This is a genomic window from Streptoverticillium reticulum, from assembly GCF_047456005.1.
Classification (GTDB): Bacteria; Actinomycetota; Actinomycetes; order Streptomycetales; family Streptomycetaceae; genus Streptomyces; species Streptomyces reticulum.
The window spans coordinates 1,308,776-1,361,988 of sequence record NZ_CP179755.1 but is presented as its reverse complement, the minus strand read 5'-3'; the positions used below and the strand labels follow the sequence as shown (position 1 = coordinate 1,361,988).

Genomic DNA, 53,213 nt, shown 5'->3' with positions numbered 1-53,213 from the left:
CGCGCACCGCGCACTGCCGGGGCGTCTCGCCGGGCTCGGCCTTGCCGCCGGGGATCACCCAGTGCCCGGTCCTGGCGTGGTGGACGAGCAGGACGCGGCCGTCGTCGCGCTGGACGAACACGCCAGCGCCTACCAGGAAGTGGTCACCAGTAGCCATCGGACCGCATCTCCAGGTACGCCGTCGCACCGGCTTGCTGCGCGCGGTGGACGGCTGCGAGCCGTTGCCACCACCGCGTGTCCATCACCTTTGCCCACTCGTCCACCGACCGGACCGCGAACTCGTCGTGCTCGTCCGGATCAAGGGCGATCCGATCAAGCTCGTCGGCTGTGAGCTGGCCGCCGTCGAACGCCAACCCGAGCTTCGCCACCGGCCACTGCCCCACCGACTGCCAGAACACTGCGAGGAGCTTCGGCTGGCCGGTGAAGATGATGCCGGTCTCCTCCCTGCACTCCCGCACAGCAGTCTCGAACGGCGACTCGTTCTCGGTGTCGGTGTTGCCGCCCGGCCACTGCCAGACCTGCGCGTGCTGCTTGACGCACGAGCGCAGCTGCAACACCCGGCCCGCGGTGTCGGTGAAGAACATGCAGCCGAAGCTCGCGTGCATCGGCAGCTTCTTCACGTACTGCTCCGGCGGAATCCATGGATTCGCCAACGTGATCCCTCCCTAGTTGAGAACGGAGTGCAGCAGCCCTGCGGCCTCCGTCACGGTGCCGACGGTGTGCTGGGGTCGGGGGCCGGAGCGCGGGAGCGGTCGGCCGTGGGAGACCCACACGGTCGTGAGCCCGGTGACGTGGGCGCCCGCGACGTCGTGTTCGAGGCTGTCGCCGACCATGACCACGTGCGGCCCCGGCGCGGAGTCGAGCCGAGTGATGGCGTGGCGAAAGATCCGTGCATCCGGCTTCCACACACCCACGGCGTCGGAGATGACGACGGTGTCCACCAGGTCGTTCAGCTCGGCTTGGCGGAGTTTGTTCGTCTGGTTGTCCACCATGCCGTTGGTGACCACCCCCAGTCGCCAGCCTGCCTCCCGCAGGCTGGCGAGCATCGCGCCCACCTGTGGGTCCGGCTCGACCAGCTGTGGCATGCGCTGCCGGTACTGGGCGTGCAGTTCCTCCACTGGCGGCCGCACACCGAAGGTGGTCTTCGCCAGCTCGAAGAATTCGACCCGGCGCGACGCATGCTCGATGTCCGCGTTCAGGAGCCATTCCAGCGGCACATCGTGCTCGGTGGAGAACTCTGCTGCCCATTTCTCGAACAGCTCCCGGCGTGGGATGAGGGTGTCGTCGAGGTCGAACAGGGCTACCCGGTCACGCATCCGCGGGCTCCTCTTCCCTTGGGGCGGGCACCTTCGCCGTCGCGTACTGGGCTGCTTCGAGTTCGAGGAGTTCGCTGTGGGCGGGCGCGATGGCGTAGCTGTACGGCCCGCACACCCCCGCGCTGTGATGAGTGGCGGCGGCCAAAGCGGCGTCCAGCCGTTCACGCGGACCCAGGCCAACCGGGGCCGTGGCGTGAAGGGCACCGAGGGCTAGGTCGCTGCCGCAGCCCACAGCCGCGTATCCGTCGGCCGGCTCACCCACTTGATAGTCGCCCCCGATGACGAACAGGCGCCCATAGACGCCGACGAGGAACGTGCCGGCCCACTCCTGCTCGGAGTCCTTACGCGCCCATCCGCCGTCCTTCAGACACGCGCGCACCTTGTCCACGAACTTCGTGGCCATGAACCGTTCAAGGTCGCCCTTGGGCCTGGGCGCTTTGAAGGCATGGTGCAGCAGCTGGCCCATGCGGAAGCTGGTGGTGAAGCCCATGGCATAGGGGCCGTTGCGGAACACCTTCGAGTCCTTGCGGATCGCGATGGACAAGCTGTACTTGGAGACTCCGGCGGAATCCCCGCCGATGTGCACCTGGTCTTCGTGGACCAGGCCGACGATCACGGTCATGGCTTCCCCCTACGCTCGTGCCTCGTGGACGACGTGACGGTGCAGGTGCTTCGGGTCCCGGCGCGCCTTCATCGGGTGACCGGCCCGTAGGCCGCGGCCGGCGCGCCCGTGACGAGCGCCCAGTAGCGGTCACGGTGCGACCAGTGCCACCACTCCGTCGGGTAGTTCACGAACCCCGCGCCGGACATGGCGGCCGCGAGGACCTGACGGCGCGCTCGGTGCAGGGAGCTGATGTTCGCGGCGTCCATGTAGCAGGCACCCGCACTCTCTTCCGGCGTCGAGTTCGTCCTCGTCCCCAGGTCCAGCTCCCTCCCGTCGGCGTCGGCGAGGGTGATGTCGACGGCTGCCCCGGCGGGGTGCGGGGCGACCTCGGGCGGCGAGACGTAGCGGCTGGCCGCCGAGTGGACCTGCTCATCCGTCCAGCGCGGATTCTCCGCCCGCAGCTGCTCGGCGTACTCGGCGAAGTACTGCTCCTGGAGCTGCGGCGGCCGGTAGCCCTCGACCAGCAGCAGACGCAGCCCGTCAGGAAGTGCGGCCTGTGCGGACAGGAGCCGTTCGAGGATGTTCTTGCGCACGTGCGCGAAGTGCCCGGCCGCGTCCTGCCGGCTTTCATCGACCAGCAGTCCGCTGCCGCGTGCGTCGACCAGTCGCTCGCGGCACTCACGCACGGGTATCGCCGCGACCTTCGGGTCGGACATCAGAACGATCTCACTCATGCGACGTCTCCCGCGTAGAAGCCGTTCAGCCCGCCGGCCTGGGTGATCAGCCCGGGGAGGCTGGCCTGGACTGTGGGCGGCACGAACCGCAGTCCGGTGAGTTTGTCCAGCGGGACCCACTCGGCACCGGTCTGTACGTCGTCCGGCACGGTGGGGCCGAGCGCGTCCGGCTCCTCGACGAAGTGGCACCAGAACAGGGCCACGACGCGGTGGACATGCGGTGTGCTCGGGCTGCCCGGGTGGTTCCACGGGATGTGCTCGCGCAACTGGATCAGGGGCCCGGCGGTGACGCGGACACCGGTCTCCTCATGGACCTCACGTTCGATGCAGGCGGCCAGCGTCTCACCGGGCTGTTGCCCGCCCCCGGGCAGCCAGTAGGTTCCGGGTTGCGGCCAGTCGCCACGGCCCAGCAAGATGCGGTCGTCGCGGACGACGAGGCCGGTCGTCGAGATCCTGATATAGCGGTCGTTCAAGGTTCCCCTCCTCTATCGGTCCTGGCTGAGTTCGTACAGTTCCTGGAACAGCCCGCCTGCGGAGACGAGTTGGTCGAATGTGCCTTGCTCGGTGATCCGGCCGCGCTCCATCACGATGATGTGGTCCGCGATGCGGGCGTTGATGACCTGGTGGGTGATCACGACCGTGATCCGTCCCGGGGCGATGGTGCGCATCAACTCGAACATCGCGTGCTCGCCCCGGGTGTCCATCTCTGACGTCGGCTCGTCCAGGATCACCACGGGTGGCTTGCGGTAGAGGACGCGCGCACACGCAAGGCGCTGCCACTGACCGCCCGACAACGTGACCCCGCCGTGGAAATCAGGGTTGAGGACGCTGTCCAGACCACGGGGGAACTCCTCGAACACCTCACGCAGCCCCACCGCTTCGAGCACGCCCCATACCCGGTGATCGCCCTCTTCGGTGGGCTGGCCGAGGGTGACGTTGTCCCGGGCGCACAAGGGCCAGTTCTTCGCGAAGTCCTGCGTCAGGACACCGGTCTGCTCCCACACCCGGCGCATGTCCGCATCCGCAAGATCGGTGCCGTCCCACAGGACGCGGCCCTTGTCCGGCGTGTACATCCCGGTCATCAGGCGCGTCAGCGTGGACTTGCCGGAGCCGTTCTCCCCGATGACCGCAACGATCTGTCCCGCACGCAGCGACAGCGACACCTCGTTGACAGCCGGAGAGGGCTTGTTCGGGTAGGAGAACGAGGCCCGCTCCAGGCGGATGGTCTGCGGGCTCGCCGGAACCGGTGCGCTGCCCCTGGCCGGCACCAGCGCCTTGCCGTTCTCGACGAACTCCTTCCAGTCGCCCAGATACAAGCTCGACTCGAACAACGTCGCCGCGTAATGCACCAGTTCACGCAAGTTGCCCAGGGCCGTGCGCACGGCAAGGACCGCGGTCGCCGCGAGGGCCAGTGACATCACCCCGCCCACCGTCAGCCAGGCGAGAGTCCCCCACGCGACCAGGAGACACACGCCGCCAGCGACACCGAAGAGGAGATTGACCCGCAGCTGACGGTTCACACCGTGAAGTTCCCGACGGTCCAGGCGCACCGACATCGCGCGGTACCAGAAGGAGAAGAAGGGATGCATGCTGTTGCCCCGCACTTCACCGGCCAGTGTCGACGTCGTCAGGAACCAGCGCATCAGGCCGCGCACCGTCTGATCCGCGCGGGCCCTGGTCTGCGTACGGTGCTCGATCTTCGCTTCCATCATCGCCCCGACCCCCGCCGGGACGACCGCCAGCACCAGGACCGCCAGCATCAACGGGTGCAGCACCGTCAGCACACCGAACGCCGCCGCCAGCTTGATCAACGCGGCCATGAACTGCTGCCCGTCATACAGCAGCCGGTCACAGCGCAGCGCCCCGATCTCGGCGGAATTCCGTCGTTCGGCGAAGTCCGGCCGGTGGAATGCCGCGAGCTCCACCGACATCATCGTCTCCACGATCGCGGTATCGGCGGCCGAGCCCAGGCGCGGCTTGAGCCTCCCCGCTGCCCAGGACGAAAAGCCCGTCGCGATCCGTACGAGGCCGGCTGCAGCAGCGATCAGCGCCAGCGCGGGAAGCGCCTGATCAAGCCGGTGCGCGACTTCGCCGGTGCCCAGGACGTAGCGCATCGCGTTCGCGGTGCCCGCCAGCACTACCGCCGACCCTGCCCCCTGCGCGACCTGCGCACCGGTCATGATCAGCACGTCTCGGCGGTCGATCCGCCAGGCCATGCGGTAGACCTGCGCGATGACCGAAGGCAACGTCCCGGTCAGCCGCCGCAGGCTCTCGTTATCGAACGCCGACCGAGACCATGGCGCTTCACGTCGTGTGTCTACAGGCTCGGGGAACGCGACCCTTGCCCGGCCACGGCCCTGTTTGTCGCCTTGTGAATCTTCCACCTGCCTGTACTCCCTCCCCTTGGGTAAAGCGCGCCATGTTGAGGGCACCCGGTGCTCAACCGGTCCCCCTTTCAGCGGGTCACGGCGCCCGGTCAGAAGATCGGTGGCTGGCCAGCCAGTACGAGCGGGCGGCCGTCCGCTGCTGGTGCGTCCCGTGGCCACGGGACGCGGGTACGCCATCGCTGCGTCATCTGACGCACGATCGTGGGTCCTTGTACGGAGGCCCGGCGCCGGGCTGTTGCCTGGGGCTAGGGTCGCCGGGCATGCAGTCGTACGAGAGGGACCGCCGATCGTGTCTGTTCTTATTGCCGGGGGAGCCGGTTACATCGGAAGCACCGTGGCGTCGGCCTGCCTGGATCAGGGGATGACCCCGGTGATCCTCGACAGCCTTGTCCGAGGTCGCAGGGAGTTCACCGGTGACCGGATCTTCTACGAGGGCGACATCTCCGACGGGGCGCTGGTCGACCGGGTCTTCTTCGAGCACCCGGACATCTCCACGGTGGTGCACTGCGCGGCGTTGATCGTGGTGCCGGAGTCCGTTGAGGACCCGATCGGCTACTACGAGGCGAACGTCGCCAAGAGCCTGGCCTTCGTCGGTCATCTCCGCCGGAACGGCTGTGACCGCCTCATTTTCAGTTCCTCGGGCTCCATTTACCAGGCCGACGACGGCTCCCCTGTGAACGAAGACTCCCCGCTCGCACCGCAGAGCCCCTATTCGCGCACCAAAGCTGTGTGCGAGGGGATGTTCGCGGACATCGCCGCGGCCCGCCAGATGCGCGTGCTGTCGCTGCGCTACTTCAACCCCGTCGGGGCCGACCCCAAGATGAGGACCGGGCTTCAGCTCAAGCGGCCCAGCCACGCCCTGGGCAAGATGATCCAGGCGCACAGGGAGGGCACGGCCTTCCCCGTCACCGGGACCGATTACCCCACGCGGGACGGGACGGGAATCCGGGACTACGTGCACGTCTGGGACCTGGCCGCGGCCCACGTGGCGGCGATCAGCCGTTTCGACTCCCTGCTCACGGAGGCGGAACCGTCGATGGCGATCAACCTGGGCACGGGCTCGGGTACCACCGTGCGGGAGCTGTGCGCAGCCTTCAACCAGGTCGTCGATACGCCACTCGTCACGGTCGATGTGGAGCCGCGGCCCGGTGACGTCGCCGGCGGCTACACCAAGAGTGACCGGGCGCAGAGGCTTCTGGGCTGGACGCCGCAGCTCTCCTTGGAGGAGGGGATTCGGTCGTCCCTGGACTGGATTCCGGTGCGCGACGCGATGCTGAAGGACTGACCGCATATCCGTCACCGCTCCGGGCCTCCTTCCGGGGCAGGAAGCCGATGGGCTTCCAGGTCGAGGAGGTGCTGCATGGCGGGAGCCAGCCATGCAGCACCCCACCGGTGGTCGGCAGGCGCATCCCGGTAGGCAAGATGCGGGATGCCGACCTCTTCGAGTAGCTGGCGGCCGGCGGTCCAGTCGGCTTCCAGGGTGCCGATTCCCCCCAGGGCGATCCGGCGGGTGCCACGCAGGGCATACGCGTACTTGCGTAGGTTGCGGCGCACGTCGCACTCGCCCAGGCGTGCGGCGCTGCCGGCGGCGTCCACGAGTTGCGGGTGCGGGGGCCGGTCGCTGAGGAGCGACGGGTCCCAGACGCTGGCGACGGCGAAGAGGCCGGGGTGTCGGGCCAGCAGGTTGAGGGCTGCGAAGCCGCCCTTGCTGAACCCCAGTAGGTGTACCGGCGGCCGGGCCTGCCCGCCGAGGGCGGCGAGGACGGTCGGTACGACCACGCGGACGAGGTGGTCCTCCTGCTGGCAGTCGGACCGGGTGGCGTGGTTGACCAGCCAGGGTGATTCGCTGAAGGTCGGTGCGGCGAAGGCGGTTCCGTCGCGAAGGTCTGCGGGAAGCCGTGCGATCTCGTTGAGGCTGTGGCCGTACTTGCGCCCGTCGTCCTTCTCGACGGGCAGGGCGAGCACGATCCTGCGCACGGGCTGCTCGGGCCAGATCACGGTGACCTGGGTGCCGGGCCGCTGGAACGGGCTCTCCAGCGGAATCCGAGTGCCCGGGAGGGCGGAGGCGGTGCGTTCAGGCGCGGAGGACGGCGACGGCATCGTGGTAGGTCTCCCAGTTGTCGCAGTTGAACCGGAGCTCGGCCGGCAGGAGAGGCACGGCCCTGAGTTCGTTGCCTGCACAGATCCAGCGCCGCACCGCGTCGATGAGGTAGAGCTCGCCGTTGGGGCGCGGCGGGCATGCGCGCAGGGCCTCGAAGACGAAGGTCCCCAGGACCCAGCGGGCAGCGCAGGCGTGCACCCACCGAGCGCCGGTGTGGTCCAGGGGCTCTCTGCCGAAGGCGACGTCGTACGGACCGGGGTCCGTCCTGGGCGGGGCCGCCGGGCCCAGGATTGTCTCGTGCGGGGGGACGCTGCCCGCGGGGAACAGCCGGGTCAGGACTGAGCAGTCCGCCGTGCCGCCGTGTACGAGCCGCTGGAGGGGCGTCTGCCCTTCGGTGCTGGCGCGGATCAGGTTGTCGCCGAATGCGAGGACGAACGGCTGTTCCTGGGTCCATGCCTCGGCGGCGAGGGCGGGCGCGCCAGGGCCGGTGCCGTCGTCCTGGACCCGGTAGGAGAAGTTCATGCCGTACGCCGCGCCGCTGCCGAAGTAGGCCGGGATCTGGCCCTTGCGTGAGGAGATGACGAAGAGGACGTCGGTGATGTCGGCCGCGCGCAGTTCGTGGACGAGGTGTTCCAGGATCGGCGTCCTGGCGACGGGCAGCATCTCCTTGGGGATGATGCGGGTGATCGGGGCCATCTTGGTCCCGGCCCCGCCGGCAGCCACGACCGCCCGGGTGATCGTGCGCGTCACGGGATCTCCCTCCCATCAGGCGCCCGGCCGGCCGACGTGGCCAGCCAGTGGAGCCAGGCGCCGTAGACGTCGCAGTGGGCCACGGCATCGGATCGGCTCACGCCGCCGTCGTGGCTGGCCATGATCATGCGGGGGGTGTTGTGGCCGAAGTGGCCGATGGAGATTTCGTGGAGCGGGCGGTGCTGGCTCAGGCCGGCGAGGGTGTCGACGAGGCGTTCCCGGCCGCCGGGCGAGCCGAAGATCTGGTAGATCGACCACGAGAAGACGAAGACCAGGTGCAGGTCGGGCGGGGTCTCGGTGACGACGTCGGCGAGGTGGTCCTCGGCCCGGCCGGCCAGGATCGTCGGCGGGGTGCGGGCGACCAGCGTCAGGGCCCTGTTCAGTGTGTGCATCCGCGTGGTCTGCTCGGGCCAGGTGAGACTGACCAGCCACTCGGTGGCCTCGCGGTCGGTGAGGTCCACCGGGTTGAGCTCGATCCCGACCGGCCGGACGAACTGCGCGACGTCCAGGGACAACGGCGGCGTCCCGCCCTTGATCTCGCAGAACAGCACCGTGTCCGGGTCGCTGGCGGGCAGGCTGATCCGGTGGCCGCCGTAGTCGTAGGTGTAGCGGTCCCAGAGCAGGTTCAGGCCGGCGCTGGCGCCCACGTCCACGATCCTGATCAGGCGGCCGTCGCCGAGCTGCTGCTGGAGCGCGGCGAAAGCGGGGAGCAGGACGGCGCACCTGCCCACCTCGTTGGTCTGGACGGAGCGGGTTGAGATGATCCGCCGGATCTCCTGGGCATGGCGTCGGCAGAAGTCGGTGAGCAGGGCGCCAGCGCGGGCCTCGTCCAGTTCCTCGTGACCGGTGAAGTAGGTGGCCAGCGGGTGCTGGGAGCCGCGGCGGATGATGTGGTGGATGGCCCCGAGCAGCATGTTGGGTGCGGGCTGTCCCGGCTGGGTGTCGGCCGCGAGGTCGAGGAGCTCGGGGGTATGGGCGACCGTGCGGGACAGGGTCTCGTACAGAGGGGACTTGCCCGCCGCCTGCTGGGTGGCGAACCGTTCGAAGACGTCCGCGAGCTTGGCGTGCTCGGTCACGGGGGTCTCCTCAGATGATCGTGTAGCCGGAGTCGGCGAGTTGCTGAACGGCGTCGAGGCTCTGGCCCCGGCGGCCCCACCACTTCTCGGCCTCGGCGGCCATGGCAGCCTGGGTCTTGGCGATCACAGGCGCGACCTGATCGTGGGGGACGATCACGGTGCCGTCCTCGTCGCCGACCACGACGTCCCCGGGGGTGATGCGGACGCCGTCGATGTCCACGGGGACGTTGACCGCGCCGTCCTCCCGGCCAGCGGGGTAGTCGTAGTTCAGTGGGGTGGTGCCGCGGGCGACCGTCGGGAATGCGATGCGGCGCAGCTCGGCGACGTCGCGGACCATGCCGTCGACCAGGACGCCGGTGATGCCCCGGCTCTGCATGTGCGCGGCGGTCACGCCCCCGAAGCAGGACCGTTCCTTGTTGCCGCCGGCCGCGACCACGACGATGTCGCCGGGCTGCGCGAGGTCGATCGCCGCGCGGCGCACGGTCACATCCGGTCCGAGGGCCGTGACGGCGCTGCCGCATAGGACCAGGCCGGGGGTTTGAAGCTTCAGGCAGTACGAGAGGGTGCCGGTCTTGCCGAGGGCATCGACGATCGCCGCGACCGGAAGACGGGACAGGGCGCTGATCTGGCTGCGCATCGGACGGCTGATCTCGGTGTGGATCTCGCGAACGGACACGTTACGGCCTTCCTTCCAGGGCAACTGCGGGGATGGGGGCGGACAGTTCTCGACGCGGCGCGAGGTCCTGCGCCATGAGGTCCAGCGGCGACGGCCCGGCCCCTGCGACCGACGCGGAGCCCATTGCCAATGCCGCTCGGGTGGTCCGGCACACCATGTGGGCGATCGACTGCACCAGGCAGGACAGGCCAAAGTCGTCCACGGGCGGCAACCTCTGGCTGCGCCGCCCGGCCTCGTGCAGGTCAGGGCCGTCCCGGTGCAGGAGAAAGACCTGCGCGCCCACCTGCAAGGCGGCGTCGACGGCCTGCCGGTTCGTCCTGCCGTGCGAGTCGTAGGCGAGGAGGAAGACGACGTCCCCTGCGGAGGCGGAGTGCAGTTGGTAGCGGACTCCGTGCGCCGGGTCGGGGTGGTCGTTGTAGATCGCGCTCATGTCGGCGAGCGACGGATCGGACATGACGACCGGCGGCCGGACCCCCTCGACGCCGAGAGGGGCGTCCCAGTGCAGGTTGTGAGCGAAGTGTTCCCCGGCCAGAGCGAGGGGGCCGCCGTCGGGGCACAGTACGTAGATCGCGCTCCGGTGGCGAATGGCGTCCGTGACGGCCCGTGTGGCTGCCCCAATCCACTGGCCCAGGCACCGGGTGTCCAGAGAAGCGAGGGCGTGCAGGTACTCCTCCAGGCGGTGCGACAGCGGTACGTGCTCCGGCTCCGTGCTCGCCGCGGCCGTCAGCGTCAGCGCGGTCAGCATGGCGTCCTCGCTGACCTGCTGGTCGGTGGCTCCGGTGGGCCAGACCATGCCGTCCACCGGTCCCAGCTGATCCCCGCGCCCGCCCACGGCCGCCAGCACCGGCACCCCGTGCCTGTGGCAGAGTCCGACCGTCTCGACGATGTTCTCCGACCTGCCGCTGACGCTGGCGACGAGGACCAGGCCCACGCTGTCGATCTCGTCGGCCAGCACCCTGCTGAACACCGTCCGGTAGCCCTCCCGCTGAGCCGTGTACGCCAGGGCGGCCAGGCTGACCATCGCCTCGTTCACGTCCAGCCCGGCGTGGCTGTCACGAAGCCGTGCGAGAACGGCGCGGACGATGGCCGAGCTGCCGCCGTTTCCGAATCCGCGGACCGGACTGCCCTCGGCGACCGTCTTCCTCATCAGTGCTGCCGCGGCGGCGCCTTCGCTCTCCAGCATCCTGGTGACCGCGGCGCTCACGTGCGTCATGTACGTGTGGGCGAAGGCCCCGTACGCAGAAGACGACACGGCAGATCACTCCCTTCCATCATGTCGATCAAGGTCAGGCAGTGCGCACCCACGGGGCGACCGCCTGCGGGAACTCGTCAGCGAACGTGCGGTAGTGGTCCACGGGCCGTCCGAGAGCCGCGCGGAGGTCCATGCAGTCGAGACGGCAGTCGGCAGGCCGGTCACCGGATGCCGCGCCGGCCTTGATGTGGTCGGGCACGATGCCGAAGTGCTGGGCGATCATCAGCCCCATCCGGTACTTCGTGAACCCGCGCTCGGCGCTCCAGTGGACGACGGAGCCGAGGTACTGGCCCTTGGACTGGGCCGCGAGCCAGCGGCAGACCTCCGCCGCCTCGTCCACATGGGTCGGGTAGCGCACGCAGACGTCGTCCAGCTCGACCGGCTCACCGGAGCCGACCTGGCGGGCGATCTGGGTCAGGTTCGTCTCGGCCGCGTACTCGACGGGCCCGTACAGCACGGGAAGCCGCAGGATCACGGCCTCGGGGCAGGCCCTGCGCACTGCATCCTCGGCAAGGAGCTTCCACCGACCGTAGGCATTCACCGGATTCCGCCGGGCATCAACCCGGTAGGGAGGAGCGGCCCCGTCGAAGACGTAGTCGCTGGAGATGTGGAGCAGGCTCGCACCGTAATGGCGGGCAGCCTCCGCGAGCAGCCGGGCCACTTCGACATTCAGCTCGTGGGCCCGCGCCGGCGCGTTCGCCCAAGCCTCGGGTCGTCGCTCGCCGACGCAGTTGATGACGACGTCCGGATCGAAGCGGCTCAGTGCGTCCAGGACGTCGTCGGTCGACGTCGCGTCCACCGTGACCAGCCCCTGGCCCTTCCTGCGGAAGCTGGTGCCCGTCACCTTCCAGTCCTCGAAGGCCCGCATCATCGAACGCCCGAGGAACCCAGATGCACCGAAGATCACTGCCCGCACAATTCACCCCCAAGAAGTCCTGGCCGTTGGCTTCTTCGTCGACTGGCCCCTGCCGTAGGTTCAGCCGCCTGGCCACGTCGCGAAAGCAGATCTGGTCGAGGTCTCAACTCTGTTGAGGAACCCGCAAGTTCGTTGCGTGCGCCCTGCCGCGGGCTGCGTGGCGCGGCTACCGTTGACGCGCCGTTCCCGCGAGGAGGCACCGTGAGCGTCCACGCCATGATCGCTCCGCCCGGCCTCGATCTCGGCGCGCTCATGCGCAGCCGCCGGGGCGCCCGACGGCCGAAGATGACCCAGGAGGCCCTGGCGGCCGCCCTGGGCTACTCGAAATCGTGGGTCTGCCGCGTCGAAGGCGGACAGATCGTCCCCCAGATCGAAACGCTGCTGCATATCGCGACCGTGCTCGACATCCCACCCGATGACCTGATCACCGCCGCTCACCCGCCGGAGCGAGACCCGGTACGGAATCCTCAAAGCCCCGGATTCAGCGGTCAGACGGCCGCTACGGTGACAAGAGAGGACCACGCGATCCAGGAGGACACGGTGCGTCGCAGGGGATTTCTCACCGGGGCAGCCGGACTGGGGGCCGTCATGGTCACCGGCAGCCCCGCCACCGCCGCCAGCCACTCCCCGGCCGACCCCGCAACCACTCTGGAAGCGGGGCTGTTCCACCCGCCCGCCGCCGGCCCTGTGCCACTCGGCCAGCTCGCCCAGGCGCTCCACCAGGCCCGCGCACACTTCCGCCATGCCCGGTACCAGGCTCTCGGCGCTGAACTGCCACTGCTGCTCGCCGCGGCCGACGCAACCCGTGACCACTTCACCGGCCACGCCAAGGAACGAGCCTGCGCGCTGGCCGCCTACGCCTACAGCCTCGCGGGTGAACTGGCCAGCAAGCAGCACTCCGAAGCCGTCTGGGTCGCCGCCGACCGCGCTTTGGCTGCTGCCCGCGCCTCCGGCCAGCCCGCTCCGCTCGGTGAAGCCACCCGCATGCTGTCGGTTGCGATGCGCCGCGCCGGCCGCCACCACCAGGCCGCGGACCTTCTCGTCCACACCGAGCGTCAGCTGGCCGACGACCCCACCGAGCAGGCCCGGGCTGTACGCGCGGCGATGCTCCTGACGTGCGGGTACACGGTGGCGCACTACGGTGACCGCACGGCCGCGCTCGGCATGGTGGACGAGGCCGAGGCCATCGGGCAGCGCCTGCGCTACGGGCCTGGTCTGGAGAAGGTCAGCATTCAGGCCACGCGCGAGCAGTGCGCGAGCTTCCGCTTGAGCGTCTACAACAAGCTCGGCTCCCCGGACGACGCGGTACCGGTCGTGGCCCGGATCGACCCGGGCGTCTTCCCGACCGCCGAACGCCGTGCCCGTTTCCATACCGATACAGCCCGCATGTGGCATCAACTCGGCAGCGACGCCCGCACGTTCGCCTCGCTCCGCGCGATCGAACACGAAGCGCCCGAAGAAGTCCGGCGACCGTCGGTGAAGGCCCTCACCGCAGATCTGCTGTACTCCTCGACCAGCCTTCCTGGGCTCAAGGAGTTCGCGGCGCGTACGGGGGTCCACAGCTGATCACTCCTCGGCGAGTGGCTGGTCGGGGAGGGCGATGGGAGCCGGCCGGGCCTGTACGGACGGTGCGTCGTGTCCGGCGAGGACGATGGCGGCGGGTGGGATGAGTGCCCCGATGAGCAGGGCCACCGTGGCGCGGAACGGATGCGTGACGTCGATCTTGCTGTCAGGGTCTTCACGGGCGTGTAATCCGGTCACAGCTCCGCCACCCCCGTGTTCCTGCGCAGGGTCTTCGCGTGGGCGGTCGCCAGGTCGAGTAACTGGTTGGCTGACCGCGCGGACTCCTCCGCCCACCGCCGCGCGCACACGGGGTACCGGGCTGCGTCGGGCGGGTCGTACTCCAGCCGGCGCCCGACCGATGCCACCAGCGCCGGGTGCCTATCGGCCGCGATCGGCATCAGCACTCCGAGGTGCGCTGTCAGGTCCGCGATGGTGGTCTTGAGGTCGGCCGCGTCGAGAACCGTGCGGGGCGCAGGCTTGAGGATCTTGTGCACCGTCGCGCGGACTGCCTCAACGTCGAGCGGGGCGAGCGCAGCCGTGCGGCCGACGGGCACACGCCGGGCCCGGGTGGCGGTCGTCATTGCTCCTCACCGGCCGACGTCTCGTCAACCTCGCTCTCGTTGCACGGCTCGTTGGGGGCCACGAGCGAGTACCGCCGCTGAAGCTTCAGCTGAAGCGTCGACCGCTCGCGCTCGGGCAGAGGGGACAGGTCGGCAACGATGGTGCCCGGGAAGTTGGGCATGATCAGCTCCGGCACAGGTTCGACGTGATGACGGCAAGCCGTTGCTCTGCAGCCGGCTCGGCGCGCGCGAGCGCGAGGAGGTCACGGCAGATGCAGGCCAGTTCCTGGGCGTAGACGCAGCGCACCACCGTGGGCCCGGACGTCGGCTCCGCGTTCAGCCTGTCCCGCACGAAGACGGCCACGAGGCGGATCTGCTCCTCCTCGCCGTACCGCACCCAGTCCTTGGCCTGGATCTCCGGCAGGAGCAGCTGGATGTGGCCGCGCAGGCGCAGCAGCAGGTGATCGACGGTGGCGGCCAGGGGCAGCCGGTCGAGGGTGGTGATGATCGTGTCCATGATGTCGTCGACGCCGATGGGGTACTCGTCCGGCCTGATACGGGGAGCGCTCCGGCGGGTGCTGCACCACCGTCGGCGGGTGATCTCAAGGACTCTCATCGCACGACCACCCGGCCGTCCGTGGTCGTCGTGGTCGCGTTCCGTGAGGCGGGGGCGAAGCCGATGGGGAGGGGGAAGCGGGGTTCGCCGAGGGCGCGCCAGCACAGGCGGGGGCCGATGAACGCGTCGCGGGCGTGGAGCCAGCGCTGGTTGTCCAGGAGGTAGCCCTGGCCGGCGTCGAGGGGCAAACGGATCTGGTAGGTGGTGAGCGCGTTGCGGAGAGAGGGCAGGTAGGTGTGCACGATGGGGCTGAAGCGGGCGAGGCCGTCGAGCCGGAGCCGCATGGACACCCTGCCGTCGGGGTGGTCGGTGAAGACCTGGGTGTCGGTACCGTCTCCGCCGCCGAAGAACGCGGTGCGTGGCTTGCTGAGCGCGATGAGGGCTTCGCGGTGGCGGGCGGCGATGTCGGTGTAGACGGCGCGGCCGTCGGTGAGCAGGCAGTCTCCTCCGTAGTGGGCGGGGGTGCCGCAGATCAGGAGCATGAGCCTGGGCGGGTTCGGGACGCTGGAGCGTTCGGTGTGGGGGGCGAGCTCGCCGTTGCCGAAACCCCCGTATCCGGCAAGGTGCGTGTGGCGTCGGCTGTCGCGGATGGTGGTGAGCCCGTCAGGGTCGCTGTCGCGGTGCGGGGTGATGTCCATGATCCGGGTGGCGAAGTCGAGGACGACGGTGCGGGAGGTGAAGCCCGTCAGGGTGATCAGCCCGGTGTCGCGTAACTGCTCGCGGGCTTTCTCCTCGGCCCGCGGCGACTGGATGTCGACGTAGTGGGCCGCGTATGTCTGGGCCTCGCGCATCGGCGCGCTCCTCTCGTCAGGGGGGATGCGGACAGGGTCGGCGGCGGAGGGTGGCGGGGTACAGCGACGGATTGTCGACTCGGACAATTCGCCCAGCAGGGTTGCGAGTTGACGGCTGCGTGCTATGTTCCGCACGCCCCTTGGACCGGTGACGCACGAAGGACAGCGATGACCTACACGCCCCCGACCTGGCCCGTCTCCGTCAAAGCCGTCGCGCTCGACATCCGTCAGCGCGTGCTGCTGCTGAAGAACGAGCGCCAGGAGTGGGAGCTGCCGGGGGGTCGGCTCGAACGCGCGGACGATAGTCCGGAGACGACGGTCGAGCGCGAGCTGCTGGAGGAGACCGGGTGGGAGGTGAAGACGGGCCCGCTCATCGACGGCGGGGTGTGGATCTACGAGCCGATCCCTGGCCGGCGGGTCTTGATCGTCACCTACGGCTGCACCGTGCTCACCCCCGACCGGACACCGGTGATCAGCCACGAGCACAAGGAGATCGGGCTGTTCACGGCCGACGAGGTGCCGGGGCTGAACATGCCCGACGGGTACAAGCGCGCGATCGCCGCCTGGTACGGACAGCGGCACAGCTGACCGGTCAGCAACATGGCTCTTCCGGCGCCCCGGCCGTCCGCCCACCACGTGGTGTGGCATTGGGCGACCCCGCAGGCCGAGGCTGTCCTCGCCACCCGCGACCTGGGCACGATCCTGCGCTTCCACCGGGCCGTGCACCGGCTCAACCAGACCCAGCTCGGGGAAGCGCTTGGCTACGACAAGACGTACGTGTCGGCCTTGGAGCTGGGCAAGCGCTCGCTGGACGATGTCATCTCCCGGCGCCGCGTCGCGGAATCCCTCGGCCTGCCCCCGCACGTCCTCGGGGTCACCGACATCGCCGACACCGACCACCGGGCCATGCTCCAGTTCGGGGCATCGACCGTTCGGCTCGCCGAGATCGCCCGCCAGTCCGGCCACGCCTCCGAAGCCGTCGCCGAACTCTGGCCGCTCGTCGCACGCTTGGAGGCCCGCGTCGAGGACGGTCACAGCGAACGCGACGTAGTACGGCTCCTCGCCCACGCCCGCGTCGGACTCGGCGTCGCCCTCGGCAACGTGCTCCCCGAGGAACGCCTGGCCACCGCAGCCCGCTGGACCGCCAGAAGCCTGGAAGCCGCCCGCCACCTCGGCGACGACTCCGCCCTGCTCGCCGGCATCCTGCGCATGCACGGCAACGAACTGCGCAAAGCCCGCATCCACGGCGCCGCCGTCGAACGCCTGCGCCACGCCGCCGCCATCGCACCCACCATCGACGACCGCGCCGCCGTCCTGCCGCTCCTGGCCCGCGCGGCCGGCGCCCTCGGCGACCACGAGCTGTTCGACGCGGTGATGCGCGAGACCGACCAGCTCCTCGACACCGAGGCGCACACCTCGCTGTTCAACCCGTACGCCCTGCACGAGATCCGCCTGCGCGGACTCCTGGCCACCGGCCGGGCGCCGACGGCCATAAAGCTCGTGGAGAACCGGCCGACGCTGACGACCACGGTGGCGCCGCAGTGGCGGGTGATCGAGCTGGTCACCGTCGCCCAGGTCCGTCTCCTCGGCGGCGACGCCACCGGAGCAGCCGAGGCCCTGGACGTAGCGGTGGGCGAAGCGGTGATGCAGCGACTGCCGCACCAACTGCAACGCGTCGTGCGCGCTGCCGGTCAGCGGCTGCCGGATACCCGGGCAGCGGCCAGCGAGGCCCTGGACCGGATGCGACAGGAGATGGCCGCGTAGAAGCGGCGCGGCGGTCATCGGGTCTGCCCGGGGCCGCGGTCGGGGAAGGGCACCGCGCGGGCGAGGTCCCAGTAGACCTCGAAGTCGTGGGCGGGCCAGATCGCCGTGTCCCCGTGCGCGTGCCGGTACCGAGCACCGTCCGGTGCTTCGGCGGCGCGCTCGTGTTCTTGCTCGACGTGGGGGACGGTGCCGGACATGGCGGTGCCAGGGAAGACGGGCATGAGGAGGCTCCTGGACGAGCGGTGAAGGTAGTGGCCGGCTGCGGCGGCCCGCGTTTCGGGGGACGACGAGCCGCCGCGCACTGATCACCGGATGAGCGCGAACGTGATGCGCATCACCTTGGCTCAGGCAGGATGGCGCTTGGGAACCCGGGTGCGCAAGTCCGTCACCTCGATTGGCAAATGCCGCACTCACGTTCTATCGACTTGCGCAACCCTTCGGGGTCACAATGCAACCTGAGCGGTTCAACACGTCACCTTTTCAAGGCAGTTCGTTACCCCGACAGGGAGGATGCGAAGTACATGCCGAACCAACGGGCCCGGCCGACCCTCCGCAGAAGGCGTCTTGGTGGACTGTTGCGCGACGCCAGAAACAACGCGAAGCAGACACTCGAAGAAGCCGCCGGGCGCATGGGCTGGGACCCGACCAAGCTCTCGAAAATCGAAACCGCCAAGGCTCACATCTCCGCGAAGGAGATCCCCGAGCTGATGGCGGGCTACGGCGTCACGGACGAGACGCTGATAGGAGCACTGGCAGGACTGGCCAAGGACGCCGGCAAGCGCGGCTGGTGGCAGACCTACGGCGACGTTGTGGCCGCTGAGTACAGCGACTACATCAGCCTGGAAGCCGACGCCGAGACCATGAACATCTACGCCCCGAACATCATCCCCGGCTTGTTGCAGACCGGCCCCTACGCCCGGGAGGTCATCGACGCCACTGCGATGATCCGCACGCCGGACGAGATCGCGGCTCTGGTCGAGGTCCGCAAGGCGCGCCAGATCGTTCTCACTCGACCCAAGCAGCCGCTCAAGCTCTGGGCTGTCATCAACGAGAGCGCACTGCACCAGCGGTTCGCTGGACACCCGGCGCTGATGCGCGAACAGCTCCGGCACCTGCTCGACATGATGGACCTGCCGAACATCACGATCCAGATCATGGCCCTCGACGCCGCACCTCACCCGGGCATGGTCGGACTCTTCCACGTGGTGCATTTCCCGACCCCGTGGCCCACGGTCGTGCACCTGGAGAACATCATGGGCAGCACGTTCGCCGAGGGGCTGGCCGTCGCCAAGGTCTACGAGGACGCCTTCGACCGCGTCGTCGCAGCAGCACTTCCCGCGGACTTCTCCCGGGAAAGAATCAAAGCGATCATGGAAGGGAATGGTAAGTGACCCATAGCCAGCACGCGATCGACCTCTCCTCGGCCGCGTGGCGCAAGTCGTCCCACAGCGACGCGGGCAACGGCTGCGTCGAGGTCGCCGACGGATACACGGGCTTCATGCCCGTCCGCGACAGCAAGGACCCCACCGGGCCGGCCATCGTCTTCCCGGTGACCTCTTGGTTCGCCTTCATCAACGACATCGTCACCGACTGATCCGTATCCTAGCCGCACGAACGTGGCTCGCCCCAGGTGTGTTGGGGCGAGCCACGTCCTTGTGCCTAGGCCCCCGCAGCATAGGCATGCACCTGCGCACAGCGACAGAACGCCGCTAGCATCCCGCGCATGCCCCACCCCACGTCCACCCACTACCCTCCCGACGAAGCGCGAAAGATCATCAACGATCTGACCGAGGTTTACGCCAAGGTCTACGACGCGCCCCCGTACATCGGCGATCCCTTCTTCTCCGTCGCCACCTTCATCGAGCGGCTCACTGCCGCATTCGATATGAAGGGCTTCGAAGTGGTCACCGCGCACCTCGACGACGGCACCCTCGTCGGCTACGTCCACGGCGTCACCCTGAGCTTCCCCCGAGATGCGGAGTCAGTTGACAGAGGGTCAGATGGGACTCATGAGAGGACCTTCGACCATGGCTGCCCCGAGAAGATATCCGCTGGAGTTGCGTGAGCGTGCGGTGCGGATGTACCGCACCTCCGACCCGAGGCCGCAGATCAAGAAACTGGCCGTCGACCTCGGCGTGCATCCGGAGGCCCTGCGCGGCTGGATCCGCCAGGCCGAGGCCGATGCCGGCGAGCGCGACGACCGGCTCACCACCGACGAGCGGGCCGAGCTCACGGCCCTGCGCAAGGAGAACGCCCAGCTCAAGCGGGCCAACGACGTGCTGCGGACGGCCTCGGCGTTTTTCGCGGCGCAACTCGACCCGACCCGGCCCAGGTGACGGCGCTCGTTGACGAGCATCCCCGCCTGGGGGTCGAGTGCGTACTCCGGGAGCTCCACATCCCTTCCGCCACTTACTACCGCTGGCGCCGCGCGGAGAAGGAGCCGTGCGAACGGCGCCGCCGGGACGTCGAGCTGACCGAGCAGATCCGCACGATCCACGCCGACTCCGGCGGGATCTACGGCTCGCCGCGGGTGCACGCCGTCCTCAAACGGGAGGGCGTCCGCGTGGGCCGCAAGCGGGTCGAACGGCTGATGCGCGAGGACGGTCTTGCGGGCGTGAGCCCACGCCGCAAGAGCGGCTTCACGCGCCGGGACCCGAAGGCCACCTTGGCCCCGGACCTGGTCAACCGGGACTTCACCGCACCCGCGCCGAACCGGCTGTGGGTCACCGACCTCACAATGGTTCCGACCGGCGAGGGGCCGCTGTGGCTCTCGGCGATCCGCGACGCGTTCTCCCGCCGGGTGGTCGCCTGGGAGACCTCCGCCCGCGCCGATGCGGACCTGGTGCTGACCACCCTCGAGTACGCCCTCTCGTCCCGCGAGGTCGAGCCGGGCAAGCTCATTCACCACGCCGATCACGGCTGTCAATACACGTCCATCAAGCTCACGACCCGGTTGGTGCGGGCGGGAATTGAGGCGTCCATGGGGTCCGTGGGGGACTCGTACGATAACGCCCTCGCGGAAAATCTGTGGATGCTGATCAAGACCGAGGGCCTGCGCGGCCGCACCTTCGCCACACGTGCCGAGGCGAACCTCGCGCTCTTCGAGTACATCGACGGTTTCTATAACCCCCGCCGCATCCAAGAACGGCTCGGCTACCTCAGCCCGATCGAGTTCGAGGAGAAGCACTACACCGACCAGGCGACGGCCGAACCAGCGAACCTGAACACCCATCAACCCGTCCCGACCTGCTGATCAGCAACTCTCACGCAGCGGGGGAACCTCACCCTCACCACCGACCGGCCGTGGTGGACTTCCCTCACCGACACGCTTCCCACGGACGCGGAGAACGCCGCGCGGGCCGGTGACATGTTCTGGCTACGCGAGCTGATGGTCCTGCCGAAGCACACCAATCAGGGAATCGGCCGAGCTCTCCACGACGAAATGATCAACGGCCGGGCAGAACGCTGGACCACCCTGACCTGCATCGTCGACAACGAGCCCGCCCGCAGCGCCTACCCCCGGTGGGGATACGAGGTCATCGGCCGCATCAAGCACGCTCCAGAGTCCCCCGTCTACGACGCCATGATCCTTCACCCCTGACGTCATGCCTTACTGAACACAGCCAGTCCTTCCCGGGAGGTGCCCGAGCCGACCGTCCGCCAGGCCGTCAAGCCCTGTCACCCCGACCGGTACAACCTCCGAGAACACCGGACGGCAGCACACCCGGTGCGACTACCGTACGGGCGATGACGACCCAGCAGCCCGCCGACGGCTTCTACCTCCGTAACGCCGCCTCCGGCCTCGTCGTCCGCGCCGGCCACGTGCTGATGGTCCGCGGCACCTGGCCCGACCCGAACGCCGAGACCTACTGGCTCCCCGGCGGCGGACAGCAGCCCGGCGAAACCCTGGCCGCCTGTGCCGAGCGCGAAGTGCACGAAGAGACCGGTGTCCGCGTCACGGCAGGTCAGATGCTCGTGCTGCGCGAGCACATCGCCGGGAACCACCCCGAGTCGAACATCCCCGCGGAGTCCGGCCACCACCGCGTCGAGGCTGTCTTCTGGTGCGAGATCCTGCACGAACCCGCCACCCTCGGCGGCACCAACCACGACGACCCCCAGACCGGCGTCGAATGGGTCCCGCTCGACAAGGTCGCCGGCCTGCCGATGATCCCCCCGTTCCTCCAGCGCCTGCTACCCGGTCTCGCCGTCCAGGCCGCCGCCGGCACGGCGCACGCGTTCTACGCCGGAGACGTCGAGTGACGCAGCAGCAGACCCAGCCGACGCCGTTCGGCACCAAGGAGACCCGGCTCGTCATCGTTCGCGGCAACTCCGGCTCGGGGAAGACCTCGCTCGCCGCCGAGCTGCGCGAGCAGTACGGCCGGGGGATCGCTCTGGTCGGCCAGGACAACCTTCGGCGCGTGGTCTTGAAGGAGCGGGACACCCCGGACGGCGCCAACATCGGCCTGATCAACCTCACCGTCCGCTACGCGCTCGATCACGGCTTCCACGCCGTCCTTGAAGGCATCCTGTACGCGGCTCACTACGGTCCGATGGTCGAAGCGCTGGTCCGCGACCACCGGGGCCACACGCACCCGTACTACTTCGACATTCCGTTCGAGGAGACCTTGCGTCGGCACGCCACGAAGCCGCAGGTCGACGAGTACGGCGAGAAGGAGCTGCGGGACTGGTACCGCCTCCAGGACTTCCTTCCCAGCAGAGTTGAGAGCGTAGTCCCCGCCTCAAGCTCCCTGGCCGAGACCGCGAACCTGGTGATGCTGGAGTCCGGGCTGGCCGCGGACAGCGCCCGGCGGGATGCCGGTGTGCTCCTCGACGAGTACGACTCCGGCACCTGGGAACCCGCCGACGTCGAGCGGGCCTTCGCCGAGGACCTGGCGCGCGGTCGCCTCTCGGGATCGCAGCTGCGGGCCGGCCTGCGCGAGGCGCCACCCGGCCGTCTTACCGACCTGATCACCCGGGCTACCCCCGTATTCGAACGGACCCGGACGGACGACACGACCGAGAAGCTGCGACTGGCCTTGCGACCGCTCCTCGACAAGCTCGCCTCGTTGCCGTGACCGCCCGGTCGGCCGCCTTCCGCGTGCCGCGCAGCCGACGGCGGCGGACGCTGGAGCAGTGGCTGCTCCGATCTCCGTGCACCGGATCGACGCGCGAGGCGGGCGTCGCGTGACCGCCCGCCGAGGCGGCGTCGAACAGCCGCTCGGCCGCGCCTACCAGGACACCGACCTGGTGGAGTTCATGCGCCGTGTCGGACTGCCGGAGGACGAGGCGCTGCTGGACGATCCGGAGACCGTCCAATGGCTCGACGACCCGCCGCACGAATGGACGGCGCGGTGACAGCTCCGCCCACCAGACGCCCGCTGCTGTCAGAAGTACCCGCCCAGGGGGTTGGCCGTCTCCATCATGTCGTCGCGCGCGACCCTCAAGTCCCCGCCGAGGCTCACTTCCCCCTCGGCCCCGGCGGTGAGCTGTACCCCCGTGGCCGGTGAGACGTACGGGGTGAGCGCATTGCGCACCCGCGTTGCGGTCAGCCGCCGGTCGTTGGTGGCGTGGCCGTTCCCGCACGTGAACGTGACGTTGGAGCCGTCGACAAGGACGCTTCCCCCGTGGTGTTGCTCGCACTCGCCGCACTGGACGAACTGGAGGGCTGCACCCCCGCCTCCGTAGGAGATGAGGAAGACCTTTCCGGCGACCTTTACCGTCACCGGGCCGGTCGGGGTGGGCGCCGCGGGGAGCCCGGCGGCCTGAACGTCGTCGAGCTCGGCCAGGAGGCCAGTCAGCCGCCCGGCGGCGTGCTGCATATGCGAGGGCCCGGCGCCCATGTCGCTCATGATCTCCCGCGGTTCCCACTGGTAGGTGAGGTCGCGGTAGATCCGGTAGACGGCGGTCTCCTTGAACGTGCGGTCCGTATGTGAGACGTGGCCTTGTGTTTCCAGGACGGCGCGGATGCGGTCCTTCAGTTCCATCGGCTCGCCGTCGTAGTCCTTCCTTCCGCTCAATGCGTCCCGCATCGCGTCGAGAGCCACGTCGCCCGCGGGCTGGCCGTGTTCGTGTCCGAGCGTGTACAGGGTGAAGGTCAGCGTCCGCAGGGCGGGCCGGTCTCCGTCCCCCCACGCTGGGGCGAGGAGCTGCGCAGCCCGGGTCACCGCGTCGGCCCAGTCCTGTAGGGCGTTGGTGGGCAGCAAGTAGCCCATTTCAACGGGGAGTTGCTGTTCGGTAGGTACGGTGAAGTGTTGTCGGTTCATCGCTTGCTCCCCAGCGGAATGTCTTCGATGTGGTCCCACACGATGCGCGCTCCGTCATGCCACTGCGACACCAGCGACAGCCGGTCCGCGCGCAGCGTCACCGCTTCCGGCCCGTGGTCGGAGAGCCAGATCTTCATGGCCCGGCGGTCTGCCTTGTGGGCTTCAGCCCCGGCGTACGCCAAGGTGGCGTGTGGATAAAACCCTTGCGGGATCAAAGGCCAGCGGTTGCCCACGACTTCCGTGGTGGCCTCGTAGGCGAGCTGCCACAGCCGGCGGACCGGGGCGCCAGGGCGCCCGGGACACTCGATGGCGACGCGTCCCACCGTCGGCCGCCCGAAGGTGATCTCGATCGGCTCCACGGCCGCGCACCGCCGCCGGACCAGCTCGGTGATCTTCTCGATCTCCTCGGCAGTGGCGTCCTGCTCCGGGCCCGAGTGCAGCACCGTCATGTGCACCCACTCCGGAGCAACCGGCTCCAGCCCCTCCCGGTGCGTCAGATCCCGGTAGGGGTCGGTGAGCGCGCGCCGCACATCCTCAAGATCAAAAAGCGCGTGCCAATGGAGGTCGCGACGCCCCGCCGGCCACGCGTGGGCGCGACGCTCGACCTCGTCGAAGAAGTTCTCCACCCTCATTCCCCCCGGTGTCCCGCCCGCAGGCGCACGCCTGGCCGCACCTTACCCGGATCACGGAGCCGTACACGGCGGAGCTCCGCTGCCGACCCGACACCGCCTGGGGCCGCGGCACCGTGGGGCGGTAGCGTGAGCGGCTGATTCCCCGGAATCGGGGAACGGTCGCAGGCGCGAGGAGAGGGTTGTCGCGGTGGGGTGGGAAGAAGCGGTCGCACGGGCGGACCGGATGACCAACGAGGCCCCGGGCTGGTACCAGGCCGACACCTGGGACGGTCGCGCGATCCGCGGGGTCCTCGCGGTGACCCTCGCCGGCCTGGCCCGACGCCTGGAGTGCACGGTCGAGGAGATCGAGCTCGGCAGCCTGATGTGGCACCTCGACCAGGGCCCGGAGCTCGTCTACGAGCTCGGCAAGGAACTGGGGCTCAACCGCGAGGACGCGCAGCCGGAAGCCGCGGCGACCGAGTGGGCATGGCTGATCCGCCGCTGGCCGTCCCACCCCCCGCTCGCCAACAGCGACGGGATGCCGCGCGGGATCGGCCGGGGCTCGAACCTGCCGGCCGTGGAGGCGTGCACGATGTGGGCGCTGAGTGTCGTCCGCGATGCCCTGGTAGCGGAGCGGCCCGCGGGGCTCCAGCCCGGCACTCGGGTGCGGGTGACCGGCGGCGAGGACGAGGGGCGTGAGGGAACGGTCCTCAGCCCGGCCTGGCTCCTGGACGACGAGCAGCGCACGGTGGAGCCGGGGCCGCCGTCGGGGTACGAGGTGCGTCTGAAGGTCGCCGACGAGCCGGAGGGGCCGCAGCGCACGGTGATGGAGTCGCCCATGGGAGACATCGTGATCGAGGCCCCGGCGGCACCGGGCGAACGCGTGATCATCCGTGCTCGGGATCTGGCCGTGGCCGACGGCTGATCGCTTTCCTGCGCGCCGCACCCTAGTCCCGGGGCCTGGCCATCCACATCGTCATGTGCGGGCCGCTGCCCGGCTCCGGCGGCCAGCTCTGTTCCGGCCTGCGGCCAAGCACCGCGCCCGCTTCCCGGATCGCGGCCTTGTTCGCGTCGGGCGCGGCGTACATGGAGAGGTAGGGCAGGTAGTCGCCAAGCCGGTCGGCGAGGTGGGCAGCGAGGTCTTCGCGGGTCCACCGGCCGCCCGTCTCCTTTTCCGGGAGCAGTGACACGGCGGCGGTCGCCTCGGCAGCCTCGGCCAGTGTCGAACCGGTCAGCAGCAGCTGCCACTCGCGCACGTCGCGGATTCCCGGGCCCCGGTTGTAGTGGTCGAGGAAGAGGAGTTCCGCCCGGTCCTTGTTGTAGTCCATGAACGCCAGCACGCCGCCTGCGTAGGACACCGAGCCGTCGTCGGCTTGCTCGGTGTGCACCAGTTCCACGCCGTGGAAGGGAAGGCGGTCAGGGAAGTCCGCCGGTGCCAGCTCGGTTCGCTCTTGTGGTTCCGGAATCCAGTCGATCGTGACGGCTGTACGGCCCTTGGCTCTCCACGCCCCGAGTCCGGCGATCACGATCGCGTCCTGGACGATGTCGTCGTGGTCCCTTGATCCGTACTGGGTGACGAGTGCCGTGGCGACCCGGGACATGGGCATCCAGCACCAGCTGGGCCACTGCCCGAACTCACGGGCGCGCAGCTCTTCGAGGACCTCGAAAACGCCGGGATACCTCTGGGACGCTTCTTCCTCCAGTGCCTTCAGCGGGTGCGCGGCAGCACGGTAGACCTCGGGCAACCACCGGGCCGAGGGGGGCAGTTCGTCATCCCGAGAGACGAGGAACGCCTCGTCGGTCTCCGTCGGGCGGATGCGGTTCGGACTGGTGAGTCCTCCGACCGTGGGCACATGCTCCGCCGCGAGAGCGCTGGCCCGCTCTGCGACGGCCTTCGTTACGGCTCCGGCGTCGTCGGCCGTGGTCAGGACGACGCCGCGGTGCTTGGCCTTCTCGGCGGCCAGGGCCCGGCCGACCGACGCCTCGGCGCGCATCTCCACCGTCGTCACCAGGCCGTGCTTCAGCGCGTACCACGCGGCCACGATCGCCCGGATGGCCGGAGCAGAGACCAGATCCTGGCCCTCCAGCTCCGAGATCGGGTACAGCCGGCCGTCCACCGCCGGGACGAACGGCAGGTGCATATCGACGTGGAGCAGGAGCGGCCCGGAGGTCCGTACGACGCGTTCGGCGTCATCCGCCGTCGCCTCTCCCGCCGCTACCGCCTTCTCCGCGTAGGCACGGGTGTCGCTCCACCAGGACAGGTGGACACCTTCTCCGAAGCCGTCCATTGCAGGGCCCCAGGTCGCGGCTGTGATGATGCCGTCGTCAGCCGGGACGGAAACGGGCGAGGAGAAGACCAGCATGCCGGAGGGGGCAGGCAGGACATCCTTGGTCACCGGCATCTGGATCTGCATGTCGTCGGCAACGGCGCGGACCGCGTCCACCGCGGCGTCGTCGAAGGCGTAGAGCCTGGCCTCCGCGATCCGCCTGGTCTCGGCGGCGGCCAGGCGCCGCGCTTGCTCGTCAGCAGGCAGGCGCCGCCACTGCGAAGGCATGGTGAACGAGAGCCCGCGGTCGATCTGGACGGCTATCTTGCCCGCCCCGTACGGGCTGCGAAGGTGCTGCAATGCGCCCAGTCGAATCGCAGCGGCTGAGGTCACGAGCGGGTTCGGATGCTGAGCTGCCATGATCCATAACAGTAGTCGCCCGGCTACATCACGGGGAAGTAGATGTACTTCGCGATCAACGGCCGAGCTGATCGAGAAGTACGCGCCGACCGACTACTGCGAGGCGGTCGATGTCTTCGAACCGTCAGTACCGTGGCGTACGTTCCGCTGGCGGGACGGGCGGAAGTACTAATCGGGCACGTAGACCATTCGGGTGAACAGTCACTGACCGCAACACGAGGCTAGGTCAACCCCGATAGGAAGACAGACGTCGAATATCACAATCCTTCAAGAGAGGGCATATATGTCCCCGTCTTCCGCCTGGCGCCGTGTCACCGTGCCGGTGATGTCAGCGGTGCTGTCTGCGATGTTCGCCGCAACCGGCGGGGCCCCCACCGCCGAAGCGGCGCCTCGGCCGGTGGGCCTCTATCAGTACGTCGGCGAGCTCACCATCAGGTACCACGCAGTCTTGTGGGACAAGAAGGCCAGCACGTGCCACAAGATGGTCAGCCCAGGCAAGCAGCTCGCCGAGCTGAAGAACCAAGCCCCCCGCACGATGCGCGTATGGTCAAACGCCGACTGCACGGGAACGGAAACGCGTGTAGCCTCCGGGGGAACGAAGGGTGGCAACGACATCGCGGACCGGTACAGCCGCTCGATCTCCTTCGACACTTACTGATCCCCAAGCCGGCAACCAATAGCCCCACTCCAGCGAGCAGCCTGGGTGGGGCCGTTGGCATCCGCGCCAGGGGGCCACGGCTATCGCCTTTGGGACCATCGGTACAGCCGTTAGCTCTGAGATTGATCACGCTCTCTGAACAGCGGCTTACCGGATGAAGATTGCGGCCTCGGGGTGAGCCGGTGGCATCTGCGGCTGTCAGCCGCAGACTGCGCCTGAGGGGCAGCAACGTCATGCAGAACCAGCCGAAGAGGAAGAAATCGAAGGCAAGCGGCAGTCCGGGGCCGTAGGGGGACATTCCCTAGTAACAGCCCCATTCCCGGGCGAACATGTCGCTGGGCTCCTCCCGGTATGCCTCCTCTTCCCTGTCGATGGCTGCGCAGCGGCACGGCTCGTGCGGGGCGTAGCACTCCTCGTAGTGCTCCTCCTGTGACACCTGCTGGTCGGCCATGTCGCACCTCCTGGTGAACGGCGGTCGCGGGCTACGGAAACGGCCACCGGTGACCCTACTGAAGACATACGGCGCTCATGGGGTCCGTGACGCTGTCGCGGTCGTATACGTCGTCCGGCATCGTCGAGTCCGGGGCCCAGCGGCCGTGCTCGCGGCGGGATTCACCGGATGCGCCAGCGCGCTTGGCCGCGGAGTTCCCGGAGGCGCGCCATCCGTGGGAGGTGACCTTGCGGCCCTTGGCGTCGTAGGCGCAGCCGGCGGCTTCGGTGAGGCGCTGGGTGATGTCGTTGATCGACTCGCCGGACAGGCCGTCGCCGACGTTGCCCCACCGGTCAACTCTCCTGAGCACGCGGCCTGTTGTGATGCCGCATGCGGCGAGGGCGTCGCGGTATTCACACCATGCGGTGACGGGGTCGAGAACGTCGTCGCGGCGGCGCACGTGGACGGTGGCGCCCTCGCCCTCCTGGTCGGTCTTCGAGGAGCGGATCAGGAACTCCAGGCCGACCGCGGTCTCGGTGACGTCGGGGATGCTGACGGCGGAGGTCTCGCTGCGCCGGGTCCAGCCGAGGAACGAGCCGATGACGAGGAACCGGTCGCGCAGGTGCGGCAGGGCCGCCCGTACGATGTCGCCGCCTCCAGCCCGGGCCTGGGTCATGGCGGCGCGCATCTCCTGCTCGATGTGCTCGACGACGTCGGCGGCCTGCTCGGGGGTGACGATGGCGGAGCGCTTGACGGTGCGGCCTTCGACGGTGGAGAGGTGCTTCTTGTGGGCCCGGATGAGCCGGCGGGCTTCGCGGGTGACGGGCTGGCCGTCGTACCCGGCGATGGTGTGCACGGCGCGGACGGCGGCGATGGCCTGGTCGAGGGAGGAGCCGCCGAGGAGCTTGCCGGTGCGGTCGGAGATCGTCTTGGTCAGTTCGTGGGTGAACTCGGCGAGGGTCTGCGGCGTCATCGGCAGCGCAACGCGGCCGTTGACGCGGCAGAAGGCGCCGGCCGCATCCCACCAGCGTTCGTAGTGGCGGCGGGTCTCCTCGGGTACCGAGTCGGCCAGGGCTCTCCTGGTCGCCTCGGTGAGGTGGTAGTCCGCATCCGTCCACACGGTCACCGGGCCCTGCGGCGCCGCGGAGTTCTCGACGGCCGTGCGGGGTGCCGGTACAACCGCTTTGGGGCGTTGGCCCGTTATACGCACTTCGTCTCTCTCGGTAAGAAGCGTTACCAGGACTGAGGCGCACCTTACCGGTGGTGGATCACTGTCCTGATCGTGTCAACATTGCGGCATTTGATGGATCACAGCAGCATCACACCTGTACGCCCTTGTGATGGAGGTTTAGTGTGATGCGCGCTTTTCGTCTGATCGGTCCCCTCGTCGCCGTGCCGCTCATTGCCCTCGGTGCCATTGCGGCTGCTCCGGCCGGCGCCCGGCAGCAGCCGACACCGCAGATCAGCGTGAACGACGCCGCGACGCTCAACGACGACGGCTCGGTGCAGGTTTCCGGCAGCTACTCGTGCACCGGCCCGGGCACGGCCCGGGTGAGCGTCACCGTTCTCCAGGGGCCGAACAACAGCGCCGAGAACACCATCGTCGTGCGCTGCCCGGCGAACCGCGTGCGCTACGACTTCGCCGCCAACGTCGCCTCCGGCGCCCAGTTCCACACCGGGACCGCCGTCGCGTCGGGAACGCTGGTGGAGTTCAGCAACGCCGGTGTCCCGGTGGGCGGTGCGGTCACCGGCCACGCCATCAACATCCAGTAACTCCCGGGGCCCGGCCGTCGAGATCGAGCACGGTCTGCGCGAGACGGGCTTTGGTGACGTCGAGATAGGCCGGGTTGAGGTCAATACCGATATAGCGGCGCCCGAGCGTCCGCGCGGCGATGCCGGTTGTCCCCGCACCGCTGAACGGATCGAGAACGACCCCGCCTTTCGGGCACCCGGCCTTGATGATCCACGTGGGAATATCGATCGGCCACATCGCGAAGTGACGGAGCTTCGACGGCCGGATATTGATCTGCCAAACATCCCCCGGATTACGGCCCTTGGACGCGTACGGGTCGAACGGGCCCGGCGCGGAATTCGGCCGCACGCCACCGCGACGCGCCCGGCGCGAAGGGGACCGGTCGCCTTGATAAGGCTGCCGGATCGCATCCAAGTCGAAGTAGTAGTGAGGCTTCTTGGCGAGCATGAACAGGTGCTCGTGACGGTTGCCGAGCCGGTCACGAACGTTCTCCGGCATGCCGTTGGGCTTGTACCAAATGATGTCGTTCCGCAAGATCCAGCCGTCCTTCTGGAGCGCGAACGCGACCTTCCACGGAATGCCGTAGAGATTCTTCGCCGGAGGCGCACCGGGACGTACCGCGCCGGTACGGGTGCGCTGGCGCGGATATCTTCCGTCACCCACCTGCTGGATCATTCCGGTGGCGACCGGGCGCTGACCGCCGCGGTCCGGCCGTCGGCTCTGATTGCCCCACGATCCGCTGTAGGAGTCGCCCAAGTTGAGCCAGAGCGTGCCGTCGTCGGCCAGGACACGGCGCGCCTCGGCGAACACCTCCCGCATGCGGTCGACGTACTGCACGGGCGAGTCCTCAAGTCCGTACTGGCCCGGCATGTTGTAGTCGCGCAGCTGATAGAACGGCGGCGAAGTGGCAATGCAGTTGACGCTGTCCGACGGCAGCTCCCGCAGGGTTTTCAGCGCGTCGCCACAGAAGAGGGTGACCTGCTCGTCCTTGTAGTAGGGCCTCATGAGGTGCCGTCTCCCTGTCCCGCCTGAATTGGGGGCTTGGTGCCGGGGGACGGCGGCCGGGCGCAGCAATGGCGAGACCACCCTGGCACCGGTGGACGGGTGCTGCCTCCGTGCTTCCCGGCGGCTGATGGTGCCGGCTTCGTACGCATGACGCAAATCCTAGAGAATGATCATGCGAGGATTGATGCATGTACCCGGTGACGATTGTTCCCGCCCGCTATGAGGGACTGTACGAGGGCGGGAAATGGATCGCGTTCAACCGGCACCCGGAAGAGATCCCGGAGGGCGCGTTCGGTTCGGATATCGCGTGCACCCATTTCTTCGATCATCCGGGAATCCCGGTCGGGGTCGGCGAGACGCCGCATGCGGCCCTGGCGAGCCTGATCGATGCCGTAAAGGACCGCGAGGCCGGCCAAGGGCCCTGATCCAGCGAGGCGTCAGCCGGTGGCCGCGAGAATGTCCGACGCGAGCAGAAGCATCCCGGCGAGGCCGATGGCGACGCACGCGACCTGTAGGAGACGGAACTTGGCCTTGGCCAGCCGGGCCAGAATCCGGACCTGCTGTGGGCGTACGTCTTCACGTACGGCGTCTTGGATTTCCTCCGGGGTGAGCGATGCCCAGTGGAGGAACGACGTGCCGTGGTCTTCGAGCCGGGGCAGGGCGGCGAGCGTGATGAACACGATCCCTACCGCCAGGAACCCGGCGGCCACCCCTGCCGTGACACGAGCGGCTGTGGGGCCACCGGTCAAGGCTCCGCGGACGAGCGCGGCTAGGCCGACGTCGGTGGCGAAGAGCCCCCAGGCTTTCACGTCCGTCTTGTTCAGCGGCTCGACAACGCTCTTCAGGGCGCGGTCGAGCCCGGTCTCGCCTTGGTGTTCTTCAGGTGTGCTGCTCACGGTTCTCCTCGTTTCGGGAACGCGAAAGAGCCCGAGCAGCGTGGGCCGCTCGGGCTCCGGCGGTGGTTGTGGTGTGTCGGTCAGTCGGGCTTCGGCACCCGGACCGCGCCGCGCGGGCGACCTTCGGGCTATGGCCCCCTCCTTGGGGCGCCGCGGAAAACTGTCGCTTACTTGCTCTTACTTGGGCTCAGTTGGAGGAGTTGGGTGCCCCGCTGTCCGGGGCGACGACGCCTGTCTCCTCGGTGAACGGACGACCGTCGGCGCTAGGGCCTGTCCAGTGGGTCAACTCGCTGTCGCGCGCTTCGTAGGGGCCCTGGGTGAGCGGTCGCTATGTCGCCATGCGGCTGGACCTGACCTTGGCGGTATCAGGCAGGCGTCACCCGTTTGGAGCACATGGGCAGGAGAGTCGCGTGCCGGAGGGCTTTCCTGGGGAGGAGCGAGATTCACCCGATCTGCCGCAAGGAGACCACAATGGGCCTGATAGACAGCCTCAAGGGGCTAGTGGGTAAGGACAAGAGCGTCGCGAACGAGGCAGCCGGAGGGATTGAGGCAGCCCTAGACAAGGCTGGCAACATTGGCGAAAAGACCGGCGGCAAGTACTCCGACCAGCTAAGGGAGCCCGTGCCCGACGAGGACGACTCCTCAGAGTAGGCGGAGCACGTCCCGTTCAACAGCGCCCGGTGGGCCAAGGTCGGCGTGACCCACCGGACAAGCCCTAGTCGAGGTCGGTCTCGTCGAGCCCGGCGCAGTGCAGGGCATGCATCTCCTGCTCGTCGACGAAGTCGTACGGGTCACGGCCTGCGAGGTCGCAGTAGCCGACCACCGCTTCGGCGGCAATGGCGATGGCGGAGAACACGGTCGTGAAGCAGCGGTCGAGCAAGATTCCTTCGTCCACCCCGGGTGGGCACAGGGCATGGTCGGTGGCCTTGGCGGCGCGTTCGGCTGCTTCGCTGGTTCCGTCGAGGAACGCGCGGATGGTGTCCCAGACGTAGAGGGTGGCCTGCCGCTTCCCGAACGGCACGCGCTCGGCGTCGTCCTGGTCCTCGGCGCTGGTGCCGGCCTGGAGCTGGCCGAGGCGGTCGGCGAGGATGTCGTGCGGGTCCCGCCCGGTCTCATCCGCCCACGCCACCACCGCGCCGAGGGCCAACTGCGCGGTCGCGGCGAGGAGACCCACCAGGCGGCGCCCAGCCTCCTCCTTGTCCCTGCAGCCGGCGAGCAGATCAAGCAGGGGACGGGCCCGGTCTTCGCCTTCGAGGTCGAGCAGCGCGGTCACCAGAGCGACAGCTTCGGCGTGCTCGGGTGCCGGCCGGGACTCCTCCACCGCTTCTCCTCCCATGGCCCCCGGGCAGCTGCTTGACCGCGCACGGGGCCACCCCGTCTTTTTGGTCTGGCGGTCCCGGGCCGCTCTCAGGCACCCTTGACCCCATGCCCACCTCTCACCGTATAGCCGTCTGGCCCCGTACCCGCTGCCTCGTGTGCCAGCGCGAGGTCGCCGTCATGCCGTGCGGGCGCCTCACCCGGCACGACGCCCCGAACGACAAGGGCCTGCGGCACTGGGGACTGATCTCGTGCTTCGGCAGCCTCCGCCCCGCCCGCCGCGAAGACGTCGTCCAGGGCGAGCTGTTCAAGACCGAGCCGCAGCAGGCGGAGCTCTTCGTCGTCTAGAGGGTGGTCTAGCGGTGAGACAGCGCAGGTCAGGACGCCGTCTCACGGCTCGCATGCCAGTCCGCGGTCCACGTCGCGACGCTGCCGCCACACCCACCGGATGGGCCGACGGGAACCTGCCGGACGAAGGTCAGCCGACGGCCCTCCAACGGGGCGCAGCACCACACGGCACGCCGGATCAGGAGATCGTCCCAGGCTCCGTCGGCGGCCGTCTGCGTGTGCTCCTGGCACTCCGGCCCTGATTCGGGAGCGCCGACCGGCACGCACCGGTAGATGCCGACGTCGAAGGTCACCCGCAGACGTGGGGGTGGGACCGAGCAGTCGGTGTTGCCGAAGCTGTTCCTCGGCTGAATGGGATCGGCGACGTTGTCGATGGACACGACGCGCGCCCAGGCGATGCCTTGACCTTCGGCGTCGTGCCACTGCGGATCTTCACAGGTGCAGGAGCAGTTGTCGGCCGGGGGATGGCCGTCGCCCCGATACCAGGCACAGCAGCACACCGGCCGTCCGGCCTCGGCCAGTTCGCTGCACACACACGAGATCACGGGCAGGATCATGGATTCCATGCCGGGGTCGCCCTGGGCGGGTTCAGTGGCCATGGTCTTCCTCGCTGCACGACGGGGGGCGGGCGCCTCGGTCGTAGAACCGCGGGCGCGAGCAGTCGGGGGTGTAGACGGCCGCGGGTGCCCGCAGCTGGTGGGGATTGACCAGGGCCAGCCAGTCGTCGACAGTGTCGAGCCCGGTGCCGGCGCGCGGCCAGGAGTCCACCATGTCGTAGGTGACGCCCTCGCGGGCAATCGTGCGGATACGCCCGGGGATGGCGCACTTCCTTCCACACATCGACTTGTACAGCTCGCACGCCAGGGCGGAGACGGCGCGTACGGCGTCGTAGTCCTCGCCCGGGTCTCGGCCGCGCAGGTATCGGACAGAGAACGTGCACGGCCTGTCGTCCGGGAGCGTCATCTCCTGGCACTGCGGCCAGCACCCGCCCAGTCGGATCAGCCAGTTGTCTGGTGGCGCGGTGATCATGTACTCGCACGGGTCCAGCAGCTCGCCGTCCACGTGGACTTCCAGGACCTCGTGGACGGGGCCGGGGAGGGTGACGCGGCAGATCTCCGAGCACGAGCAGTCTTCCTCGCACCCTGAGTTGCACAGGTTGAACATCCTTCCGCCCTCCAGATACGGCCGGAGCACGTCGAAGTCACCAGGTGGGTTGAGCCAGCGTCCGCTGCGCCAATCCCAGCGCCAGCGGCACCAGTCCCGGCACGGCCTGACGATCTCCTCGCACAGCCCGTACCGGCCAGCGGTGAGACGGCGGAGCCGGTCGGAGGCGATCCGCAGCGCCTTCTGCGCGCGGTCTTTATCCGCCTGCGGCGCATCGGGTCCAGGCCAGTCGGGGCAGCACTCTGGATCGATCGGCCAGTCCCGGCACTTCGGGTCTGAGGTGACCGGTCCCACGCGTGCCGGCGAGGTGCTGCCGGCCGCCTCCGCGGTCATCCGGTGGCCTCCCCGTCAGACTCCGAAGAGGCGGGCACCGGGGCCGGGGGCGACACCACCCAATCCGAGGCCGACGTGTCCGAGTCCCAGGCTCGTACCCGTGCCGTGGTCGTCTTCGTCAGGGCACCGAGCTTCGTGAGGAAGGAGAAGCTTCGTTCGCTACCGCTCTTGGACTCCCGTTTGATCACCCACGGGTCCACCCAGTCATGGGTGGTGGTGTCATCGATCTTGACCTCGATCCGCCACTCGGCGGGGTCCTCGGTGGCCGCCGCGTCACGGTCCCACTTCACCGTGATCGTCTTGTAGTCCTTGCCCCCCGACGCTGTGACGGTGACGTTCGTGGGCTTCTTCGGGCGCGGGTCATCGCCGAACACCGTCTCTACCGCGACAGTGCGGTCCTTGACGTTGATGCGCCACACCAGCCGCGATGTGGCGATCTTGTCCGCGCCCTGCGCGCCGAGGTCATCGGCGGTCACGATCACGTCGGTGGTCCCGGCCGCGTAGGTGTGGTTGACGTCGTGCATCGTCGCGTCGGCCTTGAACGGCGACGATTCCTCCACCGTGCCGTCGCCCCAGTCCCAGCGGATCTTCGCGCTGGCGGTGGTGTTGGAGGTCATGGAACGGACTTGGCGTCCCTCGGAGAACACCAGGGCGCCCCCGAACTTCTGGACGCTTTCGTCCTTCACCGTGATCTGGTTCGACGCCGGGCTTTCCAGCCAGCCGCCTTTCCCGTCGCGGTTGACGGCGACAGCCACGAGCTTGTCGCCCGCATTGGCGGTCGTGATCCGTTCGATGTTGTCCGGGTACATGACGCCCTGGATGAACTTGCCCTTTGCGTCGTTGTAGTGCACATCGACGCGGAATGGGTGATCGTCCGGGGAGTCCCACGCGAAGATCTCGCGGCTGTACCGAAGGGGCCCGACCTGCCGGAAGTTCTTGATCGCGGCCGGGGCGACGATCGTCTCCTTCGGCGTCCCGGTGACGGTGGCCGACCAGATCGACTGTTCGTCGTCATCCACGCCGCGCACCTGCACGCCGTACTGGACATGCTCCAGCGGCTTCTGGGGCGGCTGCGGGTGAATCAGGAACGCGTGCTCATCATCCGTAGTGGAGGACTCCCACGCGTCATCGCCGTCCGATGACTTCTTCCACCTGACCTCCCACCGCTTCGGCTCCCGCTGATCCGGTGTCCGATCCCAGGTGACCTTCAGCTCCCCCGCGCTCGACGTCGCCGCGACCTTCACGTTCTTCGCCACACCGATCGGCAACTTACTGGTGGTGCCCTTGACCTGGCCCGAGTAGCCGGAGATCCGGTCGTCATCGACCTTCGCGCGGACCGCGAACTTGTACGCCGTATCCGGCTGCAATCCCGTCACGGTCGCGGTCGTGCTGGTGGTCTCGACCGGGGCGCGCCACTCGGTCGCGTCCGGCTCGCGCCAGTACAGCAGGTAGCCGGTGACGTCCGGGCTCTTGGACCGGTCCCACTCCAGCGACACGGACGTGGTCGCCGTCGTGGTGACCTTCAGCCCGGTCGGGGGCGGCGGGATCGGAATTTCCTCCGTATTCGCCCGGATCTCGACCCCTTCGGAGGTCTGCGCGTTGTCCTTCGTGTGCGCGAACAGCGTGAACTCGTACTCGCGGCCCGGCTCCAGCCCCGTGAACTGCGTCTCCAACCCGGCGATGTTCTCCTGCGACGGGATCTTCGCCTCATCCTCACCAGCGTCCACGCGGACGGCGTCCACGCGCCAGTGATCCGGGATGAAGCCGCGCTGCTCCCTGCCCCACGAGAGGTGGACGTCGGTGCGAGAGGTCCAGTCCGCGACGAACTCGATCGGCTTGAAGACCATCACCGGGGGCACGAGGTTGAGTTCCGGGTCGCCTTCCTGGACGTCGGCGTTCGTCCGCGACCACACCGAGTTCTCGCCCTCGCGCCAGGCGCGTACGTGCGCGTAGAAACGGTGCCCCTCGGTCTCCGACACCGGGATGTCGTACGAGCGGGCGTACGGGTCCTCGATACGGGCGCTGTGGGGCCCGTACTCGTACACGTCCCACTTGTGCCACCACACCACTTCCCAGCCGTCCCAGATCCCGGAGACGGGGTCGGGCTGCCACGTGACGACGACCTTCCCGTCCTTCGTCTTCGCATCGACGTTCCGCAGGAGCGGCGCCAGGAGCGGCGCGGCACTGGTGGTCGCCTTCGTCCGGGCCGGTACCCGCGACTCGGTCCCGGCGGCGTCGATGGACCATGCCTCGTAGCCGTACGTCGTCCCCGGGGTCAGGCCCTCGTCCTTGGCCTTCTTCGTCCCAGCCGGAAACGTACCCACGGTGTGAGTGGTGGGGGCGACGCGTTCGACACGGACCTTGGCGATCGGCGTCACCGGAGGAGCCGCGGTGCTCTGTGCCGGTGAAGTGGTCGCCTGGCCGTTGCCGTTGCTGTTCTTCTTCGCCACGGCCTATCCCTTCGTCGGCGGGTTGTCTGGTGTGGTCGCGCTCGCGCGCTCCGTCGTGGACTCGTCGCCTTCCGGCGGGGGCCCGACGGTGGTGACCTCGACCTGGTAGGTCGTGGCTGGGCGGACGCCGGTGATGTCCTTCAACCGCTCCGCCGGGGTGGCCGTGAGGGTGCCGCTCTCGCCGTGGCACGAGCCGGAGATGCAGGTGTAGCGGATGCGGAAATGGTCCGGGTCGGCCGGGCTCGTCCCCTTCTCCCACGCCCAGGTGGCTTCCAGGTACGGGCCCACGGTGTCGTTGCGCAGGCCGGCGACCTTCAGTTCGGTGACCGGGGTCATGAGGCGGGCCCTGGTGGTGAAGCGGACCGGCGGCGCGGACGTGGCGGACTCCGGGGGGTTGAAGCTCACGGCCCCCACGGTGAGCTCGTAGGTCGTGCCGGGCTCCAGCTGGTCCGGGGGGTTGCGCAGGTACGTGGAGTTCAGGGACGGCGGGATGGGGCCGCGCTCGGTCCACTGCTCGTCGCCGATCTTGCGGTAGCGGACCATGAAGCCTTGCGGCTCGCGGCCGGTGTGGTCCCACTCGACGTAGGCGTGCTCGAACTTGTCCGTCTGGGAGACGCGGACGTTCGTGGGCGGCTCCAGCGGGGTGCCGCCGGTCTTCGCGGTGATGTGGTTGGAGTCGGTGGACTCCCGGTACTGGTCATCGACGGCCCGCACGAAGTAGCTGTAGCTGGTGGCCTGGGGGAGGTTGCTGTCGGTGAACTTCCGCACGCCCGCCTCGACCTGCCCGATCCCGTTGCCGTCGCGGTAGATGCGCACCCACTTCGCGGGCGTGGCCCGGCCCGCGGAGGTGGTGGGGTTCACCTCCGCCGGCCGTGTGGGCTCGTTCACCTCACGCCCCTCTACGGCTCGTCCCAGGCGAGGTCGATCGTCGTCGACGTCTGCCCGGTGGAGCGGAGGTTGACCGGCGGGTCCGGTCGCCCTGCCTCGGGCTTGACCGTGCCGGTCTTCACGGGCCGGGAGCGGTTGCCGTCGGCGTCGATTGCCGTGACCTCGAACTGATACTCCTTGCCGGGTTCCAGCGCGTCAGGCCACTGGTACGGGCTGTCGTCCGCGTCCACCGTCGCCGTGGTGGGCGGCGGCGGTTTGATGCGCTTGAGCTCGATCTTCTCGGTCTTGGTCACGTTCGGCGGTACGGCCGGGCCGACCTCCCACTTGATGATCGCGTGGGTCTCGTCGGAGGTCAGCTCGGCCGTCACGCTTTTGGGTTCGCGGGCCCCGGACCACTCTCGCAGGGGATGATGACCGGCTTCGTGGTGATCTTGCCGGGGAAGTCCTTGCGCTTGGCGGTGATGTTGTACTGGCGCTTGTTGCCCTCGCCGGGGTCCGGATAGGTGTGGACGTAGGTGCCCTTGCCGGTGGCCTTGTCGACGCGGACTTCGACAACGCCCGGCGGGTGCTTGAGGTCCAGGAGCACGATGCCGTCGCCGGCCTGCGCCGCGTACACCGGGATCTCGACCTCGAAGGTCACGGTCCGCCCGTCGTCGCCGCACGTGAAGTCGACTTGGGGCGCGTCCTTCGCGGGGTCGAGGGGCGCGGTGACGGTGATGTCCCGGCAGATCTCCGGGGTGGCGGCGTCGCAGACCTTGATGGTGTGTTCCCCGTCGGGGAGGCAGCAGCGGACCTTGGACAGGTCCGGAACCGTCTGCTTCTTGCAGTCCGGCGCCTTGGAGCCCCAGTCGACGGTCACCGCTCCCATGCCGTGGTTGTCCGGCTTGATCTCCAGCGTGCACTTGTCGACCGCGGTCACCGTCAGGTCCGCCGGATCGGGGACCGGCCGCGGGATGGGCATGCAGTCGCACTGGTCTTCGGGCGGCTCCAGCGTGGTGACCAGCAGCCCGTACGGGCTGTCCGGGCCCAACGGTTCGGGCAGGCGCTGCGGGGCGCCCTCGGCGAACGTCACCTCGTACGGACCCTTGCCCCACGCTCCGCCGATCTTCGCACGGCCGGAGGTGACCCAGGTGATGGTGTCCTCCCCACCGATGGTGATCTCCTGCGGCGTCGAGCCGGAGATCCACGGGATGAAGATGTACCCCCACTGCCCGCCGCCGGTCTCCTCACCGCCGCACTCGCCGCCGCCGGCGACAAGCTGGAGCCACACTTCGAGTGCGTAGCCGCCGGAGCAGTCGATGCGGTTCGACGGGTAGTAGCCGATGATCTCCCCGGTGGTCGGGTCCTTCACCAGATGGTGGTTGGGGTTCATGAACTGGAAGGCGGAGATATTGATCTCGCACCAAGTCAGTTCAATCGTCCACCACTTGACCTGATCGCAACCCGCTTCCGAGTAACAGAATTCCCCGGCGAAGTTCTTCTGAGACTTCTCTTCGGCTTCTTCCACCTCCGGGCTCATTTTGAATTCCACGATGCCCTTGGTGACGATCTGGCCGCACTCATCGCCGTACAACGGCCGCCCGCACCCGTCGACTCTGGTAATGCGAATGCGGTCGCCGCCTTTGATGGTGATGCAGTTACTCACGACGGCTCTCCTTGTCCGCGGCATGTGAGGATGACGGGGCGGTGGTCATGACGAGCCGCCCGAACTTGTTGGAGTGCAGCCGCACGGATCTGCCTTTCCGGCTGCGGCGTAGCAGTCCGCGCTGATCACGTAGGTGCGTTCCGCGATGGCGCCTCGGCGGTTTTTCTTGGTGTCGAACGCCTCGTGCGCGAACGTGTCGGACCGGCGGATCTGGACTTGGCCGGTGGCCAGCACCCAGAACCACGGATCGTCGTCCCCGGGGGGAGGCTCGGGTTTGCACGGCTCACCGGGCCCCGCTGTGTTGGGGCCGCCGAGGCCGACATATCCGGCGCCGGGCACGATCACCGACCCGTAGCCGGTACGCCACAGAGGCCCGTACTGGTCGGAGGTCCGGTACTGCTTGAGGTAGACCAGCGCCCTGACAGGCACGTGGATGAACAGCTGACCGGCGTAGTGGGCGGCGGCATGGGATTCGATCAGGGCGATGAGGTCGTCCAGGCCGAGGACCTTGTCCTTGCCGACCAGGTGGACGTCGGTGCGGCACATCTGCTGGCGCCAGAACTGCCGCTCCACCTGAAGATCCTCACCCCGCTCCAGCAGGCGCCGGGCCTGGTCGATGGCGGCGAAGACGGGGCTTTGGCAGGCGATACCGGAGGTGATGGTGAAGGGGTCCGCGGTGACCTTCACGGGGGAGAACGACTCGATCGCCTTCTCCAGCTCGTTGCCGTGCTCGTCCACCGGCACCGGCGGGCACCAGCCGTCAACGAACCCCGTCTCCAAGTTGCAGGCGTCGGAGTAGTACTCGACGCCTTCCTGCCACAGGGTGCCTCCCTCATCGACGACCTGTGCGGCCGAGAGCAGGGAGAAGCGCTTGGCCGGCACCACCGGGGGCGGCGGGACCTGGTAGCGGGGGCGGAGCACGGGTGTGGGTGTGGTCATGGCGGCCTCCCGACCGGCAGCCCCCCCCGAATCCCGGCAGGATTCCGGGGGGCTCGTGCTGGTCGTGGCGGCTACTTGGAGGCTCCGGCTGAGGCCGTACCGGCCGCCGCGGTCTTCTGGCTCTTGTCGCCGTTGCCGTTGGGCGGGGGCGGCGGGGGCGTGCCCTTGCAGTCGATGACCGTCGTTCCTCCGGACAGGCCGCTGGGGCACAACTCGACCTCGAAGAGGTACTTGCAGCCGCACCTGGAGATGAGGCACTCGAGGTCCTCGTAGAAGAGGCGGATGCGGCGATTCTTCTTCAGCAGCTCGCTGTCGTAGATGGCGTCAAGCTGGACGCTCGGGCCCTGGATGAGCTGGAAGGCGCCGGCCTGGTAAAGCAGGAACTCGAACTTCGTCGGCCAGTTCAGAGCGACCGGAAGGCAGCTGTTGTCCGCATCGACTGGGAACGGATCGTCGGCGGCCTTGTCGTACGGCCACTCGTACACCCACTGGACCCGAACTCCGCGTTGTGCGAGCCAGTTCTCCACGTCGCGGTCGGCGCGGTCCCACCGGTCACCCACGCACGCCTTCTTGCTGACATCGGTGGCCAGCCACGGGATGACCCAGTGCGGCAGCAGCAGCTCGAACGTCGTCTGCCGGGAGAGGCGCTTGCGGTAGCGCAGCTGCTCGACTTGAAGGGCGATGAAGGACAGGAACGACTCGACCGCGCCCGGCCCGTGGACTTCGATCGCCTTGGTGGCGTCGAGGGTCTTTCCACCCTGCGCGGCGAGCGTCTTCTTCTTGATCTCCGTGAGCCGCGTGAGGTTCTTCTTGCGCCTCAACAGGTACATGCCCTGCTCGATGGCGCGGCGGATGAGTGTGTCGTCGATGCGCGCCATGAGGATGTTGTCCTGGATGCACAGTGAGCAGGCGTCCAGCACGCATGATTCCCAGCCGACCTGGCACGGAATGTTGATGCACGGCTTTTCGAAGGGCTTTCCGTCCTCCATTTTGTCCTCGCACATTTCCTTGTACGAGAAGCAGAACGGCTGGTCGGCGAATGCCTTCGAATAGTCCGGGGTCTTGGGCCACATGACACCGCCGCGGGTGGTGACGGTGGTGGGCAGGTCGACCATGCCTTCGAGGGAGCCTTCGAGGGGGCACCAGTCACGCCAGATGTCCATCGGGGAACACCAGGCCGTCATCTGGACCTTGTCCGGGTCGCAGTTTCCCCCGATGACGCCTGCCGTCAGGGAATTGCGCCGGTGCTCGATGGCGGCGATGAGCGATCCGCCGGGCAGGAGCTGTTCGTTGGCCGAGCGCTCCAGTTTTCCCCAGTCGCGCATTTCTTCCTCGATGAGGAAGTCGGCGTCGACCTGCCTGTTGAACGTGGCGAGCGTGGCCCGGCCGGACGCTTGGCCAAGGCGTGCGAGGGACTGGACCTTGGAGGACGCGGCCGCCGCGAGCGCGTCCATGGACGTGATCTCTTGCCCGGCGAAGAAGCCCGGCATGTCGCCAGCGGCGTTGATCGCCATGCGCTCGACGTACACCGGCGAGGGGTCCGTTGTCGGGGCGGTGACCACGGGCCGGCGGTCCGGGCCGGAGGAACGTAGTTTGCCCAGCGGGATCTTCTTCGACGAGGCGACGACCTCGCCCTTCCTCCCCGACGCTTCAACGCTGTCGCCGGCCGCGGGCTCGCCACCCTCACCGGCCGGGGAGCTGTCGGCCACTTCCGGCACGCTCGGCGTCTTCGTGGAGGCGATCTTGTCGGCCAACGCCTTCGCGGTGGCCTGCCGTTGCGCCGCCTGCCGGGCTGAGTCGATCTGCTCCGCCCGGGCCGTGACACCCTGGCTGATCTCCGCCAGGAGCCCCAGGTGCTCGACCTGCTCGTCCGTGATCTCCCCGTCGGCGTCGACGGCGCCGGACTTACGGGCGAGGTCTTCGGAGACCGCTTCGAGGTCGACGTCATCGGCGGCGACCGCTGCGGCGATCAGCTCGGACCGGGCTTCTGGATTCTCGGCTTCCTTGATCCGCGCAACAAGATCATCGATGAAAGACATGGCTTGGGTGGGCCTTTCAGGACGTGACGAACCCAACGCCCGGCCCACCAGCCAGCAGCAGTGACATTCAGACTAAACCGACAAACACACCCGGCCTGGTCACGGCGGGTGGTGATGGTGAGGCGTGTCGCCACCCGCCTAGGCTCGAAAGCGTGTTGCACCACCCCTACTCCCTTCGCGAACTCGACGACGTCCCGCTGGTCACCGACCGCACCAGCGAGCGCATCGCCTGGAACACCGCGCTCATGCTCAAAACCCCGCTGGCGATGGTCGACATCCGTCAGGCGGACGGCTACCGGGCGGTGCTCGACACCGTGCCGGCCGGGGTGAAACTGGACATGCGCATGCGGGACGTGGCGTGGCTGGTGCTCCGCAGGTGGCTCGCCGACGCCCGGGCCCACACCGTGTACGTCACCGATGACAGGATCTCGGCGCTGATCCCCTCGCTCGCGGCGGCCACCATCCTCACCCTCGCGCTCTCGGACGCGCAGGCCGGTGACGCAGGCCCGCTGACGGGACTGATCAACGTGGGGGCAGCGTAGGGATCATGGGGGCGCTGCTGACCAGGTGGCGCAGCGGCGAGTGCGAGCCGCGGTGTCCGGTGTGCGAGCGGTGCGCGGTGTTCCTGCGGTACGTCTCGGAGGGGCAGGCAACGCACTGGCGTTGTCTGGACTGCGAGGCGCGCTGGACGCTGTGGCCGGATGGGGCGTTGAGCGTCACCGGGCCGCTGCCACGTTGGTGAGATGAACGCGGCCGGCGAGCGCAGCGCGGCCTTGGCTTGTATGTGTGGTGGCCATGAGCACACCAGCAAGTCTGCTGCCTGATGGGTTCGTTCCGCCCTGTACGGCTGACCCGGAGTCGTGGTTCGCCACGGACACGGCGACGATCCGGAAGGTGAAGGCGATCTGCGAGACCTGCCCCATACACGAGCGGTGCCGACAGGTGGGGCGGGACGGAAACGAGTGGGGAGTGTGGGGTGCGGAGACCAAGCGAGGCCGGCGGGGACGATCGCGAAGCTAGGCGTCGCGGGGACGCGCCGGGCGGGAATCCGTGCGCCTTGATCACCTCTGGGGGACACAATCAAGCCAACACGCCCCCGGACGATGGCCGCACCCATTCGGGGGTGTGCCCGGAGGCGTAACCGGTGGAGGTCTTCCGTCGTGCGACGCTATCTTCCCGTTCTTGCCCTGGTAACCGTGACGGCCGGGGCGTCCCTTGTACTGGCGACGGCGCCGGCCGGGCAGGCCCACCCCGCGGTGCTGCCGGCGTGGGGGCAGCCCGAGCCGGGCACGGATGCGTGCTGGTGCCCGCCCGGCTGGCATCCGCCGATGACCGGTTCGCCGATGCAGCTGCCGCCGTGGTTCCTTGCCGAGCTCGGCTACCACAAGCGGCCCTGCCCCCTTGGTCCGCCTACGACTGGCCCGACCGCGACCGCGTTGCCGACAGCGAGTCCGACCGTCTCAACGCCGCCGTCGAGCACGCCTCCTTCGACCGGCAAGCCGACGCCGACCGGGCCCTCCTCCTCGCCGAGCGGCACCACGCCTGCGCCGACCGGCACCCCCTCCTCGTCCCCGCCGACCAGCAGGCCGCCGTCGAGCAGGCCCCCGTCCTCGTCCCCCGCGTCCACCAGGCCGCCCGCCACGTCCCACCCGTCCCCGACCGCCACGGCCACCCGGCCCTGCCCGCCCAAGGGACACGGCGGCGGAGGCGGGCATCACGCGGGGAAGGGCTCCCACCACGGCAGCGGGAACGGCCACGGTCACGGGGTGGCTGGGCAGTTGGCGCACACCGGCGTCGGCAGCCCGATCGCCTGGATCGTCGTCGCCGCGGTCTCCACGATCGGACTCGCGGTGCTGATCGTCTCCTCCGCGACACGGCGGGCGAAGCATCGCCCCCGCCACTGATGCGGTGAGGCGCGCCCGGCCGTGCTCCTGGCTGGGGGGGGGAGAGTCAGAGGCACAGGCCGGGCGCGTTGACCACACCCCGGAAAGGAGCAGGGCCACTTCACTCTATCCGTCCGCCCTCGCGAAACCCCGGGGCCGGAACGTCACGCGGCGGTCTTTGAGCATGCGGTGCACCGTGCCGTAGGCGCAGCCCTCGGCGTCGGCGATCTTGCGCAGGCTCAGCTTCTCGTCCACGTACATGCGGACCATGCGGTCGGAGCGGTCCTGACGTTCGGCAGGGCTCAGGTGTCGCACCACAGGCTATTTCCCCTCGGTCTCCTCGGTGTCCCAGGCTCTGGTGATGCGGGGTCCGGGACGCATGACGAACATCGTGGACGCGCTCATATCGTGGTCGATCATGAAGGCGGGCAGATCGGTGGCGGCTTCGAAGCGGCCCGGGGCTGTCCTCCATCTGGCGGCTACCGACCCCATGGGCATGAGGCAGAAGTCGGCGACGGGAATCTCGGCTACGCGGACCTGCCCGACCTCCACCCACACGTCGGCCGGCCCGGGCTCCTCCCACACCGGCACCAGGTGCTGCATGCCGGGCAGGTACTGGGCGTGGCCGAGAGAGGCGAAGTTGAAGTGCGCTTCGGCCTTCGCCCGGCCGGGCGCGCCGGTGGTGCAGGCCACGGTGACGCGCCCGTCCGGCCACACGACACCGTCGGCGAAGCGCTCGGAGTTCGTGGGGTTCTCCAACTGGAAAGGACGTGCCCATAGCCCGGTCTCGCGCAAGGGAGCGGGGACGCGGGCGAGCAGCCTGTCGACGCTCGGATCGCTGGCAGCAGTCACAGGCATCCCCTTCTCGTGCGGCGTGCGTGGCATCTGTACGGACCTGCTTGGTGTCAGGGCCAGTCGGCCACTCGCACCGGGGACGCCGACTTCACGATGCGTTCGCGGTATCCCTCGGTGAGCATCGCCTGATGCAGCAGGAATCCCCCGGGGCGGCGGCGCGTGATCCGGTCCCACAGGTTCTTCTCGATATCCCGCTTGCACAGCCGGCAGGTGGCCAGACGCTCCCCGGAGAGGTAGACCGTGCGGCCGGGCTTGTCGGGGATCTGCACGGCGAATTCGTGGACGGGCCACCACACCATGGGTTTGGTCAGCGTGCACAGATCGCACACCAGCGCCCAACCCTCGCGGCTTCGCGGGCGGGCCCCGGCGATGCGTTTTTCGTCCTCGGTCGGTTCACGCCACGCTCTCATACCGTCCGACACTGGCGGGTGATCACTGTGACGGGTGGGGTGGCAGGTCCGATCGGAGGTGCGGCTCTAGGCCATCCGTACGCACCCTCGTCACCCACATGACACCGCTGCTCCGGGATGGTCCACCTGGCTGTGCCGCGGTACGGGCATTCTCGAAGGACCGGACATTCACGAAAGAGATGCTGATGCCCTCACGCGCGCTGATGCCCCCGCCTCGCTCTGGTCACGTCGTCCGCGCCGTCGTCATGACGGTCACCGTGGAGATGGCGGAATCCTGGCTGGAGAACAACACGCACAACCGGCATATGCGCCCGCGTCATGTTGATGCGCTTGTCCGCGACATCCTTGCCGATTCGTGGCAGCTCAACGGCGAAGCAATCAAGATCGCGTCCAACGGTCAGGTGCTGGACGGACAGCACCGTCTGGCTGCCGTCGTCCAGTCCGGCAAGTCCATCACCACGCTGGTCGTCACCGGGCTGCCGCCCGACACCCAGGGCAGTATGGACTCGGGCGTCAAAAGGACCACCGGAGACGTTTTCGAACTGGACGGCATCCCCAACAGCACGCTCGTCGCGGCCATCGTCACCAAGAAGTGGAAGTGGGATCGAGGGGACTACAGGTTCCACTCCAGCGAGCGCCCCACGAAGCCCGAATCCCGCCGCATCCTCAAGGAGTTCCCGGGCATCCTGGAATCGGCCCACGAGGTATCGTCCCTGCGGCCCGCCACGAAGGGCATGCTTCAGCCCTCCATTGCGGGATTGGCCCACTACCTCTTCACGGATATCGACGCAGGAGACGCGGTGTGGTTCTTCGGGCGCCTGAACGACGGCGCGGAACTCAAGTCCGATCATCCCATCCTGACGCTGCGGGACCGGCTGTTCTCGGAGGCCGAGAAGCTGGGGTCGTCGCCGTCCCACCAGAACATGGAACTCCTCATCCGCGGCTGGAACGCCTTCCGCGAGGGGCGCCCCCTGGGCAAGATCTACTGCTTCCCCAACAAGGCCATGCCCATGCCCGTGTGACCACCAGGTTCAGGGGGTGCCCTTGTCCAGGACCCGGCCGGTGGAGAAGTCGACTTTGGCCCACCATCCGCCTGCTGTCCTAGCAGCGTCGACGGCCTCTTCTTGGCTGGCGTACGGCCCGCTGTGACCGGCGCCGGCCTCGTCCGGGTCGCGTGAGTAGACCCGGTAGCCAACCCCGCTGCCACCCCCACCAGTGGTGGTGCGATACGTGCTGCTGCCGCCGCATCCGCATCCCATTTCAGGCCGCCTTCCTGGCCTTGTTGCGCGCCTTGAGCGCTTCCCACTCGGCGAACGCTTGGCACATCTTGGCGCGGGTCGTCGCCTTAACCTGCTGAATCCCGGGGAAGTTGAGATCGCCACTGGAACACGCACGCCGAACTACATTGATAGCAACGGCAATTGCGTGAGATTCCGTCATCCCTTTCTCGCGTAGATGTCGAGAAATGCGTTTCACATATTTTGGCAACCCGCCAGACTTCGATACCCAGTTGGCTGCGGTAACGGCCTCTCCGCTGCCGTCATCGAGAACTTCCTCGACCGTCCTCAGCTCGGCGTCGGTGGGGTCCACGAAGCCAGGGGAGGTGATGATCGCGGCCACCAGGCTGGCGGTCTCCTCGTCCAGGTCCTCGCCCTCCGGTGCCGTCCCGGGCGCGGGTTCGTCGGGCTGGGCGCCGCCGTTGTCGTCCCACCGCTGCGCATCGCTCTCGCCCTGCTCGCGCGCCTGGCAAGTACAGTGCCCGCCGCACGGCGCGGCCTGGGTGGCGGCGGTCAGGGAGAGCTCGTCGGGAAGGATCATCCCGGCCGCGATGACCGCCTCCCGGCTCACGGCCGGGTTCGGGAAGCCCGGGGTGTTCACCGCCAGCGCCGCGATCAGCTCCAGGCCGCCGTTGCGCTCCCGCCAGTCGCCGGAGAACCGGGCCAGCCCCAGCCGCAGCCGCTCGTCGTCGGTGAGCGAGGGCAGGATGGAGCCCGCGACCCAGATGCCGTACCGGTCTTCCCCGGCGCGAACCACGCCGGCCATCGTGCCCGTGTTGTCGTAGTGGGCGACCGCGGCGTCCGCGCCGATGGCCTCGTGCGGGGCGTGCCCGGTGTCCATGGTGATCAGCCCGACCTCGACCTCCTTGCCGTCGGAGGTCTCCAGGGCGGTCTGGTGGAAGTAGCGGTAGCCGCTGCGGGAGTGCGGGGGGACGACGCATTCGCCGGTGATGCCGATGTGGCAGTTGGGCTGGCCGTCGTTCTCCCACGCCGCGAGGTGTCCGGTGATGCGGCCGCTGGCGTCGACGCGGATGGCCTGCGGGCGGTCGAGCTGGGGGCTGGAGAACCAGCCGGCCGGGGGCGGCCACGTGGTGGTGGCAGCCGACGCTGTGATGATCTTCAGGCGGACCGGGGCAGGAGCCGGATCGAAGCGGGGCGCGGCGTCGTGGCACCCGGCGACATCGTGCTTGAGTTCGGGCTCGGTGCCCGCGTCGTCGGTGGCGGAGGCTTCGACGGTGGTCGCCGCGGCCGTCGTGGCCTTGGCGTGCTGGTCGTTGTCGTACTCGGCGACGTCCTCCTCCAGGTCGTCATCGAGTTCCCCGTCGTCGAGCTCGGTGACGAGGGCCGCAATCGCCTTGTCGATCTCCTCCGCGGACAGTGGCCTCCCCTCGTCCTCGCCGCCATCGGTATCGGCGGCGGCCTTGACGGCGTCGGGGGCGGGGATCTCCTCGTCCTTGAAGTGCTTGCGGGCTTGGCTGTAGAGGGTGGCGAGGCGGGAGCGGATCTTGCCCAGCTCCTCGGGGGAGACGCCCTTGAGCTGCCCCAGGCGGCCGGCGGCGTTCGCGACGGCGCGCCAGACGAGCTTGGGCTGCCCGCCGATGATGTCGACCACCGGCAGCTTGTAGGCGATGGCTTTGGTCGCGTCCAGCGCGGGGTCCTTGTAGACGAAGGACTTGGCGAGCCTTGCGGCGTCGCCCTTTGCCCAGGCCAGGACGCGGGACTGGGCGGCACTCGCGTCCCAGACGGTGTCGCGTGGCGCCCAGGGCAGGGACGTATCCGCCGTGGCCGCCGCCGTGATGGGATCGGTGGTGGTTGCGGTCATGCTCTCCTCCTCGGCCGCAGCGGCCACCGCGCGCGGGCGGACGGCCTTGAGGCCACAGCGACAATTTACGCGGTTACCGGGCGAAGCAGTCGGATCGCCAGGAAACATGAGAAATTCCCCGCCGACGGTGAACGGGAGGCCAGCGGGCTGGCGTTGCCCGTCCGCCTCGCGATGCCACGGCCGGGTCCGCTCGTCATGGACGGCCCGCCAGATCAGTTCCATGCCGCCGTCGGCGCGGGCCTGCTCTGCCGCGGCGCCCGAGCTGGTGGCGGTCGCGGTGGTCACCGCCATCTGCCGGGCGAGCGGTTCCCACTCATCGTCGGCGAGCGCGTCGATGACCGCCTGCCGCTGCCCGTCCTCGTCGGGGGCCCCGGCCAGCCTGCTCTGCACCCGGTCCCACACCCGAAGCGGCCACCCCGCGACCGCGTGAAGAAGCTGCTGCCACAGCCCCTCCGCCGCCTCCGGAGCACCCCGCAGCGTACGGGTGAAGATCCGGGCGAACACCGGGCGCACGTGACGGTCGACCAACACCTGCCACAGCCCCGGATCAGGCCACAGACGGAAGTCCGGGCGCAGCCCGGCAGCAGTCAGCGGCGGCGGCCGGTGTTCGAGGACGGCGCGGCGCGCGGCGCGCAGGTATGCCTGCTGCGCTGCGCGGTACGCCTCGTACAGGGCCTCCTCGTCACCGGTCAGCGGCGGCGGCTTCTCGGTACCCCGGCGAGACGGGGGCTGGGGGTGGAGTTCTTCAGGCGGCACGGCGCTCACCGCATCCGGATTGTTCGATGACCGCGGCGAGGTAGTCCCGGTGGTGGGGAAGCTGCGCGATGATCAGAGCGCGCACGTACTTGTCGACGGCGCCCACCATGCACGGCCGGTGCGCGAGCGAGGCGGTGAGCTCGGGGTACGCGTCCGCCAGCATCGCATTCAACCAGTTCTCTTGCGCAGCCAGGACGGTATGCATGTCGTGCAGGGGCACGTCCCGCAACCGGCCGCGGTAGATGCGGCCGTGAGCGTTGAGGAGCCACTGCCCGGCGCGGGCCAAGGCGCGCAGGACCCCGACCTCCAAGCAGTTGGCGCGCCATTCCTCGGCACAGGCCGCGGCCTTCAGGTACGAGCCGTCGGCCACGGTCTCCGCGTCGGGCAGCGGGGCAGGCGCGGTCTCGGCCTCGGCGTCGGTCTCGCCTTCAGGGACGCTCTCCTCGGGTTCGGCGTCAGGTTCAGCCTCAACCTCGACCACGGCCTGCCCGGCTGGCTGCTCCTCCTCGACGGGGGCGGCGGAGGCCAGCGCCGGACGCGGGCGCTGCTCACCGGTAGCCGGCTGCTGCTCGGCCCCGTCTTGCTGTTCGGGCGGCTGGCCCTTGCCGGGGATCTCGTCGCGCGGCGTCTCCTCGGCGGCGGGCTCGGCCTGGTCGGCGCGGGTGAGAACGGCCCGTGCCCGGCGCCCGCGCCCGGTGGGAAGCGGCGTCACGGTGGGCGGCATCTTGATGTCGATCCCCAGGTCCGGCAGCAGGATCGCCGCGAGGCTGGGGTTGGCGAGGACGAGCTTTTCCAGCAGGCGGCGGTGGCGTTCTTCCTCGTCGGGGTAGTCCTCGAGGTCGAAGCCGATCTCCCGCAGCAGCGCCTCGTCGGAGAGCACTCCGCGTTCGTGGGCCTGCAACGCTTCCGGGGCGCGGTTGGGGCGTTGGCTGAGCGGGGAGAGGTCGACGCCGATCGCGAAGGAGTCCGCTTCCTCGATACCGAGGGCGCGCAGGGCCGGCCGGTAGAACTGTGTGGTCAGGGCCTCGGCGATCAGGCCCATGATGGAGGCGACCGCGACCTTCACGAACTGCTCGTCGACGTTCCAGGCGTTCCAGTGGTTCGCGTTCGAGATACCGGTGATGATCTCTTTGGGGATGTCCAGTCCGGTGGCCATGCGGTGGAAAGCCTGCTCGCGCAGCTCGGAGACCTTGGCGTCGAACGGTGTCGCCAACGAGATGTGTTTGATCTTGTCGATCGCCTCAGCAGGACCCCTGACGATCAACGGCGTGACGGCGGAGGCGGCGTCGCGGTTCTTCAGTGGGGCGAGCATCGCCTCCATCAGCGCATGGGAGAAGGGGTCCGGGTGCAAGGGGTTGGGGTGGCCCTCGGACTGGCGCTCGTCGGGGGAGGACAGCTCGTCCGGGACGGCGAGGATTCCGGCGCCGGCGAGGCGGCTGTCGGAGGCCGCGGTGATGTGGGCGTCCAAGTTCTGGATCTGCCGCAGCACCGAACGCAGCGGGATCAGCGCCGAGTCGGGGTCGATGGCGACCTTGGGGTGCGGCCGCCAGATGCGGATCATGACGTCCTGGCGCTTTCCCGTGCCGACGTCGAGCGTCACCTTCTCCGGCCGGTCGGGCAGCATCGCGGTGAAGTTCTCGCCCGTGATGTCCCGGCCGATCTCCTCGCCGGAGACCACAATCCACCTGCGCTTCTTCGTCTCCTTGTCGTCGAATCCGACGAGGTAGGTCTCCCCGGGGATCTGGAGGTGGGAGACCAGGCGGCGGATGACCTCGGCCTGGCCGACCTGCCCGCCGAACAGCTCTGCCAGCGGAGCGAGAAGCTTGTCCGCGTCCGTGTCGGACTCGTCCACGGGCGTGGCCGCCGTGGACCCGTCGGGGTCGACGCGGCCCGCATAAAGGCGTACCCGGGAGCAGGCGTTGGCCTGCCACTCCAGCGAAAAATGCAGCTCAGGGATGGAGTCGTAGAGCTCCCAGGCTTCCCGTTGCCAATCGCGGGGGCGGGAGATGACGGTGTGGACCTGGTCGCGGGAGACGAGGGCGGCGGAGGCGATGACAAGGCGGCGCCCGGTGGGACGCGCCTGCCCACTTGCTGGGTCGATCCCCAGTACCTCGGTGTCGTGCCGGGTGATCTTCGGGATTCTCGGCTTCGCCCTGGCCGCCACAACGTCCCTCCTGGGCTCAGCTCTTGCCGTCGGCGCTGCTGGTGGTGATACGCAGTTCGGTCGGGAAGTGGTGGACGATTTCGCGGGGGTCGCGTTCGGCCGGGTCGAGCCAGGTCGCCAGCAGGCCCGTCAGGTAGGAGAGGGTGAACAGGACCGCGAGGATGCGCACTGCGGCGTTGTCGGCGAAGTAGTAGGCGACGACGGTGACGACGGCGGCCACCCACACCGAGGCGCACCACGTGCAGTGGACGATCTCGGCCGCCAGTTGCATCACGCAGCGCACGGCGCGGCCGGCTGCGGTCTCGGACCGGCGGTGAGCTGCGCGGACGAGCTTTTCGCGCCAGGGAGCAAGAAGGGTGTCCTGTGCGACGAGGCGCGTCAGGCGGGCGGTGGTGCCGAGCGCGAGCAGGAACGTAATAACGATTTCGGCCACAACGGCAGAATAGGCATCAAATAGCACAACATGCTTGGTTCGGCGCCCCGTGACGGCCTGGCAAGTCGCCGCACGGGAGTCTTGACGGGTTTTCGCGCGAGTGGGTGAGCGGGCGGCGCGGATGGCCCACAGTGAACAGGTGGTACGAGAAGAATCGGCCATATGGTGACGAAAACTTCTCTTCCGGCCCGGGCGGCTGTCGTCGCGATCACGGCGCTGTCGGTGTACGGGATGTACGGCCTGCTGGCCGGTGCGCTGAGCATGGGGACGTGGCGGCTGATGGCGGCCGTGCTGATGACCTGCGGGAGCGTCGCGTTCGTCAGCTTCGTGATCGCAGCTCTGGCGGACTACGTCACCTCACGGGGGCGGGGGCCCAAGGGCGAGGCGCCGCAGGTGCCGTCCGGGATCGGTGGGCTCGTTGACTGACGGCCTGCTCGCCTTCGCTCCCACCCGTCGTCGCCTGCTCGCCTCCGGCGCCGCGCTCGCGGCCGGGGCCGCGCTGGAGTACACGCTCTCGCACACCAGCCTGGCCGCCGCGGTCACCGCGCGGCGGCAGCGGTGTCTGGAGGTGGCCCGGAACATCACCGGCACCGACGACCACGGGCAGGATCTGCGTGCGCTCTACCGCCGGTTGCTGAACGGCCCGGGACCGAAGAGCGTGCGAACAGGCAAGCACGTTGTGGTCGTCGGCGCCGGCATGGCCGGGCTCGCGGCCGGGTGGATGCTGCACCGGGCCGGGCACCGGGTGACGATCGCCGAGGCCAACGTCCGCGTCGGTGGCCGCATCAAGACCGTGCGCAGCGGATGGGCCGGGCCGGGGCATTACGGCGAGGCGGGGGCGATGCGCATTCCCGCCCAGCACCGGCTCGCCCTCGGCCTGATCAGACGGTTGGGGCTGCCGCTTCAGTCGTTCGAGCTGGCCAACAGCCACCGTCTGATCCGCGCGGGCGGCGCCACGGTCTTCCAGGACGCGTACGGCCACGACCCTGCGGTGATCAACAAGGTGTTCGGGGTGCGGCAGCCGCTCACCGCGCGGGCCCTGCTCGAAACCGCGTTCGCACCGATCCGCAACACCGCCACG

Annotated in this window: 68 protein-coding genes (2 of these 68 running past the window's edge); 25 read left to right on the top strand and 43 right to left on the bottom strand. The window is 68.8% G+C overall.

The window, feature by feature from the left end:
- The 7 genes from ACMATS_RS06335 to ACMATS_RS06305 form a co-directional block, all read right to left on the bottom strand.
- A protein-coding gene (locus ACMATS_RS06335; RefSeq protein WP_414167225.1) for an NUDIX domain-containing protein crosses the window boundary here: on the bottom strand, positions 1–157 show its beginning. The gene continues 317 nt to the left of window position 1, outside the view; only the first 157 of its 474 coding nucleotides appear in the window; the start codon lies at positions 155–157; its stop codon lies beyond the left edge, outside the window.
- Positions 144–653 carry an NUDIX domain-containing protein gene (locus ACMATS_RS06330; protein ID WP_414167224.1) on the bottom strand — a complete coding sequence of 170 codons (510 nt, stop codon included), beginning with the start codon at positions 651–653 and terminating at the stop codon, positions 144–146. Before ACMATS_RS06330 ends, ACMATS_RS06335 begins: the two co-directional genes overlap by 14 nt.
- A gap of 12 nt (positions 654–665) precedes the next feature.
- Positions 666–1,316 carry an HAD family hydrolase gene (locus ACMATS_RS06325; protein ID WP_414167223.1) on the bottom strand — a complete coding sequence of 217 codons (651 nt, stop codon included), beginning with the start codon at positions 1,314–1,316 and terminating at the stop codon, positions 666–668.
- The gene (locus tag ACMATS_RS06320; RefSeq protein WP_414167222.1) at positions 1,309–1,938 is read right to left on the bottom strand and encodes a hypothetical protein; all 630 of its coding nucleotides are present in this window, start codon (positions 1,936–1,938) and stop codon (positions 1,309–1,311) included. The genes ACMATS_RS06325 and ACMATS_RS06320 overlap by 8 nt, the downstream gene beginning before the upstream one ends.
- Positions 1,939–2,006: 68 nt before the next feature.
- Entirely contained in the window at positions 2,007–2,654 is a 648-nt protein-coding gene (locus tag ACMATS_RS06315; RefSeq protein WP_414167221.1) for a M15 family metallopeptidase, read from the bottom strand.
- Positions 2,651–3,127, bottom strand: coding sequence for an NUDIX domain-containing protein (locus tag ACMATS_RS06310; RefSeq protein ID WP_414167220.1), 477 nt, complete (start codon positions 3,125–3,127; stop codon positions 2,651–2,653). Before ACMATS_RS06310 ends, ACMATS_RS06315 begins: the two co-directional genes overlap by 4 nt.
- A gap of 12 nt (positions 3,128–3,139) precedes the next feature.
- Positions 3,140–5,038: an ABC transporter ATP-binding protein gene (locus ACMATS_RS06305; RefSeq protein WP_414167219.1), complete on the bottom strand. Its 1,899-nt coding sequence runs from the start codon at positions 5,036–5,038 to the stop codon at positions 3,140–3,142.
- A 292-nt stretch (positions 5,039–5,330) separates the two neighbouring features.
- Here ACMATS_RS06305 and galE point away from each other — a divergent pair, with 292 nt between their 5' ends.
- On the top strand, positions 5,331–6,326 hold the full coding sequence (galE, locus tag ACMATS_RS06300; RefSeq protein ID WP_414167218.1) for a UDP-glucose 4-epimerase GalE: 996 nt from the start codon (positions 5,331–5,333) through the stop codon (positions 6,324–6,326).
- Positions 6,327–6,337: 11 nt separating this feature from the next.
- Here the strand turns inward: galE and ACMATS_RS06295 are convergent, their stop codons facing one another.
- From ACMATS_RS06295 to ACMATS_RS06270, 6 genes are read right to left on the bottom strand one after another with little or no spacing between them, the layout of a single operon-like run.
- A complete protein-coding gene (locus tag ACMATS_RS06295; protein WP_414167217.1) occupies positions 6,338–7,141 on the bottom strand; it encodes a hypothetical protein in 804 nt (267 codons plus the stop codon).
- Positions 7,116–7,892 (bottom strand): sugar phosphate nucleotidyltransferase, encoded by a 777-nt coding sequence (locus tag ACMATS_RS06290; protein ID WP_414167216.1) that lies wholly within the window; start codon positions 7,890–7,892, stop codon positions 7,116–7,118. Before ACMATS_RS06290 ends, ACMATS_RS06295 begins: the two co-directional genes overlap by 26 nt.
- Positions 7,889–8,968, bottom strand: coding sequence for a DUF2332 domain-containing protein (locus ACMATS_RS06285; protein ID WP_414167215.1), 1,080 nt, complete (start codon positions 8,966–8,968; stop codon positions 7,889–7,891). Before ACMATS_RS06285 ends, ACMATS_RS06290 begins: the two co-directional genes overlap by 4 nt.
- A gap of 10 nt (positions 8,969–8,978) precedes the next feature.
- Entirely contained in the window at positions 8,979–9,644 is a 666-nt protein-coding gene (locus ACMATS_RS06280) for an RraA family protein (RefSeq protein WP_414167214.1), read from the bottom strand.
- A 1-nt stretch (position 9,645) separates the two neighbouring features.
- Positions 9,646–10,896: an SIS domain-containing protein gene (locus ACMATS_RS06275; protein WP_414167213.1), complete on the bottom strand. Its 1,251-nt coding sequence runs from the start codon at positions 10,894–10,896 to the stop codon at positions 9,646–9,648.
- A 34-nt stretch (positions 10,897–10,930) separates the two neighbouring features.
- Entirely contained in the window at positions 10,931–11,803 is an 873-nt protein-coding gene (locus ACMATS_RS06270) for a dTDP-4-dehydrorhamnose reductase family protein (protein ID WP_414167212.1), read from the bottom strand.
- A gap of 210 nt (positions 11,804–12,013) precedes the next feature.
- Here ACMATS_RS06270 and ACMATS_RS06265 point away from each other — a divergent pair, with 210 nt between their 5' ends.
- Positions 12,014–13,378, top strand: coding sequence for a helix-turn-helix domain-containing protein (locus tag ACMATS_RS06265; RefSeq protein WP_414167211.1), 1,365 nt, complete (start codon positions 12,014–12,016; stop codon positions 13,376–13,378).
- Here ACMATS_RS06265 and ACMATS_RS06260 read toward each other — a convergent pair whose 3' ends face one another.
- From ACMATS_RS06260 to ACMATS_RS06240, 5 genes are read right to left on the bottom strand one after another with little or no spacing between them, the layout of a single operon-like run.
- Positions 13,379–13,573 carry a hypothetical protein gene (locus tag ACMATS_RS06260; protein WP_414167210.1) on the bottom strand — a complete coding sequence of 65 codons (195 nt, stop codon included), beginning with the start codon at positions 13,571–13,573 and terminating at the stop codon, positions 13,379–13,381.
- Positions 13,570–13,956, bottom strand: coding sequence for a hypothetical protein (locus tag ACMATS_RS06255; RefSeq protein WP_414167209.1), 387 nt, complete (start codon positions 13,954–13,956; stop codon positions 13,570–13,572). Before ACMATS_RS06255 ends, ACMATS_RS06260 begins: the two co-directional genes overlap by 4 nt.
- Positions 13,953–14,117: a hypothetical protein gene (locus tag ACMATS_RS06250; protein ID WP_414167208.1), complete on the bottom strand. Its 165-nt coding sequence runs from the start codon at positions 14,115–14,117 to the stop codon at positions 13,953–13,955. The genes ACMATS_RS06255 and ACMATS_RS06250 overlap by 4 nt, the downstream gene beginning before the upstream one ends.
- Positions 14,118–14,119: 2 nt before the next feature.
- Positions 14,120–14,551: a DUF6415 family natural product biosynthesis protein gene (locus ACMATS_RS06245; protein ID WP_414167207.1), complete on the bottom strand. Its 432-nt coding sequence runs from the start codon at positions 14,549–14,551 to the stop codon at positions 14,120–14,122.
- Entirely contained in the window at positions 14,548–15,342 is a 795-nt protein-coding gene (locus tag ACMATS_RS06240) for a TauD/TfdA family dioxygenase (protein ID WP_414167206.1), read from the bottom strand. The genes ACMATS_RS06245 and ACMATS_RS06240 overlap by 4 nt, the downstream gene beginning before the upstream one ends.
- A gap of 168 nt (positions 15,343–15,510) precedes the next feature.
- On the opposite strand from ACMATS_RS06240, the gene ACMATS_RS06235 reads away from it, so the two are divergent.
- Positions 15,511–15,930, top strand: coding sequence for an NUDIX hydrolase (locus tag ACMATS_RS06235; RefSeq protein WP_414167205.1), 420 nt, complete (start codon positions 15,511–15,513; stop codon positions 15,928–15,930).
- A 12-nt stretch (positions 15,931–15,942) separates the two neighbouring features.
- A complete protein-coding gene (locus ACMATS_RS06230) occupies positions 15,943–17,106 on the top strand; it encodes a helix-turn-helix domain-containing protein (protein ID WP_414167204.1) in 1,164 nt (387 codons plus the stop codon).
- Between the two features lie 14 nt (positions 17,107–17,120).
- Here ACMATS_RS06230 and ACMATS_RS06225 read toward each other — a convergent pair whose 3' ends face one another.
- Positions 17,121–17,327 carry a hypothetical protein gene (locus ACMATS_RS06225; protein WP_414167203.1) on the bottom strand — a complete coding sequence of 69 codons (207 nt, stop codon included), beginning with the start codon at positions 17,325–17,327 and terminating at the stop codon, positions 17,121–17,123.
- A 300-nt stretch (positions 17,328–17,627) separates the two neighbouring features.
- Here ACMATS_RS06225 and ACMATS_RS06220 point away from each other — a divergent pair, with 300 nt between their 5' ends.
- The 9 genes from ACMATS_RS06220 (at position 17,628) to ACMATS_RS06180 (ending at position 22,461) form a co-directional block, all read left to right on the top strand.
- Positions 17,628–18,497, top strand: a complete 870-nt coding sequence (locus ACMATS_RS06220) for a helix-turn-helix domain-containing protein (RefSeq protein WP_414167202.1) — start codon at positions 17,628–17,630, stop codon at positions 18,495–18,497.
- Positions 18,494–18,700 carry a DUF397 domain-containing protein gene (locus ACMATS_RS06215; protein ID WP_414167201.1) on the top strand — a complete coding sequence of 69 codons (207 nt, stop codon included), beginning with the start codon at positions 18,494–18,496 and terminating at the stop codon, positions 18,698–18,700. Before ACMATS_RS06220 ends, ACMATS_RS06215 begins: the two co-directional genes overlap by 4 nt.
- A gap of 129 nt (positions 18,701–18,829) precedes the next feature.
- Positions 18,830–19,171, top strand: a complete 342-nt coding sequence (locus tag ACMATS_RS06210) for a hypothetical protein (protein ID WP_414167200.1) — start codon at positions 18,830–18,832, stop codon at positions 19,169–19,171.
- On the top strand, positions 19,134–19,442 hold the full coding sequence (locus ACMATS_RS06205; RefSeq protein WP_372404934.1) for a transposase: 309 nt from the start codon (positions 19,134–19,136) through the stop codon (positions 19,440–19,442). Before ACMATS_RS06210 ends, ACMATS_RS06205 begins: the two co-directional genes overlap by 38 nt.
- Positions 19,439–20,359, top strand: coding sequence for an IS3 family transposase (locus ACMATS_RS06200; RefSeq protein WP_372404936.1), 921 nt, complete (start codon positions 19,439–19,441; stop codon positions 20,357–20,359). Before ACMATS_RS06205 ends, ACMATS_RS06200 begins: the two co-directional genes overlap by 4 nt.
- Positions 20,360–20,473: 114 nt before the next feature.
- Positions 20,474–20,707 carry a GNAT family N-acetyltransferase gene (locus tag ACMATS_RS06195; protein ID WP_414167199.1) on the top strand — a complete coding sequence of 78 codons (234 nt, stop codon included), beginning with the start codon at positions 20,474–20,476 and terminating at the stop codon, positions 20,705–20,707.
- A 146-nt stretch (positions 20,708–20,853) separates the two neighbouring features.
- Positions 20,854–21,366, top strand: coding sequence for an NUDIX domain-containing protein (locus tag ACMATS_RS06190; protein WP_414167198.1), 513 nt, complete (start codon positions 20,854–20,856; stop codon positions 21,364–21,366).
- A complete protein-coding gene (locus tag ACMATS_RS06185) occupies positions 21,363–22,181 on the top strand; it encodes a hypothetical protein (RefSeq protein ID WP_414167197.1) in 819 nt (272 codons plus the stop codon). The genes ACMATS_RS06190 and ACMATS_RS06185 overlap by 4 nt, the downstream gene beginning before the upstream one ends.
- Positions 22,182–22,290: 109 nt before the next feature.
- Positions 22,291–22,461 carry a hypothetical protein gene (locus ACMATS_RS06180; RefSeq protein ID WP_414167196.1) on the top strand — a complete coding sequence of 57 codons (171 nt, stop codon included), beginning with the start codon at positions 22,291–22,293 and terminating at the stop codon, positions 22,459–22,461.
- A gap of 29 nt (positions 22,462–22,490) precedes the next feature.
- Here ACMATS_RS06180 and ACMATS_RS06175 read toward each other — a convergent pair whose 3' ends face one another.
- Entirely contained in the window at positions 22,491–23,369 is an 879-nt protein-coding gene (locus ACMATS_RS06175) for a hypothetical protein (protein WP_414167195.1), read from the bottom strand.
- The gene (locus tag ACMATS_RS06170; protein ID WP_414167194.1) at positions 23,366–23,995 is read right to left on the bottom strand and encodes a 2'-5' RNA ligase family protein; all 630 of its coding nucleotides are present in this window, start codon (positions 23,993–23,995) and stop codon (positions 23,366–23,368) included. Before ACMATS_RS06170 ends, ACMATS_RS06175 begins: the two co-directional genes overlap by 4 nt.
- 193 nt (positions 23,996–24,188) lie before the next feature.
- Between ACMATS_RS06170 and ACMATS_RS06165 the strand changes: the two genes are divergently transcribed.
- Entirely contained in the window at positions 24,189–24,905 is a 717-nt protein-coding gene (locus ACMATS_RS06165) for a hypothetical protein (RefSeq protein WP_414167193.1), read from the top strand.
- A 22-nt stretch (positions 24,906–24,927) separates the two neighbouring features.
- Here the strand turns inward: ACMATS_RS06165 and ACMATS_RS06160 are convergent, their stop codons facing one another.
- Positions 24,928–26,607: a hypothetical protein gene (locus tag ACMATS_RS06160; RefSeq protein WP_414167192.1), complete on the bottom strand. Its 1,680-nt coding sequence runs from the start codon at positions 26,605–26,607 to the stop codon at positions 24,928–24,930.
- A 385-nt stretch (positions 26,608–26,992) separates the two neighbouring features.
- On the opposite strand from ACMATS_RS06160, the gene ACMATS_RS06155 reads away from it, so the two are divergent.
- Positions 26,993–27,325 (top strand): hypothetical protein, encoded by a 333-nt coding sequence (locus tag ACMATS_RS06155; RefSeq protein WP_414167191.1) that lies wholly within the window; start codon positions 26,993–26,995, stop codon positions 27,323–27,325.
- Between the two features lie 301 nt (positions 27,326–27,626).
- Here the strand turns inward: ACMATS_RS06155 and ACMATS_RS06150 are convergent, their stop codons facing one another.
- Positions 27,627–27,776: a hypothetical protein gene (locus ACMATS_RS06150; protein ID WP_414167190.1), complete on the bottom strand. Its 150-nt coding sequence runs from the start codon at positions 27,774–27,776 to the stop codon at positions 27,627–27,629.
- A 55-nt stretch (positions 27,777–27,831) separates the two neighbouring features.
- The gene (locus tag ACMATS_RS06145; RefSeq protein WP_414167189.1) at positions 27,832–28,965 is read right to left on the bottom strand and encodes a hypothetical protein; all 1,134 of its coding nucleotides are present in this window, start codon (positions 28,963–28,965) and stop codon (positions 27,832–27,834) included.
- 146 nt (positions 28,966–29,111) lie between these two features.
- On the opposite strand from ACMATS_RS06145, the gene ACMATS_RS06140 reads away from it, so the two are divergent.
- Positions 29,112–29,528 carry a DUF6299 family protein gene (locus tag ACMATS_RS06140; RefSeq protein WP_414167188.1) on the top strand — a complete coding sequence of 139 codons (417 nt, stop codon included), beginning with the start codon at positions 29,112–29,114 and terminating at the stop codon, positions 29,526–29,528.
- Here ACMATS_RS06140 and ACMATS_RS06135 read toward each other — a convergent pair.
- Positions 29,515–30,513: a DNA-methyltransferase gene (locus ACMATS_RS06135; RefSeq protein WP_414167187.1), complete on the bottom strand. Its 999-nt coding sequence runs from the start codon at positions 30,511–30,513 to the stop codon at positions 29,515–29,517. The two genes, ACMATS_RS06140 and ACMATS_RS06135, sit on opposite strands and share 14 nt — an antisense overlap.
- A gap of 188 nt (positions 30,514–30,701) precedes the next feature.
- On the opposite strand from ACMATS_RS06135, the gene ACMATS_RS06130 reads away from it, so the two are divergent.
- Positions 30,702–30,938, top strand: a complete 237-nt coding sequence (locus tag ACMATS_RS06130; protein WP_414167185.1) for a hypothetical protein — start codon at positions 30,702–30,704, stop codon at positions 30,936–30,938.
- A gap of 12 nt (positions 30,939–30,950) precedes the next feature.
- On the opposite strand, the gene ACMATS_RS06125 is transcribed toward ACMATS_RS06130, so the two are convergent.
- Positions 30,951–31,409 carry a Pycsar system effector family protein gene (locus ACMATS_RS06125; protein ID WP_414167184.1) on the bottom strand — a complete coding sequence of 153 codons (459 nt, stop codon included), beginning with the start codon at positions 31,407–31,409 and terminating at the stop codon, positions 30,951–30,953.
- A 471-nt stretch (positions 31,410–31,880) separates the two neighbouring features.
- Here ACMATS_RS06125 and ACMATS_RS06120 point away from each other — a divergent pair, with 471 nt between their 5' ends.
- The gene (locus ACMATS_RS06120; RefSeq protein WP_414167183.1) at positions 31,881–32,060 is read left to right on the top strand and encodes a hypothetical protein; all 180 of its coding nucleotides are present in this window, start codon (positions 31,881–31,883) and stop codon (positions 32,058–32,060) included.
- A gap of 64 nt (positions 32,061–32,124) precedes the next feature.
- Here the strand turns inward: ACMATS_RS06120 and ACMATS_RS06115 are convergent, their stop codons facing one another.
- Positions 32,125–32,730 carry a hypothetical protein gene (locus ACMATS_RS06115; protein WP_414167182.1) on the bottom strand — a complete coding sequence of 202 codons (606 nt, stop codon included), beginning with the start codon at positions 32,728–32,730 and terminating at the stop codon, positions 32,125–32,127.
- A 104-nt stretch (positions 32,731–32,834) separates the two neighbouring features.
- Here ACMATS_RS06115 and ACMATS_RS06110 point away from each other — a divergent pair, with 104 nt between their 5' ends.
- Positions 32,835–33,074 carry a hypothetical protein gene (locus tag ACMATS_RS06110; RefSeq protein WP_414167181.1) on the top strand — a complete coding sequence of 80 codons (240 nt, stop codon included), beginning with the start codon at positions 32,835–32,837 and terminating at the stop codon, positions 33,072–33,074.
- Between the two features lie 29 nt (positions 33,075–33,103).
- Here ACMATS_RS06110 and ACMATS_RS06105 read toward each other — a convergent pair whose 3' ends face one another.
- From ACMATS_RS06105 to ACMATS_RS06070, 8 genes are all read right to left on the bottom strand, one after another.
- Positions 33,104–33,673 (bottom strand): hypothetical protein, encoded by a 570-nt coding sequence (locus ACMATS_RS06105; RefSeq protein ID WP_414167180.1) that lies wholly within the window; start codon positions 33,671–33,673, stop codon positions 33,104–33,106.
- On the bottom strand, positions 33,663–34,571 hold the full coding sequence (locus ACMATS_RS06100; RefSeq protein ID WP_414167179.1) for a hypothetical protein: 909 nt from the start codon (positions 34,569–34,571) through the stop codon (positions 33,663–33,665). The genes ACMATS_RS06105 and ACMATS_RS06100 overlap by 11 nt, the downstream gene beginning before the upstream one ends.
- Positions 34,568–37,021, bottom strand: a complete 2,454-nt coding sequence (locus tag ACMATS_RS06095; RefSeq protein WP_414167178.1) for a fibronectin type III domain-containing protein — start codon at positions 37,019–37,021, stop codon at positions 34,568–34,570. Before ACMATS_RS06095 ends, ACMATS_RS06100 begins: the two co-directional genes overlap by 4 nt.
- Before the next feature lie 3 nt (positions 37,022–37,024).
- A complete protein-coding gene (locus ACMATS_RS06090) occupies positions 37,025–37,909 on the bottom strand; it encodes a hypothetical protein (RefSeq protein ID WP_414167177.1) in 885 nt (294 codons plus the stop codon).
- 11 nt (positions 37,910–37,920) lie between these two features.
- A complete protein-coding gene (locus ACMATS_RS06085) occupies positions 37,921–38,277 on the bottom strand; it encodes a hypothetical protein (RefSeq protein ID WP_414167176.1) in 357 nt (118 codons plus the stop codon).
- Positions 38,274–39,554: a hypothetical protein gene (locus ACMATS_RS06080; RefSeq protein ID WP_414167175.1), complete on the bottom strand. Its 1,281-nt coding sequence runs from the start codon at positions 39,552–39,554 to the stop codon at positions 38,274–38,276. Before ACMATS_RS06080 ends, ACMATS_RS06085 begins: the two co-directional genes overlap by 4 nt.
- A 45-nt stretch (positions 39,555–39,599) precedes the next feature.
- Positions 39,600–40,493, bottom strand: a complete 894-nt coding sequence (locus ACMATS_RS06075; RefSeq protein WP_414167174.1) for a hypothetical protein — start codon at positions 40,491–40,493, stop codon at positions 39,600–39,602.
- Positions 40,494–40,564: 71 nt separating this feature from the next.
- On the bottom strand, positions 40,565–42,532 hold the full coding sequence (locus ACMATS_RS06070) for a major capsid protein (protein ID WP_414167173.1): 1,968 nt from the start codon (positions 42,530–42,532) through the stop codon (positions 40,565–40,567).
- 152 nt (positions 42,533–42,684) lie between these two features.
- On the opposite strand from ACMATS_RS06070, the gene ACMATS_RS06065 reads away from it, so the two are divergent.
- On the top strand, positions 42,685–43,074 hold the full coding sequence (locus ACMATS_RS06065; RefSeq protein WP_414167172.1) for a hypothetical protein: 390 nt from the start codon (positions 42,685–42,687) through the stop codon (positions 43,072–43,074).
- A 253-nt stretch (positions 43,075–43,327) separates the two neighbouring features.
- Positions 43,328–43,552, top strand: coding sequence for a WhiB family transcriptional regulator (locus ACMATS_RS06060; RefSeq protein ID WP_414170663.1), 225 nt, complete (start codon positions 43,328–43,330; stop codon positions 43,550–43,552).
- Between the two features lie 358 nt (positions 43,553–43,910).
- Here ACMATS_RS06060 and ACMATS_RS06055 read toward each other — a convergent pair whose 3' ends face one another.
- A complete protein-coding gene (locus ACMATS_RS06055; RefSeq protein WP_414167171.1) occupies positions 43,911–44,204 on the bottom strand; it encodes a hypothetical protein in 294 nt (97 codons plus the stop codon).
- 94 nt (positions 44,205–44,298) lie between these two features.
- Here ACMATS_RS06055 and ACMATS_RS06050 point away from each other — a divergent pair, with 94 nt between their 5' ends.
- Positions 44,299–44,436, top strand: a complete 138-nt coding sequence (locus ACMATS_RS06050; RefSeq protein WP_414167170.1) for a hypothetical protein — start codon at positions 44,299–44,301, stop codon at positions 44,434–44,436.
- Between the two features lie 105 nt (positions 44,437–44,541).
- Here ACMATS_RS06050 and ACMATS_RS06045 read toward each other — a convergent pair whose 3' ends face one another.
- The 3 genes from ACMATS_RS06045 to ACMATS_RS06035 are packed head-to-tail and all read right to left on the bottom strand — an operon-like array spanning position 44,542 to position 45,680.
- Positions 44,542–44,733 carry a helix-turn-helix domain-containing protein gene (locus ACMATS_RS06045; protein ID WP_414167169.1) on the bottom strand — a complete coding sequence of 64 codons (192 nt, stop codon included), beginning with the start codon at positions 44,731–44,733 and terminating at the stop codon, positions 44,542–44,544.
- Positions 44,734–44,736: 3 nt separating this feature from the next.
- The gene (locus tag ACMATS_RS06040; protein ID WP_414167168.1) at positions 44,737–45,267 is read right to left on the bottom strand and encodes a hypothetical protein; all 531 of its coding nucleotides are present in this window, start codon (positions 45,265–45,267) and stop codon (positions 44,737–44,739) included.
- Between the two features lie 53 nt (positions 45,268–45,320).
- The gene (locus ACMATS_RS06035) at positions 45,321–45,680 is read right to left on the bottom strand and encodes a hypothetical protein (protein ID WP_414167167.1); all 360 of its coding nucleotides are present in this window, start codon (positions 45,678–45,680) and stop codon (positions 45,321–45,323) included.
- A 98-nt stretch (positions 45,681–45,778) separates the two neighbouring features.
- Here ACMATS_RS06035 and ACMATS_RS06030 point away from each other — a divergent pair, with 98 nt between their 5' ends.
- Positions 45,779–46,702 carry a hypothetical protein gene (locus tag ACMATS_RS06030; protein ID WP_414167166.1) on the top strand — a complete coding sequence of 308 codons (924 nt, stop codon included), beginning with the start codon at positions 45,779–45,781 and terminating at the stop codon, positions 46,700–46,702.
- Positions 46,703–46,711: 9 nt separating this feature from the next.
- Here the strand turns inward: ACMATS_RS06030 and ACMATS_RS06025 are convergent, their stop codons facing one another.
- The 4 genes from ACMATS_RS06025 to ACMATS_RS06010 are packed head-to-tail and all read right to left on the bottom strand — an operon-like array spanning position 46,712 to position 52,132.
- Positions 46,712–46,939, bottom strand: coding sequence for a hypothetical protein (locus ACMATS_RS06025; RefSeq protein WP_414167165.1), 228 nt, complete (start codon positions 46,937–46,939; stop codon positions 46,712–46,714).
- A 1-nt stretch (position 46,940) separates the two neighbouring features.
- Positions 46,941–49,535, bottom strand: coding sequence for a phage minor head protein (locus ACMATS_RS06020; protein ID WP_414167164.1), 2,595 nt, complete (start codon positions 49,533–49,535; stop codon positions 46,941–46,943).
- On the bottom strand, positions 49,525–51,699 hold the full coding sequence (locus ACMATS_RS06015; RefSeq protein WP_414167163.1) for a hypothetical protein: 2,175 nt from the start codon (positions 51,697–51,699) through the stop codon (positions 49,525–49,527). The genes ACMATS_RS06020 and ACMATS_RS06015 overlap by 11 nt, the downstream gene beginning before the upstream one ends.
- A gap of 16 nt (positions 51,700–51,715) precedes the next feature.
- On the bottom strand, positions 51,716–52,132 hold the full coding sequence (locus tag ACMATS_RS06010; RefSeq protein ID WP_414167162.1) for a DUF1360 domain-containing protein: 417 nt from the start codon (positions 52,130–52,132) through the stop codon (positions 51,716–51,718).
- 162 nt (positions 52,133–52,294) lie between these two features.
- Here ACMATS_RS06010 and ACMATS_RS06005 point away from each other — a divergent pair, with 162 nt between their 5' ends.
- Both ACMATS_RS06005 and ACMATS_RS06000 read left to right on the top strand, forming a co-directional pair.
- Positions 52,295–52,558: a hypothetical protein gene (locus tag ACMATS_RS06005; protein ID WP_414167161.1), complete on the top strand. Its 264-nt coding sequence runs from the start codon at positions 52,295–52,297 to the stop codon at positions 52,556–52,558.
- Positions 52,542–53,213 carry the beginning of a flavin monoamine oxidase family protein gene (locus ACMATS_RS06000; protein ID WP_414167160.1) on the top strand. The gene runs 960 nt beyond the window's last position, so the window shows 672 of its 1,632 coding nt (coding positions 1–672); the start codon lies at positions 52,542–52,544; its stop codon lies beyond the right edge, outside the window. Before ACMATS_RS06005 ends, ACMATS_RS06000 begins: the two co-directional genes overlap by 17 nt.

What these genes read in the sequence shown, in the direction of transcription:
- ACMATS_RS06325 (WP_414167223.1), bottom strand. Translation starts at nt 1,316, where the DNA reads ATGCGTGACCGGGTAGCCCTGTTCGACCTCGACGACACCCTCATCCCA.
- ACMATS_RS06320 (WP_414167222.1), bottom strand. Translation starts at nt 1,938, where the DNA reads ATGACCGTGATCGTCGGCCTGGTCCACGAAGACCAGGTGCACATCGGC.
- ACMATS_RS06315 (WP_414167221.1), bottom strand. Translation starts at nt 2,654, where the DNA reads ATGAGTGAGATCGTTCTGATGTCCGACCCGAAGGTCGCGGCGATACCC.
- ACMATS_RS06295 (WP_414167217.1), bottom strand. Translation starts at nt 7,141, where the DNA reads ATGCCGTCGCCGTCCTCCGCGCCTGAACGCACCGCCTCCGCCCTCCCG.
- ACMATS_RS06255 (WP_414167209.1), bottom strand. Translation starts at nt 13,956, where the DNA reads ATGACGACCGCCACCCGGGCCCGGCGTGTGCCCGTCGGCCGCACGGCT.
- ACMATS_RS06250 (WP_414167208.1), bottom strand. Translation starts at nt 14,117, where the DNA reads ATGCCCAACTTCCCGGGCACCATCGTTGCCGACCTGTCCCCTCTGCCC.
- ACMATS_RS06245 (WP_414167207.1), bottom strand. Translation starts at nt 14,551, where the DNA reads ATGAGAGTCCTTGAGATCACCCGCCGACGGTGGTGCAGCACCCGCCGG.
- ACMATS_RS06240 (WP_414167206.1), bottom strand. Translation starts at nt 15,342, where the DNA reads ATGCGCGAGGCCCAGACATACGCGGCCCACTACGTCGACATCCAGTCG.
- ACMATS_RS06235 (WP_414167205.1), top strand. Translation starts at nt 15,511, where the DNA reads ATGACCTACACGCCCCCGACCTGGCCCGTCTCCGTCAAAGCCGTCGCG.
- ACMATS_RS06230 (WP_414167204.1), top strand. Translation starts at nt 15,943, where the DNA reads ATGGCTCTTCCGGCGCCCCGGCCGTCCGCCCACCACGTGGTGTGGCAT.
- ACMATS_RS06225 (WP_414167203.1), bottom strand. Translation starts at nt 17,327, where the DNA reads ATGCCCGTCTTCCCTGGCACCGCCATGTCCGGCACCGTCCCCCACGTC.
- ACMATS_RS06220 (WP_414167202.1), top strand. Translation starts at nt 17,628, where the DNA reads ATGCCGAACCAACGGGCCCGGCCGACCCTCCGCAGAAGGCGTCTTGGT.
- ACMATS_RS06210 (WP_414167200.1), top strand. Translation starts at nt 18,830, where the DNA reads ATGCCCCACCCCACGTCCACCCACTACCCTCCCGACGAAGCGCGAAAG.
- ACMATS_RS06205 (WP_372404934.1), top strand. Translation starts at nt 19,134, where the DNA reads ATGGCTGCCCCGAGAAGATATCCGCTGGAGTTGCGTGAGCGTGCGGTG.
- ACMATS_RS06195 (WP_414167199.1), top strand. Translation starts at nt 20,474, where the DNA reads ATGTTCTGGCTACGCGAGCTGATGGTCCTGCCGAAGCACACCAATCAG.
- ACMATS_RS06190 (WP_414167198.1), top strand. Translation starts at nt 20,854, where the DNA reads ATGACGACCCAGCAGCCCGCCGACGGCTTCTACCTCCGTAACGCCGCC.
- ACMATS_RS06175 (WP_414167195.1), bottom strand. Translation starts at nt 23,369, where the DNA reads ATGAACCGACAACACTTCACCGTACCTACCGAACAGCAACTCCCCGTT.
- ACMATS_RS06155 (WP_414167191.1), top strand. Translation starts at nt 26,993, where the DNA reads ATGTCAGCGGTGCTGTCTGCGATGTTCGCCGCAACCGGCGGGGCCCCC.
- ACMATS_RS06150 (WP_414167190.1), bottom strand. Translation starts at nt 27,776, where the DNA reads ATGGCCGACCAGCAGGTGTCACAGGAGGAGCACTACGAGGAGTGCTAC.
- ACMATS_RS06140 (WP_414167188.1), top strand. Translation starts at nt 29,112, where the DNA reads ATGCGCGCTTTTCGTCTGATCGGTCCCCTCGTCGCCGTGCCGCTCATT.
- ACMATS_RS06135 (WP_414167187.1), bottom strand. Translation starts at nt 30,513, where the DNA reads ATGAGGCCCTACTACAAGGACGAGCAGGTCACCCTCTTCTGTGGCGAC.
- ACMATS_RS06130 (WP_414167185.1), top strand. Translation starts at nt 30,702, where the DNA reads ATGTACCCGGTGACGATTGTTCCCGCCCGCTATGAGGGACTGTACGAG.
- ACMATS_RS06120 (WP_414167183.1), top strand. Translation starts at nt 31,881, where the DNA reads ATGGGCCTGATAGACAGCCTCAAGGGGCTAGTGGGTAAGGACAAGAGC.
- ACMATS_RS06110 (WP_414167181.1), top strand. Translation starts at nt 32,835, where the DNA reads ATGCCCACCTCTCACCGTATAGCCGTCTGGCCCCGTACCCGCTGCCTC.
- ACMATS_RS06105 (WP_414167180.1), bottom strand. Translation starts at nt 33,673, where the DNA reads ATGGCCACTGAACCCGCCCAGGGCGACCCCGGCATGGAATCCATGATC.
- ACMATS_RS06100 (WP_414167179.1), bottom strand. Translation starts at nt 34,571, where the DNA reads ATGACCGCGGAGGCGGCCGGCAGCACCTCGCCGGCACGCGTGGGACCG.
- ACMATS_RS06075 (WP_414167174.1), bottom strand. Translation starts at nt 40,493, where the DNA reads ATGACCACACCCACACCCGTGCTCCGCCCCCGCTACCAGGTCCCGCCG.
- ACMATS_RS06070 (WP_414167173.1), bottom strand. Translation starts at nt 42,532, where the DNA reads ATGTCTTTCATCGATGATCTTGTTGCGCGGATCAAGGAAGCCGAGAAT.
- ACMATS_RS06060 (WP_414170663.1), top strand. Translation starts at nt 43,328, where the DNA reads ATGAGCACACCAGCAAGTCTGCTGCCTGATGGGTTCGTTCCGCCCTGT.
- ACMATS_RS06035 (WP_414167167.1), bottom strand. Translation starts at nt 45,680, where the DNA reads ATGAGAGCGTGGCGTGAACCGACCGAGGACGAAAAACGCATCGCCGGG.
- ACMATS_RS06030 (WP_414167166.1), top strand. Translation starts at nt 45,779, where the DNA reads ATGACACCGCTGCTCCGGGATGGTCCACCTGGCTGTGCCGCGGTACGG.
- ACMATS_RS06025 (WP_414167165.1), bottom strand. Translation starts at nt 46,939, where the DNA reads ATGGGATGCGGATGCGGCGGCAGCAGCACGTATCGCACCACCACTGGT.
- ACMATS_RS06005 (WP_414167161.1), top strand. Translation starts at nt 52,295, where the DNA reads ATGGTGACGAAAACTTCTCTTCCGGCCCGGGCGGCTGTCGTCGCGATC.